The organism is Sphingobium sp. KKT206, assembly GCF_055640555.1.
In genome coordinates this window covers 57,428-114,888 of sequence record NZ_CM145765.1, presented here as the reverse complement: position 1 = coordinate 114,888, position 57,461 = coordinate 57,428, and the positions used below count along the sequence as shown (strand labels likewise).

Annotated in this window: 47 protein-coding genes, 3 pseudogenes and 1 CRISPR repeat array (2 of these 51 running past the window's edge); of the genes and pseudogenes, 21 read left to right on the top strand and 29 right to left on the bottom strand. The window is 61.8% G+C overall.

The features are described 5' to 3' along the window. On the bottom strand, nucleotides 1-986 hold the 5' portion of the coding sequence (locus ACZ2HM_RS18450; RefSeq protein ID WP_066764021.1) for a catalase family protein. 103 nt of this gene lie to the left of the window's left edge; only the first 986 of its 1,089 coding nucleotides appear in the window; it begins with the start codon at nucleotides 984-986; the stop codon falls past the left edge of the window. Between the two features lie 121 nt (nucleotides 987-1,107). Here ACZ2HM_RS18450 and ACZ2HM_RS18445 point away from each other — a divergent pair, with 121 nt between their 5' ends. From ACZ2HM_RS18445 to ACZ2HM_RS18420, 6 genes are all read left to right on the top strand, one after another. Continuing rightward, nucleotides 1,108-1,722 carry a TetR/AcrR family transcriptional regulator gene (locus ACZ2HM_RS18445; RefSeq protein ID WP_037474329.1) on the top strand — a complete coding sequence of 205 codons (615 nt, stop codon included), beginning with the start codon at nucleotides 1,108-1,110 and terminating at the stop codon, nucleotides 1,720-1,722. Beyond that, nucleotides 1,719-2,216 carry an acyl-CoA thioesterase gene (locus tag ACZ2HM_RS18440; RefSeq protein WP_081912824.1) on the top strand — a complete coding sequence of 166 codons (498 nt, stop codon included), beginning with the start codon at nucleotides 1,719-1,721 and terminating at the stop codon, nucleotides 2,214-2,216. The genes ACZ2HM_RS18445 and ACZ2HM_RS18440 overlap by 4 nt, the downstream gene beginning before the upstream one ends. Next, entirely contained in the window at nucleotides 2,213-3,076 is an 864-nt protein-coding gene (locus ACZ2HM_RS18435; RefSeq protein ID WP_043152852.1) for a 3-hydroxyacyl-CoA dehydrogenase, read from the top strand. The genes ACZ2HM_RS18440 and ACZ2HM_RS18435 overlap by 4 nt, the downstream gene beginning before the upstream one ends. A 27-nt stretch (nucleotides 3,077-3,103) precedes the next feature. Continuing rightward, nucleotides 3,104-4,870 carry an oleate hydratase gene (locus tag ACZ2HM_RS18430; RefSeq protein WP_313921858.1) on the top strand — a complete coding sequence of 589 codons (1,767 nt, stop codon included), beginning with the start codon at nucleotides 3,104-3,106 and terminating at the stop codon, nucleotides 4,868-4,870. A 41-nt stretch (nucleotides 4,871-4,911) separates the two neighbouring features. Continuing rightward, a complete protein-coding gene (locus ACZ2HM_RS18425) occupies nucleotides 4,912-7,401 on the top strand; it encodes a heavy metal translocating P-type ATPase (protein ID WP_043152851.1) in 2,490 nt (829 codons plus the stop codon). A 431-nt stretch (nucleotides 7,402-7,832) separates the two neighbouring features. Beyond that, complete coding sequence (locus tag ACZ2HM_RS18420) at nucleotides 7,833-8,000, top strand: hypothetical protein (RefSeq protein ID WP_156106061.1); 168 nt, start codon at nucleotides 7,833-7,835, stop codon at nucleotides 7,998-8,000. 43 nt (nucleotides 8,001-8,043) lie between these two features. Here the strand turns inward: ACZ2HM_RS18420 and tnpC are convergent, their stop codons facing one another. The 12 genes and pseudogenes from tnpC to ACZ2HM_RS18360 form a co-directional block, all read right to left on the bottom strand. Further along, nucleotides 8,044-9,597, bottom strand: coding sequence for an IS66 family transposase (gene tnpC / locus ACZ2HM_RS18415; protein WP_037472588.1), 1,554 nt, complete (start codon nucleotides 9,595-9,597; stop codon nucleotides 8,044-8,046). Between the two features lie 60 nt (nucleotides 9,598-9,657). Next, nucleotides 9,658-10,005 (bottom strand): IS66 family insertion sequence element accessory protein TnpB, encoded by a 348-nt coding sequence (gene tnpB, locus ACZ2HM_RS18410; protein WP_037472586.1) that lies wholly within the window; start codon nucleotides 10,003-10,005, stop codon nucleotides 9,658-9,660. Continuing rightward, on the bottom strand, nucleotides 10,002-10,385 hold the full coding sequence (tnpA, locus tag ACZ2HM_RS18405) for an IS66-like element accessory protein TnpA (protein WP_037472585.1): 384 nt from the start codon (nucleotides 10,383-10,385) through the stop codon (nucleotides 10,002-10,004). Before tnpA ends, tnpB begins: the two co-directional genes overlap by 4 nt. A 136-nt stretch (nucleotides 10,386-10,521) precedes the next feature. Next, nucleotides 10,522-10,641, bottom strand: a pseudogene (locus ACZ2HM_RS18400) (IS3 family transposase); the annotation flags it as partial. Between the two features lie 16 nt (nucleotides 10,642-10,657). Further along, on the bottom strand, nucleotides 10,658-11,716 hold the full coding sequence (locus ACZ2HM_RS18395) for an IS110 family RNA-guided transposase (RefSeq protein WP_470425396.1): 1,059 nt from the start codon (nucleotides 11,714-11,716) through the stop codon (nucleotides 10,658-10,660). Between the two features lie 195 nt (nucleotides 11,717-11,911). Then, nucleotides 11,912-12,852, bottom strand: a pseudogene (locus tag ACZ2HM_RS18390) (IS3 family transposase); the annotation flags it as partial. Between the two features lie 54 nt (nucleotides 12,853-12,906). Next, the gene (locus ACZ2HM_RS18385; RefSeq protein WP_470427157.1) at nucleotides 12,907-13,782 is read right to left on the bottom strand and encodes a phospholipase A; all 876 of its coding nucleotides are present in this window, start codon (nucleotides 13,780-13,782) and stop codon (nucleotides 12,907-12,909) included. Then, nucleotides 13,779-14,552 carry an enoyl-ACP reductase FabI gene (gene fabI, locus ACZ2HM_RS18380; RefSeq protein ID WP_004207059.1) on the bottom strand — a complete coding sequence of 258 codons (774 nt, stop codon included), beginning with the start codon at nucleotides 14,550-14,552 and terminating at the stop codon, nucleotides 13,779-13,781. The genes ACZ2HM_RS18385 and fabI overlap by 4 nt, the downstream gene beginning before the upstream one ends. Further along, entirely contained in the window at nucleotides 14,549-15,742 is a 1,194-nt protein-coding gene (locus ACZ2HM_RS18375) for an acetate/propionate family kinase (RefSeq protein ID WP_004207060.1), read from the bottom strand. The genes fabI and ACZ2HM_RS18375 overlap by 4 nt, the downstream gene beginning before the upstream one ends. Continuing rightward, nucleotides 15,739-17,163, bottom strand: coding sequence for a bifunctional enoyl-CoA hydratase/phosphate acetyltransferase (locus tag ACZ2HM_RS18370; RefSeq protein ID WP_004207061.1), 1,425 nt, complete (start codon nucleotides 17,161-17,163; stop codon nucleotides 15,739-15,741). Before ACZ2HM_RS18370 ends, ACZ2HM_RS18375 begins: the two co-directional genes overlap by 4 nt. Nucleotides 17,164-17,166: 3 nt before the next feature. Beyond that, nucleotides 17,167-18,918: a PHA/PHB synthase family protein gene (locus ACZ2HM_RS18365; RefSeq protein ID WP_004207062.1), complete on the bottom strand. Its 1,752-nt coding sequence runs from the start codon at nucleotides 18,916-18,918 to the stop codon at nucleotides 17,167-17,169. A gap of 119 nt (nucleotides 18,919-19,037) precedes the next feature. Beyond that, nucleotides 19,038-19,712: a TetR/AcrR family transcriptional regulator gene (locus ACZ2HM_RS18360; protein WP_017503672.1), complete on the bottom strand. Its 675-nt coding sequence runs from the start codon at nucleotides 19,710-19,712 to the stop codon at nucleotides 19,038-19,040. A 531-nt stretch (nucleotides 19,713-20,243) separates the two neighbouring features. On the opposite strand from ACZ2HM_RS18360, the gene ACZ2HM_RS18355 reads away from it, so the two are divergent. The 4 genes from ACZ2HM_RS18355 (at nucleotide 20,244) to ACZ2HM_RS18340 (ending at nucleotide 24,111) form a co-directional block, all read left to right on the top strand. Continuing rightward, a complete protein-coding gene (locus tag ACZ2HM_RS18355; protein ID WP_004207065.1) occupies nucleotides 20,244-20,810 on the top strand; it encodes a TetR/AcrR family transcriptional regulator in 567 nt (188 codons plus the stop codon). A gap of 49 nt (nucleotides 20,811-20,859) precedes the next feature. Continuing rightward, nucleotides 20,860-21,828 carry a quinone oxidoreductase family protein gene (locus tag ACZ2HM_RS18350; RefSeq protein WP_004207066.1) on the top strand — a complete coding sequence of 323 codons (969 nt, stop codon included), beginning with the start codon at nucleotides 20,860-20,862 and terminating at the stop codon, nucleotides 21,826-21,828. Next, complete coding sequence (locus ACZ2HM_RS18345) at nucleotides 21,825-22,547, top strand: SDR family oxidoreductase (RefSeq protein ID WP_232016162.1); 723 nt, start codon at nucleotides 21,825-21,827, stop codon at nucleotides 22,545-22,547. The genes ACZ2HM_RS18350 and ACZ2HM_RS18345 overlap by 4 nt, the downstream gene beginning before the upstream one ends. Nucleotides 22,548-22,698: 151 nt before the next feature. Then, nucleotides 22,699-24,111, top strand: coding sequence for a diguanylate cyclase (locus tag ACZ2HM_RS18340; protein ID WP_036526763.1), 1,413 nt, complete (start codon nucleotides 22,699-22,701; stop codon nucleotides 24,109-24,111). A gap of 51 nt (nucleotides 24,112-24,162) precedes the next feature. On the opposite strand, the gene ACZ2HM_RS18335 is transcribed toward ACZ2HM_RS18340, so the two are convergent. After that, complete coding sequence (locus tag ACZ2HM_RS18335; RefSeq protein ID WP_419555358.1) at nucleotides 24,163-24,321, bottom strand: ribosome modulation factor; 159 nt, start codon at nucleotides 24,319-24,321, stop codon at nucleotides 24,163-24,165. Nucleotides 24,322-24,442: 121 nt separating this feature from the next. Then, on the bottom strand, nucleotides 24,443-25,069 hold the full coding sequence (locus ACZ2HM_RS18330) for an FUSC family protein (protein ID WP_076605487.1): 627 nt from the start codon (nucleotides 25,067-25,069) through the stop codon (nucleotides 24,443-24,445). Nucleotides 25,070-25,084: 15 nt separating this feature from the next. Here ACZ2HM_RS18330 and ACZ2HM_RS18325 point away from each other — a divergent pair, with 15 nt between their 5' ends. Then, on the top strand, nucleotides 25,085-25,267 hold the full coding sequence (locus tag ACZ2HM_RS18325; RefSeq protein ID WP_313921862.1) for a hypothetical protein: 183 nt from the start codon (nucleotides 25,085-25,087) through the stop codon (nucleotides 25,265-25,267). Between the two features lie 205 nt (nucleotides 25,268-25,472). Further along, nucleotides 25,473-25,717: pseudogene (locus tag ACZ2HM_RS18320) on the top strand (alpha/beta fold hydrolase); the annotation flags it as partial. Nucleotides 25,718-25,917: 200 nt separating this feature from the next. Here ACZ2HM_RS18320 and ACZ2HM_RS18315 read toward each other — a convergent pair. The 4 genes from ACZ2HM_RS18315 to ACZ2HM_RS18300 form a co-directional block, all read right to left on the bottom strand. After that, complete coding sequence (locus ACZ2HM_RS18315) at nucleotides 25,918-26,100, bottom strand: hypothetical protein (protein ID WP_156106335.1); 183 nt, start codon at nucleotides 26,098-26,100, stop codon at nucleotides 25,918-25,920. Nucleotides 26,101-26,323: 223 nt separating this feature from the next. Further along, complete coding sequence (locus ACZ2HM_RS18310; protein WP_037480352.1) at nucleotides 26,324-27,313, bottom strand: phospholipase C/P1 nuclease family protein; 990 nt, start codon at nucleotides 27,311-27,313, stop codon at nucleotides 26,324-26,326. A gap of 16 nt (nucleotides 27,314-27,329) precedes the next feature. Next, nucleotides 27,330-28,508, bottom strand: a complete 1,179-nt coding sequence (locus ACZ2HM_RS18305) for a YdcF family protein (protein ID WP_409592852.1) — start codon at nucleotides 28,506-28,508, stop codon at nucleotides 27,330-27,332. Beyond that, on the bottom strand, nucleotides 28,508-31,021 hold the full coding sequence (locus ACZ2HM_RS18300; RefSeq protein ID WP_470427156.1) for a TonB-dependent receptor: 2,514 nt from the start codon (nucleotides 31,019-31,021) through the stop codon (nucleotides 28,508-28,510). The genes ACZ2HM_RS18305 and ACZ2HM_RS18300 overlap by 1 nt, the downstream gene beginning before the upstream one ends. A 136-nt stretch (nucleotides 31,022-31,157) precedes the next feature. Here ACZ2HM_RS18300 and ACZ2HM_RS18295 point away from each other — a divergent pair, with 136 nt between their 5' ends. Both ACZ2HM_RS18295 and ACZ2HM_RS18290 read left to right on the top strand, forming a co-directional pair. Further along, nucleotides 31,158-32,270 (top strand): ROK family transcriptional regulator, encoded by a 1,113-nt coding sequence (locus ACZ2HM_RS18295; RefSeq protein WP_037480778.1) that lies wholly within the window; start codon nucleotides 31,158-31,160, stop codon nucleotides 32,268-32,270. Nucleotides 32,271-32,387: 117 nt separating this feature from the next. After that, the gene (locus ACZ2HM_RS18290) at nucleotides 32,388-34,817 is read left to right on the top strand and encodes an MHYT domain-containing protein (protein ID WP_470427155.1); all 2,430 of its coding nucleotides are present in this window, start codon (nucleotides 32,388-32,390) and stop codon (nucleotides 34,815-34,817) included. A gap of 33 nt (nucleotides 34,818-34,850) precedes the next feature. Here the strand turns inward: ACZ2HM_RS18290 and ACZ2HM_RS18285 are convergent, their stop codons facing one another. The 4 genes from ACZ2HM_RS18285 to ACZ2HM_RS18270 form a co-directional block, all read right to left on the bottom strand. Next, complete coding sequence (locus ACZ2HM_RS18285; RefSeq protein ID WP_470427154.1) at nucleotides 34,851-36,533, bottom strand: response regulator; 1,683 nt, start codon at nucleotides 36,531-36,533, stop codon at nucleotides 34,851-34,853. A gap of 2 nt (nucleotides 36,534-36,535) precedes the next feature. Then, the gene (locus tag ACZ2HM_RS18280; RefSeq protein WP_470427153.1) at nucleotides 36,536-38,044 is read right to left on the bottom strand and encodes an ATPase domain-containing protein; all 1,509 of its coding nucleotides are present in this window, start codon (nucleotides 38,042-38,044) and stop codon (nucleotides 36,536-36,538) included. 116 nt (nucleotides 38,045-38,160) lie between these two features. Further along, on the bottom strand, nucleotides 38,161-38,973 hold the full coding sequence (locus tag ACZ2HM_RS18275) for a DUF1206 domain-containing protein (RefSeq protein ID WP_470427152.1): 813 nt from the start codon (nucleotides 38,971-38,973) through the stop codon (nucleotides 38,161-38,163). A gap of 87 nt (nucleotides 38,974-39,060) precedes the next feature. Then, nucleotides 39,061-39,831 carry an N-formylglutamate amidohydrolase gene (locus ACZ2HM_RS18270; protein ID WP_470427151.1) on the bottom strand — a complete coding sequence of 257 codons (771 nt, stop codon included), beginning with the start codon at nucleotides 39,829-39,831 and terminating at the stop codon, nucleotides 39,061-39,063. A gap of 14 nt (nucleotides 39,832-39,845) precedes the next feature. Between ACZ2HM_RS18270 and ACZ2HM_RS18265 the strand changes: the two genes are divergently transcribed. The 4 genes from ACZ2HM_RS18265 to ACZ2HM_RS18250 all read left to right on the top strand — a co-directional run bounded on the left by ACZ2HM_RS18265 (nucleotide 39,846) and on the right by ACZ2HM_RS18250 (nucleotide 44,553). Further along, on the top strand, nucleotides 39,846-40,775 hold the full coding sequence (locus ACZ2HM_RS18265) for a transglutaminase family protein (protein WP_470427150.1): 930 nt from the start codon (nucleotides 39,846-39,848) through the stop codon (nucleotides 40,773-40,775). 15 nt (nucleotides 40,776-40,790) lie between these two features. After that, nucleotides 40,791-41,606: a transglutaminase-like domain-containing protein gene (locus ACZ2HM_RS18260; RefSeq protein WP_470427149.1), complete on the top strand. Its 816-nt coding sequence runs from the start codon at nucleotides 40,791-40,793 to the stop codon at nucleotides 41,604-41,606. A gap of 111 nt (nucleotides 41,607-41,717) precedes the next feature. Then, nucleotides 41,718-43,604: a molecular chaperone HtpG gene (gene htpG / locus ACZ2HM_RS18255; RefSeq protein ID WP_470427148.1), complete on the top strand. Its 1,887-nt coding sequence runs from the start codon at nucleotides 41,718-41,720 to the stop codon at nucleotides 43,602-43,604. A 64-nt stretch (nucleotides 43,605-43,668) separates the two neighbouring features. Continuing rightward, a complete protein-coding gene (locus tag ACZ2HM_RS18250) occupies nucleotides 43,669-44,553 on the top strand; it encodes a Rossmann-like and DUF2520 domain-containing protein (protein WP_470427147.1) in 885 nt (294 codons plus the stop codon). A gap of 302 nt (nucleotides 44,554-44,855) precedes the next feature. Here ACZ2HM_RS18250 and ACZ2HM_RS18245 read toward each other — a convergent pair whose 3' ends face one another. From ACZ2HM_RS18245 to ACZ2HM_RS18220, 6 genes are all read right to left on the bottom strand, one after another. Beyond that, nucleotides 44,856-45,170 (bottom strand): hypothetical protein, encoded by a 315-nt coding sequence (locus ACZ2HM_RS18245; protein WP_470427146.1) that lies wholly within the window; start codon nucleotides 45,168-45,170, stop codon nucleotides 44,856-44,858. Nucleotides 45,171-45,772: 602 nt separating this feature from the next. Next, nucleotides 45,773-47,058: a CRISPR direct-repeat array (repeat unit 36 nt; unit sequence GTTGCCGCTGGACCGCGATCTCTGAGCGGTTATAAT). A gap of 72 nt (nucleotides 47,059-47,130) precedes the next feature. Then, a complete protein-coding gene (gene cas2, locus ACZ2HM_RS18240) occupies nucleotides 47,131-47,421 on the bottom strand; it encodes a CRISPR-associated endonuclease Cas2 (RefSeq protein WP_237236126.1) in 291 nt (96 codons plus the stop codon). A 44-nt stretch (nucleotides 47,422-47,465) separates the two neighbouring features. Next, nucleotides 47,466-48,389, bottom strand: a complete 924-nt coding sequence (gene cas1, locus ACZ2HM_RS18235; protein ID WP_470427145.1) for a type II CRISPR-associated endonuclease Cas1 — start codon at nucleotides 48,387-48,389, stop codon at nucleotides 47,466-47,468. An 18-nt stretch (nucleotides 48,390-48,407) separates the two neighbouring features. Continuing rightward, a complete protein-coding gene (gene cas9 / locus ACZ2HM_RS18230; protein WP_470427144.1) occupies nucleotides 48,408-51,740 on the bottom strand; it encodes a type II CRISPR RNA-guided endonuclease Cas9 in 3,333 nt (1,110 codons plus the stop codon). 218 nt (nucleotides 51,741-51,958) lie between these two features. Then, the gene (locus ACZ2HM_RS18225) at nucleotides 51,959-52,834 is read right to left on the bottom strand and encodes an alpha/beta fold hydrolase (protein WP_083216997.1); all 876 of its coding nucleotides are present in this window, start codon (nucleotides 52,832-52,834) and stop codon (nucleotides 51,959-51,961) included. Between the two features lie 2 nt (nucleotides 52,835-52,836). Continuing rightward, a complete protein-coding gene (locus ACZ2HM_RS18220) occupies nucleotides 52,837-53,682 on the bottom strand; it encodes an SDR family NAD(P)-dependent oxidoreductase (protein ID WP_470427143.1) in 846 nt (281 codons plus the stop codon). Nucleotides 53,683-53,851: 169 nt separating this feature from the next. On the opposite strand from ACZ2HM_RS18220, the gene ACZ2HM_RS18215 reads away from it, so the two are divergent. The 3 genes from ACZ2HM_RS18215 to ACZ2HM_RS18205 form a co-directional block, all read left to right on the top strand. Further along, nucleotides 53,852-55,681 (top strand): flavin-containing monooxygenase, encoded by a 1,830-nt coding sequence (locus ACZ2HM_RS18215; RefSeq protein WP_470427142.1) that lies wholly within the window; start codon nucleotides 53,852-53,854, stop codon nucleotides 55,679-55,681. A 100-nt stretch (nucleotides 55,682-55,781) separates the two neighbouring features. Then, nucleotides 55,782-57,158 carry an aromatic ring-hydroxylating oxygenase subunit alpha gene (locus tag ACZ2HM_RS18210; protein ID WP_470427141.1) on the top strand — a complete coding sequence of 459 codons (1,377 nt, stop codon included), beginning with the start codon at nucleotides 55,782-55,784 and terminating at the stop codon, nucleotides 57,156-57,158. After that, nucleotides 57,155-57,461, top strand: the beginning of a protein-coding gene (locus ACZ2HM_RS18205) for a thiamine pyrophosphate-binding protein (protein WP_470427140.1). It continues 1,478 nt past the right edge of the window; 307 of the gene's 1,785 nt are visible here — the first part of the coding sequence; the start codon lies at nucleotides 57,155-57,157; the stop codon falls past the right edge of the window. Before ACZ2HM_RS18210 ends, ACZ2HM_RS18205 begins: the two co-directional genes overlap by 4 nt.

Genomic DNA, 57,461 nt, shown 5'->3' with positions numbered 1-57,461 from the left:
ATGATCGATCCGAGCGGCTGGTGCTCGCGGATACCGTGCCAGGGATTGAACGACAGCACGTCATCGCCATAGACCCGCCGCGCCGGCGAATAGGCGTCCTGCGGCGGGATGCGCAGCGTGGCGATCGGCTGGTGTGGCGACAGCTCTTCGGGCCAGAGCACCGCCGCGTCCTCGACAGGCATCTTGTCGAGATCAGCGCAAAGTTGGGCGCGCAGTTGATACTCAGCACCCTGGTCGCGGAAATGCTCGACAACCAGATCGCGCATCGTGGAATCCTCCACTGTGCCGACGTCCTTGCCGGTGAGCGCGCGGACATTGTCGGAAAGCGGCGCGGCGCTGATCTTGGCGATGTGATCGCCAAAGCGGATCGCCGCCATCGAGTGATAGGTCTCGCCGAGCAGATGGTCGTTGTCGCGCGCGAGCCCGCGCAGCGTCGCGCCGGGCTCGACGCCGACCGCTTCGACCGCGGCTTCCACGCCACGCGCCACCCCGGCCATGGCGCGTTGGAGGAAGGCGGGGTTCTGCGCATTCTTCTCCAGAAGGCCAATGAGCTGGCGATATTTGCCGATCGTGCCGAAGCTCAAGACCGGTATGTTGACCAGCAGGAAATCCTGATTGCGGCCCTGGTCGTCGGGCAGAAGCCGCTCTCCCTCCACGCCGATGACCTTGATCGCCATGCCGCGTGGGGCGGGGATGGTGTCCGAGTGGATATCTCCGGGCGCTGATGAGAGGCGGATCACCACGGAATAGGTGGCCGGGCGAGCGAAAAGCCCCTGGCGCAGATGCTCCGGCAGTTCCGGGACGACGAGTTCGCCCTTCAGGAACCCGTGGCTCTTGGCATGGGCGTCGCGCACCGCATGCCGATGGCGCTCGAACGCCTTGCGGTTGGTGCTCGCCATGATTTCGAGGATTTCGGCGGTGAGCCGCTCCTCGTCTTCGCCGAGCACTTCGACGCTGGTGGAGTAGGGGATATAGGTCTCAGCCAAGGGCGATCCTTCGAACCGGATTTTCGTTGCATTCGAGATATCAGGTGATATCTGGTTTTACGGTGAACGCCGACATGGGTAAAAGGTTTCCATGCCGTGCTGAATTGGAGGTCGATCGCTCATGCGCCTCACGCGAGAGGAAACGCAGCGCCAGACGCGGGATAAGCTGCTCGCCGCAGCACATTCGTCCATTGTGGAAGAAGGGGTGGCAGCCATGTCGATCCGCAACATCTGTAGTGCAGCGGGTCATTCGCAGGGGGCCTTCTATTCGAATTTTGCAAGCAAGGACGATCTGCTGGTCGAGATTCTGCAGGCTCATATCCAGGACGAGGTCGTGCTTCTGCGCGATCTGGTCGCCCACTGCTCCGGCGATGATATCGAGGCGACTCTGCAAGTGCTTGCGGCGCGGCTGGCTAAGCTGGCTGACGAACAGCATTGGTCGCTGCTTTCGATCGAATTGCAGCTTCATGCGCGGCGGGACCCCGCGTTCGCTGAACGGCATCGCGAAGGAAAGGCCGCCTGCCACCATTTGTTCGGAGAACTTGTGGCGGATCTGACGCGGCGCTTTGCGCTTCGGCCTGCCTTGCCGCCGCTGCAGACCGGGATCGGCCTCTATGCACTGTGGATGGGACTGGCGGTCCAGGGCGATGTCGAAGGCGCTATTCCCCGAGAGCAAATGCTTGTCGGCTTCTTTCGCGCGATGGCAGGCCTCGATGCGCCATCCACCCGGTCATGAGCCTTCCTGGCGAAGGACGCCGCAGGATCGGCTGCGATGCTTCAGGCGTGCCCTTGGCTGGAAAAGTGGACGAACGTCGGCGCTTCCATATCCGTTTCCAGGCAACCGAAGAAGACATCGATGAACTCGGCCATGTCAACAATGCGGTCTGGGTGACCTGGATTCAGGATGTGTCGGTGGCGCACTGGCTGACAGCCGCGCGTCCGAGGGATGCCGACACCTATGTTGCTATGGTGCTCAGGCACGAGGTCGATTACCGCGGCAATATCCGGGCGGGCGAAGAGACCTTTGCCATAACCTGGGTCGAAGGGAAGCCGCGCGGAGCGAGATACGCCCGGCGCGTCGAGTTCAAAGACAGTAACGGTCAGACGCTCGTCGCGGCCCTGTCGCAATGGGTGCTCATCGAGAAAGCTACCGGCAAGCTGGTTCGCGTGCCCGCCGAAGTCGCTGCGCCGTTTCTCTATGAAACCCGACGCAAGGAAGAGAATGAATGAGCGACATCCTGAAAGTGACGGTGCTAGGCACCGGTGTCCTCGGCAGCCAGATCGCCTTCCAGGCCGCCTATAGTGGCTTTGACGTTACCGCTTATGAGATCAGCGACGAAGCACTCGACCAGGCGAGGCATCGGTTCGAAACGCTTGTAGAAACCTACGTGAAAGAGGTGACGGGTGCGGCTGACGGCAAGGCAGCCGAAGCTTCGAGACGCATCACGCTCACCGCCGATCTTGGGGCTGCGGTTGCGAATGCCGATCTGGTCATCGAAGCGGTTCCGGAAGTGCTCGAGATCAAGCAGGCGCTCTACGAGAAGCTGGCGGCGCTCGCGCCTGACAGAACGATCTTCGCCACCAATAGCTCGACTTTGCTGCCGAGCGACCTCAAAGCCTTCACCGGCCGCCCGGACCGTTTCCTGGCGCTGCACTTCGCCAACAGCATCTGGAAGTTCAACACTGCCGAGGTGATGGGTACGGACGACACCGATCCGGCCGTGTTCGATACCCTGATCGCCTTCTCCTCCGCGATCGGCATGGTGCCGATCCCGGTGCGCAAGGAAAAAGCGGGCTACGTCCTCAACTCCCTGCTGGTGCCGTTCCTGAACGCGGCCACCGATCTGGCTGCCGGCGGCTATGCCGAGCCGGAAGATGTCGACAAGGTCTGGCGGATCGCCACCGGCGCGCCGATGGGGCCGTTCCAGATCTACGACATCATCGGATTGAACACCCCCTACAACATCCTGTCGCACGGTGATGAGCACGCACAGTCGCTCGCCGCGTGGCTGAAGGAAAACTACATCGACAAGGGCAAGCTCGGCATCGCGTCGGGCGAAGGCTTCTACAGCTACAAGCCCGCCGACTGATCCCAACAAGAAAAACAGGAGTTTGCCATGCATTATAGCAGTGGAAACTATGAAGCCTTTGTCCGTCCACGCAAGCCGGAAGGCGCCGACAAAAAGACGGCGTGGTTCGTCGGCTCGGGCCTCGCGGGGCTCGCCGGCGCCGCCTTCCTGATCCGCGACGGCGGCGTTTCGGGCGACCGCATCACCATATTGGAAGAGCTGGAAATCCCCGGCGGCGCGCTCGATGGTCTGGACGTGCCCGAAAAGGGCTTCGTCATTCGCGGCGGCCGCGAGATGGAGGAGCATTTCGAGTGCCTGTGGGACCTCTATCGCTCGATCCCCTCGCTGGAGATCGAGGATGCCAGCGTGCTCGACGAGTTCTACCGGCTCAACAAGGACGATCCCAACTTTTCGCTGCAGCGAACGACGCAGAACCAGGGTCAGGACGTGCCCGACAAGGCGCTGCTAACGCTCAACGACAAGGCGCAGAAGGATCTCCTCTCGGTCTTCCTTGCGACGCGGGAGGAGATGGAGAACAAGCGCATCAACGAGGTCTTCGGCGAGGACTTCCTCAAGAGCAATTTCTGGCTCTACTGGCGCACCATGTTCGCCTTCGAGGAATGGCATTCCGCGCTGGAGATGAAGCTCTACCTGCACCGCTTCATCCATCACATCGGCAGTCTCGCCGACTTTTCCTCGCTCAAGTTCAATCGCTACAACCAGTATGAATCGATGGTCCTGCCGCTGGTGAAGTGGCTGACCGATCACGGGGTTAAATTCCGCTACGGCGTCGAGGTCACCGATGTCGATTTCGACATCCAGCCCGGCTCCAAGCAGGCGACGCGCATCCACTGGAAGGAGCGCGGCGTCGAAGGCGGCATTGATCTCGGGCCCGACGATCTCGTCTTCGTTACCATCGGCTCGCTGACCGAGAATTCCGACAATGGCGACCACAGGACACCGGCGAAGCTCAACGAAGGACCGGCGCCGGCCTGGGACCTGTGGCGGCGGATCGCGGCGAAGGATCCGGCCTTCGGCCGCCCGGACGTATTCGGCGCCCATATCCCGGAGACGAAATGGGCCTCCGCGTCGATCACTGCCCTCGACGCCCGCATTCCGGCCTATGTCGAGAAGATCACGAAGCGGAACCCCTTTACCGGCAAGATCGTCTCCGCCGGTATCGTCACCGTGAAGGATTCCGCATGGCTGCTGAGCTGGACGGTCCATCGCCAGCCGCATTTCAAGAAGCAGCCCAAAGATCAGATGATCGCCTGGTTCTACGCGCTCTTCGTCGACAAGCCCGGTGATTTCGTGAAGAAGCCGATGCAGGAATGCACCGGCGAGGAGATCACCCAGGAATGGCTCTATCACCTCGGCGTGCCGGTCGAGGACATTCCGCAACTCGCAGCCTCCGGCGCGAGCACCGTTCCCACGATGATGCCCTATATCACCGCCTTCTTCATGCCGCGCCAGGCGGGCGACCGGCCGGACGTGGTGCCGGAGGGCGCGGTCAACTTCGCCTTCATCGGCCAGTTCGCGGAATCGAAACAGCGGGACTGCATCTTCACCACGGAATATTCGGTGAGAACCCCGATGGAGGCCGTCTACACGCTGATGAATGTCGAGCGCGGCGTGCCCGAGGTCTTCAACTCGACCTATGATATCCGTACACTTCTTGCTGCGATCGGTCCGCTGCGGGACGGCAAGGGCATCGATCTTCCCGGGCCGGCCTTCCTGCGCAAGCTGCTGATGAAGAAGCTCGAAGGCACCGAGATCGCCAAGCTGCTCGAAGAGTTCCATCTGATCGAGGAGTGAACAAAGACCGGAAGGCACGCGCGGCGTGTGAAAGGTGATGAATGGCCGACGACGATCAGAAGAGCGAACGCGCCGCCGAGGTGACTGGGGCGCACGGCCATCATCACCATCATGAGCCGGACGGCGAAACGCCGTCCGGTCACGTCGACCATGATCCGGTCTGCGGCATGGTGGTCGATCCCGCCAGGACCGCTCACAATGCTGAGTATGAAGGCGAGCGCTACGTCTTCTGCTCGGCCGGCTGCAAGGCGAAGTTCGACGCCGACCCCGTGCATTATGCGGCACTGGCAGCGCATGCTGCACATCACCATGAGGGTGCTGCCGCCCATGGCGATCATTCCCACCATAGCCACACGCATGGACCTGATACCCATGAGCATCACCACGTTGCGGCAGTAACGGCAACCGCAACGGAAGGGACGATCTGGACATGCCCGATGCATCCGGAAATCCGCCGGGATGCGCCGGGTAGTTGCCCGATCTGCGGCATGGCGCTGGAGCCGCTGATCGCGGCGGCGGATGCCGGACCAAGCCCCGAACTCGCCGATATGACCCGACGCTTCTGGATCGGCCTCGTGCTCGCCTTGCCCGTGTTCCTGCTGGAGATGGGCGGTCACCTGATCCCGGCGCTGCACCATTTGGTGCCGATGCGCATCTCGATCTGGATCCAGTTCGCGCTGGCGACGCCGGTGGTCCTGTGGGCCGGATGGCCGTTCTTCGAACGTGGCTGGGCGTCGATCGTCAACCGCAGCCTCAACATGTTCACGCTGATCGCGATGGGCACCGGGGTCGCCTGGGGCTACAGCATCGTCGCGACATTCGCGCCGCAGCTCTACCCGCAGGCTTTCCGAGGCGCCGATGGCACGGTCGCGGTCTACTATGAGGCCGCGGCCGTGATCACCGTGCTGGTGCTGCTCGGTCAGGTCATGGAACTGCGCGCCCGGGAGCAGACCTCCGGCGCAATCCGCGCGCTTCTCAATCTCGCGCCGAAAACCGCCCGGCGGATCGGGCGGAACGATGCTGAAGAGGATATTCCTGTCGAAGCCGTCGTCATCGGTGATCGGCTCAGGGTCCGGCCCGGTGAAACCGTGCCGGTTGACGGCGTGGTCGAGCAGGGTCGCTCATCGATCGATGAATCGATGGTGACCGGCGAATCCATGCCGGTGACGCGTGTAGTCGGCGAAGCGGTCGTAGGAGGTACGCTGAACCAGACCGGCGCGCTCGTCATCCGGGCTGAAAAAGTCGGGCGCGACACCATGCTCGCCCGCATCGTCCAGATGGTCGCGGATGCCCAGCGCTCGCGCGCGCCGATCCAGCGCATGGCTGATCAGGTGTCGGGCTGGTTCGTGCCGGTCGTCATCGCCGTCGCGCTGCTCGCCTTCGCGGCCTGGGGTGTATGGGGGCCGGAGCCGCGGCTGGCGCATGGCCTGATCGCGGCCGTTTCCGTGCTGATCATTGCCTGCCCCTGCGCGCTCGGGCTCGCGACGCCGATGTCGATCATGGTGGGTATCGGCAAGGGGGCGGCCGCCGGCGTTCTGATCAAGAACGCGGAGGCGCTCGAGCGGATGGAGAAGATCGATACTCTGGTGGTCGACAAAACCGGGACGCTTACCGAAGGCAAACCGGCCGTTACCCGGATCGTCGTGGCCCCGCGATTTGTCGAGGAGACCATCCTGCGGCTTGCAGCCGGCGTGGAGAAGGCGTCCGAGCATCCGCTTGCGCGGGCGATCGTGGCGGCTGCCGACGAGCGAAAGATCACCATCCCCGATGTCGCCGACTTCGACTCGCCGACCGGCAAGGGGGCGATCGGTCGTGTCGAGGGCCGGCATGTGGTGCTCGGCAGCACCACCTTCCTCGCCGAACATGGGGTTGATACAGCGCCGCTCGCGGCACAGGCCGATGAGCTACGCCGCGACGGCGCAACCGCCATCTATATCGGCATCGATAAAGCCATCGGCGGCATCTTCGCCATCGCCGACACGATCAAGGCGACCACGCCTGAGGCACTGAAGGCCCTGCATGCGGAAGGCATCCGCATCGTCATGCTGACCGGTGACAATCGCACCACAGCCGAAGCCGTTGCGAGAAAGCTCGGCATCGATGAGGTCGAGGCCGATGTGCTGCCGGACCAGAAAGCCGCGGTCGTCGAGCGCCTGAAGGCGCAGGGCAAGGTGGTGGCGATGGCGGGTGACGGCGTAAATGACGCGCCGGCGCTTGCCGCCGCCGATGTTGGTATCGCCATGGGATCGGGGACCGACGTTGCGATCGAAAGTGCGGGCGTGACGCTGCTCAAGGGCGATCTCACCGGCATTGTCCGCGCGCGACGCCTGTCGCAGGCGACGATGGCCAACATCCGCCAGAACCTCGCCTTCGCGTTCATCTACAATGCGGCAGGCGTACCGATTGCGGCCGGTGCGCTCTATCCCACGTTTGGGCTGCTGCTGTCGCCGATCATCGCTGCTGCCGCGATGGCGCTGTCGTCCGTCAGCGTCATCGGCAATTCGCTGCGGCTCCGGACAGTGAAGGCATGACGGACCAAGGCCCCGACCTTGTGGCGGGGTCTTGCGTGGGGTCTTAGTCGGCGCGCCTGCCGTTGGGGCGGGACCAGATCAGCGAGAAGGTGTCTTCGCCCTCGTTGTCGAAGAGGTTGGCATAGATCAGAGCGCCGATCTTCTCATGATGCCCTCGGCTGTCTGGACTTGTAACGGTTTTGTGCCGGTCACCTATCTCATTATGCCACCTTGGCTTCGAACGCGAGCGGGCTGATGCCGCCTAGATATGAATGGCGGCGACGGGTGTTGTAGAGTAAGCGTGGCCTGCGGACCGCGGTTCAGGGTAAGTGCGGTTTGTAGGCCACATTCTGTCATTTTGGCAGAGAGTGTCTGAGTTTGAAAAATTTACGATGTCGCTCGATCGTTTCTATTCCTTTCGCTATTATGCGGTTGGATTAGGGAGAACATGAGTGACTAATGACGAGTTGAAGGTATTGGTCATCGAGGCCGGGGCGATTTTTGACCAGATCGATGATCTCCCGCTGAATGATGATGGAACCCGCGAATTGCCTCCTGGAATGCTGGATCGTGCCAGAGAAATTGCAGCTATAGCATTCAGTTTGCGGTCACCGACATGATCCTTGGCCGGAGTGGCGTAAGAATCTAGCTTTGGCATCTCCACTAGGCAGCTTGAGCAACGTCTTGGTCGGTCAAGCGCCAGTTCCATGGCATGAGTTCATCCCATTTGGCTGCGGGCCAGTTGCCAGCGATCCTGCCCATGACATCGGCGATATAGGCCTGCGGTTCGAGGCCATTGAGCTTTGCAGTCTCGATGATGGAGTAGATGGCGGCGGCCCGATCACCGCCTGCTTTTGAGCCTGCGAACAACCAGTTTTTGCGGCCAAGGGCCACGCAGCGCATGGCGCGCTCGGCTATGTTATTGTCAATCTCCAGTCGGCCATCGTCGAGGAAGCGCGTCAGCGCGATCCAGCGCTTGCGGCCATAAGCGATCGCCTTGGCCATCTCCGACTTGGGCGCAAGACGGCGCAGGGCATCGTCGAGCGCCTGGCGGAGATCGTCGATCAATGGCTTGGTGCGGTCCTGCCGGCTTCGTCGTCGGATATCGGGCTGATGGCCGCGAACCTCTGCTTCGATCTCATAGAGCTGACCGATACGTTCCAGCAGATCAGTGGTGAGCGGCGTCGGCTTGGTCGCATGAATGTCGAATATCTTGCGCCGGAAATGTGCCCAGCAGGCGACTTCGGTGACGCGGTTGGTGTTGTAGAGCTTGTCATAGCCAGCATAGCCATCGGCCTGCAGATAGCCGGTGAAACTGGCCAGCTGGCGTCGGGGATGCGCGCCGGTGCGGTCGGTGGTGAACTCATACCAGACCAGTGGCGGCGAGGTCGCACCAGAGGCGCGATCATCGACGGCGTAGGCCCAGAGCCTGCCAGTCGCTGTCTTGCCACGTCCTGGATCGAGCATAGGCACCGGCGTATCGTCGGTGTGGATCTTTGAGGCGGTCAGGCCGACCTCGCGGATACGATTGATGATTGGATCGAGCAGCACGGATGCTTGGCCGACCCAGCCTGCCAGCGTCGAGCGGTCGATCTCGATGCCCTGCGCGGCCATGATCTCGGCTTGGCGGTAAAGTGGCAGATGATGGTCGAACTTGGAGACGACGACATGGGCCAGGGTGCCGAAGGTCGCCTTGCCCCGCGCTATCGCCTTTACCGGCGCGGGCGCCTGCACGATCTTCTCGCAGGACCGGCAGCTATACTTGGGGCGGATGGTCCGAATGACGCGCCACTGCACGGGCACGGCATCGAGCATCTCGTCGCTATCCTGCCCCAGCGGCCGCAGCGCGCCGCCGCAGTCGGGACAGGTGCAGTTACCCTGATCGGGCTCGATCCGCTGTTCCTCGCGCGGCAGATGGGCGGGCAGCGCCCGAACCGGTGATGGCCGAATGACGGCTACCGGATCGCCTCGACGCACGGCGGCAACGATGGCCTCGCCTTCGAGTTCTTCAAGGGCCAGCTCAAGCTGGGCAATCTGGGTATCGAGCTTCTCGGACGACTTGCCGAACTGCATCCGCTTGAGGCGTGCAATCTGCACGCGCAGCGTATCAATCAGGATGTCGCGGGCGGAAATATCGGCATGGGCGGCGGCCAATGCGGCTTCGAGCTCGGCGATCCGAGCATCTTTATCAGGAGTGAAAAGGCCTGCGTCCGACACCGCGATTATATAGCAGATTGGTGGTGGCAATGCTAATAGAAGTGCCAGAAAATGGGCGTTTTACCCCGCCAATGAAGGGGTGAAAGTGCGTTCAGGTCGCCGCCAGTCGATGCCTTCCAATAGCATCGAAAGCTGGGCCGCGGTCATGATCACCGACCCCGTCTTGGTCGACGGCCACACGAAGCGCCCCCGGTCCATCCGCTTGGAAAACAGGCACATGCCCTGGCCGTCATACCAGAGCAGCTTCACCAAATCGCCGCGCTTCCCCCGGAAGGCGAACAGCGCACCGGAATGTGGGCTCTGCTCCAGGATCTGCTGCGTCATCACCGCCAGGCCGTCGAAACCCTTACGCATGTCGGTCGCACCGCAGGCCAGGAAGATCCGCGTCGATGGCGGCAGCGGGATCATCGTGTCAGCGCGCCGATCACCCGCGACAGGGCCTCGGCATCGACCGTGGCGTCCACACTCACTTTGATGCCCGACGGCAGCTCGATCCCGATCACGCCGTTGCTGCGCGCCGCAACCGTTGGGGCGGGCAAGGCCGGCTGCTCGCTGATCTGCACCTGCGCAAATACAGGCTCGATCGGCTTGCACACCCCGGTCAACTCGCCTGACATCGCCTGTTGCCGCCATGTGTAGATCGAGCCGCTGCCGACGTCGTGGCGCTCACAGGCTGTCCGCACGCAACCGTCGGGGCCGAATGCATCCCGTAATACGGCCAGCTTCTGTTCCACCGTCCAGCGCCGACGGCCCGACACCCGGCTAACGACCTCGATCCGACTACTCATACGATTACTCGTATGATTAATCGCCCGTTCGCTTGCTGAATCCTCGATCTCGTCCGACACCCGCCACCTCGCTCAAAGAGCGGCAATCATCCCGGCGAATGGGCATTACGCAAGGCGGCCCTCAGGCCCCGCTTACGTTGTAGAAGCCATTGATGTACTGAAAGATGGCGGCTTCTGCCTGACGCCGCGTCGGCCAGCTCTGCCGCCAGATGAGTTCCGCCTTCAGGGATTTGAAGAAGGTCTCGACGGACGCATTGAGGCTCCTATATTTGTCAAGCGCTGGTCAGAGATGCTTTTGGGCGACATAGGTGGGTAAAGATTTCGCGAACGATGTATCGCTTAAGGCAGCGTATAATCTCCCGGTTGCTCTTTCCCTCCATTTTTCGTTTGCTGACATAGGCAAGTGTCGGCGGATGGTTGCGCATCCGAACGATTGCAACCCGATATAGCGCGGCATTGGCTTGCCGGTTTCCACCACGGTTGAGTCGGAAGCGGTTGGTCTTGCCACTTGATGCGGGGATGGGACACACCCCGCAGAGCTTGGCGAGTGCAGCTTCGGAGCGGATTCGGGTGGGATCATCGCCGACCAGTATAAGCATTTCTGCCGCCGTCATCGTCGCGATCCCGTGCGATGCCAGCAACGTTGGTGCGTTGGCCATGACCAGTTGCTCGAGCGCCTTGTCGTGCGACTGAATTTCTTCGTGTAGAGCCAGCCAGCGTTGTGCCAAGGCCCGCAAGGCGGTTTTGGCCGATGCGATCGTCGAGGTCATTGCGCCGGGCCTGAGTGCAGCAATATATCGGATCAGCGCGATTTTTCCGTTTATCTGATCGAGCGTGTCGCGCAGCGCCGCAGGTGCGTTGATGATCAGGGTTTTCAGGGTCACCATGGCCTGCGACCGGCATTTGACTGCTGTGTCGCGTGCGATTTTGAGATGCCGGATCATCTCGACGGATCCTGTTTGCGTTTTGGGTTGGGCGATCGCCTGTCCGCCCAGCACCGACCGTGCGGCGCCTTCAGCGTCGAGGCTATCGCTTTTGCCATGTTGATAGCGCAACTGTCGATTAGGTCTGGTGACCTCGATGACTTTATGGCCCTGGGCCAGAAGATGGCGAGACAGCCCGGCTCCGTATGATCCAGTCCCCTCGATGCCAAAGGCTGTGATGGTGCCCAACGCACACGCCCAGTCCTCGAGCAATTTATAGCCCTTTGTTGTCGCTGGAGCCGAAAAGGCCGTCAATCGGCTGCCGTTGTTATCGATTGCCACGGCAACATGGATGGATTTATGGGTATCGACACCGATAATGACGCCGCTGATGTTGGTATTGGTCATGTCCTGTCCTTCTCTGAACGGTGCCCGGGCACCGTTCAGAGAAGGACAGGACTGTGAAGGGGCAAACCCGTCAGGCTCCTATCAAGTCACATCTCGCCCGTTGCCAGGGCGACTTGATGGCCGACACGTCAACGCAATGACACGGGGTCAATCGTAGCATGGGTCAGACCATCAAGCCGCAGCAACATAATCACAGTCGTAGCAATTTCCCTTGCCGCTCATTGATGGACGCAGGCCATAGGCCTGCAGCTTTTTCTGATAGTCGTAGGAGCAATATTGGCTACCGCGATCCGAATGGAAAAGGCAGCCCTCGGGAGGCTGGCGCAGGCGCACCGCCATATCCAGCGCCCTGATCGCCAGGTCTTTCTTCATCCTGTCGCTGACTGCCCAGCCTACGACGCGACGGCTATGCAGATCGAGAATGACGGCAAGGTAGAGCCAGCCTTCGGACGTCCAGATATAGGTGATGTCGCCGGCCCATTTACGGTTGGGCGCATCTGCGGCAAAATCGCCGTCCAGCCAGTTCGCTGCGACACCCAGGCGATGGTGGCTGTCAGTCGTAACCTTGTGCTTGCGCGTGCGGACTGGCTTGATCCCGTTGATCTTCATCAGCCGCCCGACCCGGCGCTCGCCAACATCGAGCCCTACCTCCTTCAACTCCATCGTCATGCGAGGACGGCCGTAGCTGCCAAGGCTCAGCCTGTACTGTTCCCGGATATGGGCCAGCACTTTCATATCTGTCCGCTCCCGCCTGCTGATCGGGCGCGAGCGCCAGGAACGATAGCCGCGTTCACTGACATCCATGACACGGCAGAGCAGTTCAACGGGCCACCGGTGCCGCCAGCTATGCACAAATGCGAACTTCACGGCCTTTGGCTCGCGAAGAACTGCGTGGCCTTTTTTAGCACTTCCCTCTCCTCCCGCAGCACACGGTTCTCAAGGCGAAGGCGTTCATTCTCACGCGCCAGATCTGCCTGCGGCGCTGAAACCAGATCACTGGGCCGATACTGCGATACCCACTTGCCCAGCGTCGACTTCCCTATCCCCAAATCCGATGCAACCCGATCGCGCGGCAACCCGCTGGTCAGCGCGATCCGTACCGCCTCTTGCTTGAACTCTTCTGTATGCTTGATCATCTCGTCGGTCTCCTGTTGCGAGCTCTAATCGCTCAGGTGACCGGCGCAAAACCGTTACAAGTCCATGTTGAGGCTGCGCGAGGCTGCGCCATCGCGTCCATTGGACTCATGGCGAAGGCCGATCTGGCCGCTGATCGTGGCCTTATCTGACACGGGCAGGGCAGGCGAGAGATAGAAGAGCTCGGGTTGATAATCGATATTGCGGAAGGGCGAGGATTTCGCCGCCACGTCCCAGAACATGCGCTGGGTATAGGCGAAATAGAGGCCGTCGATCAGCGAGGGAGAGCGGTCCATCCGCGCTCGACTTCCGAACAGCTGATATTTGAAACTGATCTGGATGCGTGCGTCTGTGTTGGTGCCGGGGCCATAGACCGCATAGATCGGTTCGTAGACCGAGAGATTGGGGATGAAAGCATTGCCCCGGGTTCGGTCTGTCGGCGATGGTGTGACGGAGTCTGGCGATATCTGCGGAGAGGTCGGAGGCGTGAGCGAGGGCGCGGCAGTCAGGGCGACCGGGGCAGAGCGGTCGGCCTCAGGATCGACGCCGATCGTCAGGAGGATTTGCTGCGTTGACCAGGAGGGAATGGACAAGGCCGCGCCGTCCATGACGTCCTGAAAGTCGATCCGGTAGCGCGCCGCCGCAAAGCCATTGGCCCGGATCGTCAGAACCGCAGCCTGTTTTTCGCCTCGTTGCAGCCAGACCTTTCGATACGTGCCGTTGCTGACCAGATCGGCCGCAACCTCGTCGGGAAGGCGAACCTCCTGCGCGGCCGCCCCGGCATTGAGAACGCGCACATCGACAAGGATATGTCCGCTCTGATCGCGGTTGCCTGCGCGCTGGACGACATACTCCAGAGCAGCTTGCGCGTGCGCCTGCGACGCCAGTACGGCGCTGGCTGCGAGGGCAAGAGGGGCAGCCCGAACGATCACGCGAAAAGATGCTGCCCGTTATCGACCGGAATGATCGTGCCGGTGATCCGCTTCGCGGCATCGCTGACGAGGAAGGCGGCCAGCGCGCCGACGTCGCTTACGTCAACCAATTTTCCTGCGGGAACCTGCGCGGCAGCCCGATCGAGCAATTCGTCGAACCGGTCGATTCCGCTTGCGGCGCGGGTGGCAATCGGCCCTGGTGAAATAGCGTGTGCCCGAATGGCTTTGGCGCCCAGTTCCGCGGCGACATAGCGCGTTGCGCTTTCCAGGGCCGCCTTGACGGGACCCATCAGGTTATAGTGTTCGACCACCCGCTCCGAACCATAGAAGGTCACGCAAAGCAGGCATCCGCCCGTTGCCATCAGCGGTTCGGCGAGCTTCGCCATGCGAAGGAAACTGTGGCAGGACACGTCCATCGCCGTCGAGAAGCCTTGCGCACTGCTGTCGACCACCCGACCGTGGAGATCCTCCTTCGGCGCGAAGGCGATCGAGTGCAGCAGGAAATCGAGGCCACCCCAGCGTTCTTGCACCTGGCCGAAAAGCGCCTCGAGTTCGCCGGGGATGCGTACATCGCACGGCGCAGTCCATTCGACGCCGAGCTGGTCGACGACAGGCTGGACCCAGTCCTTTGCCTTTTCGTTGAGATAGGTGGCGGCAAGCCGGGCGCCGCACCGGGCAAATGCCTCCGCGCATCCTGCCGCGATGCTATGTTCGTTTGCGATCCCGATGACGAGGCCGCGCTTGCCGGTCAGATCTACAAGCGGTGTCATTGGGCGGTCTCCTGCAGCAGGCTGAGCGTGTGAATTGCGATCATGCGTTCCTCGTCGGTGGGGATGACGAGGGCCTTGATCCGGCTCTCGGGGGCGCTGATCAGCGTCTCACCTGCAGCATTGGCGCGATCATCGATCTCAAGGCCCAGCCATTGGAGCCGGCGACCAATAAGACTGCGCATGCCCGCGTCATTTTCGCCGATGCCAGCAGTAAAGATGATCCCGTCCACACCCTCCAGCGAAGCGGCAAGGGCGCCGGTGTCACGGGCTACCCGCCAGGCGAAGAGATCAATCGCTTCTTTCGCTTCGGGTGCGTCGCTCGCGGCAAGCGTGCGCATGTCGCTGGAAATGCCCGACACGCCCAGAAGGCCCGATTGCCTGTAAAGCATATCCTCTATCGTCTTGGCGCCCATGCCCATCTGCGTCATGAGATGCAGCACGACACCGGGGTCGAGACTGCCCGAGCGGGAGCCCATCATCAAACCGTCGAGCGCGGTGAACCCCATGGTCGTGTCGACGCTTTGCCCCGCCGCCATGGCGCAAAGGCTCGCGCCATTGCCCAGATGTGCGGCGATGACCTTGCCCGAGGCCAGCGCCGGGTCGATCGCGGCGAGGCGCCGGGCGATATATTCATAGGAAAGGCCGTGAAAACCGTAGCGACGGATGCCCTGGTCGTGAAGCGCACGGGGGATTGCGAAACGAGAGGCGAGGGCTGGCTTGTCATGATGGAAAGCGGTGTCGAAGCAGGCGACCTGAGGCAGGTCGGGATCAAGCTTGGTGATCGCCCGGACGGCAGCCAGGTTATGGGGCTGATGCAGGGGCGCCAGCGGACAAAGTGCTTCCAGCTTGTCGATCAATTCAGAATCGATGCGCCGCGGGACGGAAAATTCTGTGCCGCCATGGACGATGCGGTGTCCGATGGCGGCGATCTCATAGCCTTCAAGTGGATGCTGCATCGCCCAGGAAAAAAGATCGGCCAGCAAGTCGGCGTGGGTAAGGCCTGCGCCATCCGGCCAGGTGCGATCGAGCAGGATCGTACCGTCCGTCCTTCGGGCCTTCAGCGCTGGCACTATCCCGATTTTCTCGATCTTTCCGCCGGCCGCGAGTTGGAGGCTGCCTCCCGGCTCCATGGCGAAGAGAGAGAATTTGATGCTCGACGAGCCGGAATTGAGGCTGACGACCGCCTTCATGCACTCTTGCCCCCGGGCAATCCAGGGGCTGCCGGCGTCACGGCGCGCGCCATCAGCACCGCCACTGCGCAGGACGCGAGACGCGTGCGCAGGCTGTCGGCACGGCTCGTCAGGATGATCGGCACGCGCGCGCCAAGCACGATACCGGCCGCGTCGGCGCCGCCCAGGAATGTGAGCTGCTTGGCCAGCATGTTCCCGGCTTCGAGGTTGGGCACGACCAGAATTTCCGCATGGCCCGCAACTTCGGAAACGATACCCTTTTCCCTGGCCGCGGCCTCGCTGACCGCATTGTCGAAGGCGAGGGGTCCATCGAGAATGCCGCCGCTGATCTGCCCGCGATCCGCCATCTTGCAGAGCGCCGCCGCATCCAGCGTCGAAGGCATTGCCGGGTTGACGGTTTCGACCGCAGCGAGGATCGCGACTTTGGGCGCCTCCATGCCGATCACATGCGCGAGATCGATGGCGTTGCGGATGATGTCGGCCTTTTCCTCGAGGGAGGGGGCGATGTTGATAGCGGCATCGGTAATGATGAGCGGTGTCGGCCGGCCAGGCACGTCCATGACATAGGCATGGCTGATCCGTCGTTCGGTGCGAAGGCCTGTAGCGGAAGAGACTACCGCGCCCATCAGTTCATCCGTGTGCAGTGATCCCTTCATGACGAGCTGCGCTTCGCCCGTGCGCACCAGTTCCACCGCCTTGGCCGCTGCGGCATGACTGTGCGCCACCGGCACGATCCGGAAACCGTCGATCGCGCGCGAGGCCGCAGTGGCTGCGGCCTTGATCTTCGCATCGGGCCCGATGAGGATCGGGGCGATCAATCCGGCTTGCGCCGCATCGAGCGCCGCAGTGATGGCGGCTTCGCTGCAAGGATGCACGATCGCCGTCGGGACCGGATCGCTACCACCGGCAAGCTCCATCAGCCGGCGATATTTGTCATGATCGTTGAGGCGAACGTCCGGCAGCTCCGCGCGCGGGCGCAGCACCTTTTCGCCGGGCGCGATCACCTGGGCCTGGCCAGTGATGACATCCTCGCCATGCTGGTTGGCGCAGCGGCAGTCGAGGATCAGGATTTTCTTCTCCGCACGCTTCTCGACGACGGTGACCGAGGCGGTGATCGTGTCGCCCGGTGCGACGGGGCGGCGGAAGCGCAACGACTGGTCCAGATAGATGGTGCCAGGACCGGGTAGTTGCGTTCCGAGGACGGCGGAGATGAGGCCGCCGCCCCACATGCCGTGGGCAATGACGTGGCGGAACATGTCGGTCGCGGCATATTGCGCGTCGAGGTGAGCCGGATTGACGTCGCCAGACACCAGGGCGAAAAGCTGAATGTCTTCCGGCTCGAGCGTTCGTGTGACCGATGCGGTGTCGCCAACTTCGATTTCATCGAAGGTGCGGTTTTCGATCATCGCTGGACCGGCCATCGCTCAACGCTCCTTCACATAGTGGCCAGGTGCCGGATAGAGCGCGGGATATCCCTTGTCGGGCGATCCCATCGGGGGAGGCGGGACGGGCTCGCTCGAATGGTCGACCAGCCATTCGCCCCAGGCGGTCCACCAGCTTCCCTCATGCGGCTCGGCGCGCGTAAGCCATTCCTCCGCGTCGAGCACGGGGCCGTCTTCCACACGATCGAGCACGCTGTAGCGACGCCCCCTGTGGCCCGGCTCCGATACAATGCCGGCATTGTGACCGCCGCTTGTCAGCACGAAGCGGATGGAGGCCGGGGAGAGCATGTGGATCTTGTGGACCGACTTCCACGGCGCGACATGGTCGCGTTCGGTTCCTACGATGAACATCGGTTTGCGCAGCGCCGACAGGGAAATAGCCCGGCCGTCGACCTTGTATTTGCCTTCGGCCAGATCATCATCGAGAAACAGACGGCGCAGATACTGGCTGTGCATGGCATAAGGCATGCGCGTGCCGTCGGCGTTCCACGCCATGAGATCGTTCATGGGCGCACGCTCGCCCATCAGATATTCGGTGAGGATCCGCGACCAGACGAGATCGTTCGAACGCAGAATCTCGAACGCACCGCCCATCTGGCTGCTGTCGAGATAGCCCCGGCTCCACATCATGTTCTCGAGCAGATTGAGCTGGGACTCATCGATGAAAAGGCCAAGTTCTCCGGGTTCGCTGAACTCGGTCTGGGCCGCGAGCAGGGTGACGCTCGCCAGCCTGTCGTCGCCATCGCGCGCCATTGCGGCTGCGGCGATGGACAGCAATGTGCCCCCGAGACAATAACCCAGCGCGTGGATATGCGCGTCGCCGCAGATCGCGTGGATGGCATCGATCGCTGCCATCGCGCCCAGCCGTCGATAGGCGTCCATGTCGAGGTTGCGGTCGGCGCTGCCCGGATTGTGCCAGGAGATGGCGAAGACCGTGTAACCCTGGCCCACCAGCCAGCGGACCAGCGAATTGTCCGGCGAAAGATCGAGAATATAATATTTCATGATCCAGGCGGGCACGATCAGCACCGGCTCCGGATGGACCATCCCGCTCGTCGGTTCATACTGGATCAGTTCGATCAGTTCGTTGCGATAGACGACCTTTCCTGGCGTCGCGGCAACAGTCTCGCCAACCGGGAACGCCTCAACTCCCGCCGGTGATTCCCCTCGTGCAAGGCGGCTCATGTCCTCGAAAAGATGCTCGATGCCGTCGATGAGGCAGCGCCCGCCTGTTTCGACGATCCGCTTCTGGAGCACGGGATTCGCCGCGATAATGTTCGTCGGCGCGACGATGTCGAGGATTTGGCGGGCCGCGAACGCAACCATGTCTTCATGATGACGGTCCACGCCCTTTATGCCCGTCGTGGCGGCGTGCCACCATTGCTGGGTCAGCAGAAATGCCTGCACGAGAAGATCATAGGGCTGTTCCCGCCAGGCAGGGTCGTCGAAGCGGCGGTCCTGGGGCAGCGGCTCGATTGCGGGAAGGGTGTCGGGATCGCCGGCGCGCCGGGCTGCATAATCAGCCAGTCGCATATATTTGCGACCCAGCTTGGTAGCCAGTTGCAACTGCCTGCCCGGAGAGATGGCGAGATGGAGCGCCCAGTCCGACCATGCCTGAACAAGCGTTGCGGGAGACAGGCCATGCGTTGCCTGAGCCACCATCGCAGCCGCTGCGTGATCGAGCGTCTCGGCGAGGCCGTCGAGGGGGTCGGTTTGGTGTTCATCGATCGACATGCTCAATCTCCTGCGGCGGCAGAGCGGCAATGCCTGCGAGCAGGCGAGTCCCTCTGCTGTGTTTCTTTGCGCAGGCGCTCGGCAGCCTGCAGAAAGGTTAAGTACCTCCCCTTTGAGGTTCACCGCGGCGGAGCGCATGGCTCGCCGTGGAGCAAAGTCTCGACGATGGTCTCTGCGATGAGAATTCGGGCGGCGTCCTCAGGGATCTCGGGAGCAAGCGATCGCAGGACAGTAGGAAAGCTGGCGGGTTGATTGGCAGCGGCGCTCAGCAACGCGAAAAAGAGCGCAGGGTGACTGGCCCTGATTATGCCCTGAGCGATTCCGGCCTCGTAAAGCGTCCGACAACTTTCATAGGCAGGATGGATCAGTTGTTCCGTAACCAATGTCGACCGCTCAGACCTATCCGCTGCGTGCCGAACGACAAAATCCCTCACATAGGGATGGTCCGAATAAAAATAGATTATGCGCGTAATCGCGTCGCAAAGTCGGTCATGAACCGAACGGCTATCGTCTGAGGCAATCTTGGAAATTTCCGCGATTATTCCGGTCGTGCTCTGTGTTATCGCTTCCAGGCAGGCTTTCCAGAGTTGAGCTTTGCTTCCGAAATGCACGCGGATGAGGTTTTGACTGACGCCAGCGGCCGATGCGATTCCTCTCAGATCTGCGCGCTCGAACCCGTCATGCGAAAATGCGCAGATGGCAGCCGCCAGCAATTCCTGTCTGCCACCAACCATATCCTTCTGCCTGCGGCCTCGGGGCGACGGGAGAGGATGAATGGCGACCTCTGTCGGCATGTAGACTCCATGATATGTTCAATTGAACATATATTATGGGTTGCACTTGCACAATGCCTGTTCGGCCGAAAAATCGAACGATCAGCAGAGGATGGGCGAAGCGCCTCTGAAAATACGGCAGTCCCGCTGGTGAGTGATCGCGACGCCTGGCGTCGATCAGACACCTTTACCACGCAGTGCTCGCTCCCATCACAACCGGGCCGCCGGGGCGACGAGTTCATAACCGAACTGCAGCGCCTCGCGGCTCCGCATTGAGCGCGATCTCAAGAATATGGAACAGAGTGGAGAGGCTGCGGAAGCTGAAGCCCGCACGCCCCGAGCTTCGCCTCGCTCGAAGAGGTAACGCAGCGGCCGAGGTCATCGGGCTATCCGTTCATCCTCGCGGCGACCGGGCGAACCCAAGCCCAGCGAAACTAGCCGACTCTCGTCCGTCTCGGGAGGCGCCACGGTCGCTGCTTCCCGCTGAGGGTGTCGCACGGAAACCGAGTATCCATACTTGAACGATCGTTCCCGAATCGCTATACATGACCTATGGCAAGACCTCGGGAATTCGACACGGATGCTGCCCTGGACGGTGCGATCACCGTGTTCAGCGAGCATGGATATGAGGGCAGTTCGGCGCAGATGCTCGTGGACGCCATGGGCATTGGGCGGCAGAGCCTCTACGCGGCCTTCGGCGACAAGTGGCAGCTCTATTGCGCGGCGGTGCGGCGCTACGGCATGGGCGAATGCGCGGCGCATTTCGAGGCGCTTCGCAGCGGCGCGCGCGCCATTGACGGGATCGGGGCCATGCTGCGGCGCGTCGTGGAGACAGCAGCCACGCCCTGTCTCGGCGTCGGCTCGACCTGTGAGTTCGGCGCATCGCGGCCGGACCTTGTCGATATCCATGCAGCACTGGGCAGGACATTGCACATGGCCATCGCCTCGCGCATGCGCGACGCGCAGCGTGAGGGCGATGTTGCAGCCAGCCTCGATCCCGAGGCTCTCGCGCAATTCCTGATCGCCAATATCGCCGGGATCCGCGTCGCCGGGCGTGGCGGCGCCGACCGATCAACCCTGGCTGCCCTGCAGGAGATGGTCATGCGCGCGCTGCGCTGACCCCTTTTTTGACCAATTACTGAACGATCATTCAAGATAGGAGAAAGACATGCGAGCAGTGGTGATGACCGCGACCGGTGGCCGCGAGGTGCTGGAGCAGATCGAGCGACCGGAGCCTGTCGCCGGGCCGGGCGAGGCGCTGGTCGAGATCGCGGTTGCCGGGGTCAACTTCATGGATATCGGCGTGCGTCAGGGGATTGCCTGGACTGACATGCCCAATCCCAAGATCCTGGGCGTCGAAGGCGTCGGTCGAGTTCTGGCAGTCGGCGAAGGCGTCGAGGCTGTTCAGCCCGGCCAGCGTGTCGCCTGGGTCTATGCGCCCGGCAGTTATGCTGAGCGGGTCGCGATCCCGGCAACGTCGCTGGTGCCGGTTCCCGATGCGGTCGACGATCGAACGGCGGCCTCGATCATGATGCAGGGGCTGACCGCCAGCCATTTCGCGACCGACTTCTATCCGGTCCTGCCCGGTGATATCGCCTTCGTTCACGCTGCGGCAGGAGGTCTTGGCCTGCTCCTGACCCAGATCATCAAGTTGCGCGGCGGCCAGGTGATCGGTCGGGTCTCATCTGAAGAAAAGGTCGCCACCGCCCGGGAGGCGGGCGCCGACCACGTCATTGTCGATACGGAAGGGCGATTTGCCGAAGAGGCCCTGCGCCTGACCGATGGAGAGGGCGTCCATGTCGTCTATGATGGATCGGGACCGACAACGTTTCAGGGTTCACTCGACGTCCTGCGCCGGTCGGGCACCTTCTGCTGGTATGGCCCGGTGCTGGGTGGGCCAGGGCCACTCGATATCATGAGCCTGCCCAGGAGCATCAAGATCGGCTACGCCGTCTTCTTCGACCATATCCATACCCCGGAACTGCTTCGCAAGCATGCCGCGCAGCTCTTCCAGTGGGTCGCGGACGGCAGGCTCAAGGTCCGGATCGGCGGCGAATATGCCCTTGCGGATGCGGCGAAGGCCCACGCGGATATGGAGAGCCGCAGGACCACCGGAAAGTTGGTGCTGATCCCGTGAGCGCTCGGGTCGCCATGGTGTTCGGGGGATCGCGTGGCATTGGCGCCGCCATCGCAAACCGGCTCGCCGGAGATGGTTTCGATCTGGCGCTGACCTATGTCTCGCAACCTGATCGCGCCGCTGAGGTTGTCCAAGCGATCAACGGCCTGGGACGCAGCGCCATCGCGATTCAGGCTGATAGCGCCGATGCCGATGCTATCACCGCATCAGTGGCGCATGCGGTCGATCGGTTGGGCATGCTCGACGTCGTGGTTGTCAATGCCGGCGTCCTTCGCCGCGCGACAATCGAGGCGTTCACGCTCGAGGATCTCGACCTGATGCTCGACGTCAACGTGCGCGGCGTCTTCCTCGCCATCCAGGCTTCGACCGCGCGGATGCGCGATGGCGGGCGCGTGATCACGATCGGCAGCAACACCGCTATTCGAACTGGCTCGCAGGGCAGCAGCGTCTACGCCATGACCAAGGCCGCCGTCGCGACCATGGTCAAGGGCGTCGCTCTCGACCTCGCGCCCCGGCGTATCACGGTCAACAACATCCAGCCGGGACCGATCGAAACCGATCTGACGGCTGCGATGGTTCCGCGCCTGCGCGACCTCATTCCACTTGGGCGGGTCGGCAAAGCGGAGGAGGTCGCGTCGCTCGTTTCCTATCTGATTAGCCCGGCGGCTGGTTACATGACGGGTGCCAGTCTGACGATCGATGGCGGGTATGTGCTCTAGCGATCGCCACGAAATACTGCAGTTCGGTCGATGACGACGAGAATTGCCGGGCGCCCTTCTCATGATTGACGTTCTGCGCATTCTCTCAATTCTATTGGACGTCGACTGGGTAAGGCATCGCCCTTAAAGGGGCGCGGAAGGGATCACATTGATGTTTACGGACGAAGAGCGGATCAAAGGGTCGGCGAAGCTGCCCGCCCATAGCCGGCACTCCCATGCGCCGCTCAAACTTCTCGCGGAGATGGCTGCCGAACATGGCCGTGAACTCGTCGCTTTGTTCTACGATACGCTGCTTCGTGACCAGGAGGCTGCCCAGTTCCTGAACCACGCTGTGGTGCAGGAGAGGCTCAGCTCTTCCCTCATTGAGTGGCTCACGCAGTTGTTTTCCGGACAGGACATTCGCGACTCCCCCGAAAAGCAGGCCCGCCAGAAGATCATTGGCGAAGTCCACGCTCGCATCAAGATTCCGGTCCATCTCGTAATGACAGGCGCGCTGGTGATCAAGACACGGCTCGCTGAATTGCTGCAGGGTCAGGCAGTCGATCCGTTGGTAGGCATTCGCGCGCTTCAACTTGCTGATGCGCGAATGGACACGGCCGTCATGCTCATCAGCCAGTCCTATGTAAAGGACACCACGGCAAGAGCGAGACTAGATGAAGCCTATCGGCTCTTCTCTCTGGATCAGGACGCTGCAGTCGACAAAGAGACGCAGCGCGCCAGCCTGATGGAGTGGAGCCAGAACACACTGTTCGCGCTTCTGCAAGCTGGCCCTGGTGGCGGGTTGCTCCGCTTGGGCGATTCCGCCTTCGGACTTTGGCTTCGGCATCGGGCACAGTTCATGTTTGAGCAATCGGCGCAGTTCAGCACTGTGGTCCGACTTGTCGAGCGCATCGATGAGATGCTCCTGCCAGAGCTGGATGCTCCCCGTAAGCGTCAGGATGGCTCATCCGCCTTGGCGGATTTGCGCGCCGCAGTTGACGAAATTTCCTTCCTGGTCGCTGATCTCTTCCAGACATTAAGCACCATGGAAGGAGGACGCGATCCGCTGACCCGTGCCCTTAACCGCCGTTTCCTGCCTGCCATACTTGGCCGCGAGGTCACATTCGCGAAGGAGAACGGGACAGCGCTCAGCGTCATGCTGGTCGATATCGACCACTTCAAGGCGATCAATGATCGGCACGGCCATCAGGTCGGTGATGAAGTCCTCCGGCAGGTGGCACAAGTGATCGTCGGGAATGTCCGGGCGACGGACTTCGTTTTCCGGTACGGGGGCGAGGAGTTCCTGATCGTCCTAGTCGAGACAGGCATCGAGGCTGCGGCCAACATAGCGGAGCGCATTCGGGCAGATATGGAGGGCCATATTTTCGAAACGGGAAGCTCGGGCGGCCTCAGTGTCACCGCGTCGATCGGCATTGCCCTGCATTCCGGCCATCCCGATCAGAAATTCCTGATCAAGGCCGCGGATGAGGCACTCTATCGGGCCAAGGCCGCAGGTCGCAACACGGTGGAACTCGCCCCGATTTATGGAGAAGGCGGGAAGGGGATTTGGCCGCTTGCCACATGACGTTCTTTACACCCAGATGTTTACGGGCATCAGGCTCCAAGTTTCCTGGATTTATCGGTGGCGGTATCGCTCGAGACCGCCACTTGCGTGGCTTGCATAACCAATCTCCCATGCTGCCCGAACATGGGAGGCACGGTAGGGATTGGCGTGACGCGGCAAGCCGGCCTGTGCGGCCTTCAGACCCCATCGATATGCATGGTCGAATTGCACTGATGGGCTCCTTCCCGATCAACCGATTGCCCGGCGACGGCGGCGGAGCATAATCGCGCCGACTGCCAGAACGAACAGGCCAAGCGCTCCTTTGCATTCCAGTTCCGTGTTTTCGCTGAAATCAGGAGACGACATTGCGACGCAAGCTCGTCAATGCGAGTGTGGCGAGCCTCTTTTCGCCTACGCCATTGCCGGAAAACTTGCTCATGGCCAAATCTATGGTGCGGACAAGCGCGTCGTCAGTGCGATCTGCCGCTGTCGATTTGCGCGCGTAGTGCTGCCTTACTCGCCCCAAAACAAGCGAAAGGAGACGGGCATCTTTAGGGCTCGCGATACGCCGTAGTCTTTGCAGTTCGTCGAGAGAAATTCCGACGCGTGTGTCGCGCAAAATCTCAAGCAAAGGAGTTGACGTATCGCCGCCGATCTCTATTAGCCTGGGTGTCAGCAGGCCGATACGATCCAGCATCGTGTTGATCCATTTGGCGGTGTCGGGCATGTGGCGCAAACCTGCTCGCCCGGCAAGATCGCGCCAACCGGCGCGCATCAAACGCAAGCTTGCCTTTTCAGCTCCAATCGTGCGGACGGCCTCCAGAACCAGCACCGCTAGCAGCGCACCGACCACTTGCGCGATTGCGGCGTTGGCGAAAAATGTAAAGCTTGACGAGTAAACAGCATCCAAGCCCATCAAGCCGGGCAGGGCCAGGATCATGCCGATTGCGATGGCTGCTGTGCGGCGATTGACCATCATGGTGCCTATACCTTGATGGGCGTCAGTCGTGCCGAACAGGTGACGGACAATATCTCAGCGCTCAAGCTTCACTTGTCAGACAAGCATGTTGCGGCGCTCGATGCAGTCAGCGCAGACAGTGGGAAATTTCTCTATGGGCTGTTTCAACCGCAAGTTCGCAACCAGATTGTCTTTGGTGGCGCGGACATCCTGGCCTGAAACCAGCGCGACCAGAGCCGTCGGGGTATCGGCGGCTCCGTTCCAAAGCTATCGGTGAAAGTCCAGGCCCATCTTCACTCCCCGCCGTTCACTCAAAGCCAGCTTTTCGTTCCCCAAGCGCAGACGCTCCACCGACCAGGTCGGGTCGTTCGGTCGGCAACCGGCAAATAACTGCAACTGGGGTCCAAAGGACGCGCAGCCGGTCATGTTCCATCACAGCTGGTCTTTGTCGTCGGATGATTGGGATGCGCAGATGTTGTTTTTCTTGGCCAATAACTATCGCCTTGTCGCGCATGATCGTTGCGGTCCTGGCCGTTCGGCGCAGGTCGCCACGGGGCACAACATGGACCATTATGCTGCGGATGGGTCTGCCGTCGTCGAACATCTCGGTTTGAGGATGCTGTCTACATCGGTCATTCGACCGGCAGCGGCGAAGTTGCGCGCTATGTGCATCCTCTTACCTGGTAACTTCGAGAGGCCATGCCAACCGACAGCTTGAATTGGATCATCCGATGTTTGCGTTATAGCGCAGCTATCTCCAGCAAATCGGCTGTTGTTGGAGTAGGATGGCATTTATCAGCGCTGTAATCGAGGCGTCCAAGCCAGTCGGATTGGCATGGTGTCGTTTCCATGATCAAGGACGGTCCGCGCTAGACGAGGCTTTTTTTCATCAATCTGCGGAACCGTTCAAGGCGACCAGCAAAGATGGTGCTAGACGGCGGTGCCGCGATCGCCTTTTCGCAGACCATCGCGAGTGAGGCCTGGTCCGCATATTCTTCCGCTAAAAGAGAATATGTCATCTCGCATTCTGGAGAATGCGCGGTGATAGCCATTGATCGCTGCTTTCGGCTGCGGCGCGAAAAGTAGAAAAAATCCCACCCCCTCATATCTAACCCCATATCCGAAGACATATTATTACGCTGTCAGATTATTACGCTGTCAGAATGATGCGCCAAATTAGTTAATGAATATATCGAATATGGCAAAATCGTTTTAATAATATCACGCTTTAACTGCAATTGATGGCATAGTGTTCGATATGAATGTGAAATCCGCTCAGCTCGGTGCCGATCCGGTTTCCGGGTTGAAGCGCGGATTGTTGGCGTCGAGCGGCGAGGGTGTGATTTTGGCGGGCGGCGTCGCGCTTTCGGCCCAGGCGCGGCACAGCATGTCGCGCAGCATCGCGGCGCCGGCACTCGTCCGGTCATAGACGAACGCGCGCACATCCTTGTCGGCAAAATCGGCAAAGCCGTTGCGCTTTTCGAGCTTGTACAGATTTTCCACCAGGTCGCCCGCTTCGTTCAGAAAGCCCAGCACCGCATCGAACATGTCGCCACTCTGGCGGCGCGGCGTCCCGATGCGCGGCGCGATGTCCGCTACCGTCAGGCCCATCCCGTCGACGAACCGGCTTTCGAACCGGCCATGAACGGACCGGTCGGTGGTATAGTCCTTGGGATTGTCGCCGCGCCATCCGTCGGAATGAATCGAGTCATGGTGCGGCTGCGCCCCATCGCCGATATAATGGCCCAGCCGTATGACCTGAAAAGCGCAATGCTGTTCCGGGATCGACGCATCGCCGCCCTCCGCCTGGGCCTTGCGAACGTAGCGCATGCAGGTGATCAACCGTTCATAGGCTTCCATCGCCGCATAGGGCAGGGTGCCGGTCCAGCGTATATTGGTTCGCTGCGCCGTCTGCGGGTCGCTATCTTTGATCGCCTCATACTGTTTGTAGAGCGCCAGGACGAATTCATGGCGCGACCGCGGGATGGGTTTTACGAAGGTGAACTGTTCCCGAAACCAGCCATGATTGGGGTCTTCCTCCATCTTGGAGAAATTCTCCGCGTCTCCGCGCCAACTGTCGGGCAGCGAGGCCGAGGCTGCAATATAATCGACATGCTTGCGCAGGAAGACCGGCCCATCCTCCGGAATGGCCTCTATCGCCGCCCGATCAATCACGGCATGGGCGGTCTGGCCCCAAGCATGGGCGGCGGTCGGATGCAACGCCAGTGCGCTTATCGTGGTGAGGGCAAGGAGGAGGGTTCGCATCGTCTGAACTCCGAAATCAGGGGTCGAGGGGGTCGCGCGGATCGATCCGCGCCGATACGCGGGAGGGGCGGAACAGCAATTCGGTTGGCGACAGGCGGCGACCGACTTGCCCCGGCTGATAGCCAAGCTCCCGCTGGTTGCGCGTGGCGAATTGCGGGCTTTCGATCGAAGCGCTCTGGCCGGGGTTGCAGACGATCACGGCATCGCGATCCATCGGCGCATCCATCGCCATCAACAGGCGTGTCGCATTGCGCAAATTGGTGGTCGTATGCCGGGCATAGGGTTCGATCAGGATCGCGTCGGCCGGCACGCCATAGCGGTCGATCAGCGCGTTGCGCATCTGCTCGGCCTCGGCAAAGCGGGTCGCGCGGGGATGCGCCTTGCCTCCGGTCACGATGATAAAGGGCGCGTCGCCCTGCGCGAAGCGGCTGGCGGCCAGCCGAAGATGATATTTGCCAAAGGGGCTGATCGCCATGTCCGGCACTTCCGGCCCGACGCCCGTGACGATCAATGCGGAATAGCGATAGCGGCTCCAATCGAGACCTGTCGCGCGCGCCATGGCGGCCGCATTCGCGCCACCGGTCAGCGGTTCGAAACCGATCGCATCGGCGCGATCGCTACCGTCCAGCAGCGCCAGCGCATAGTCGATGCTGGGGTCCAGCGCCTGCGCCGATGTGTCGCGTGGGGTGCGTGACAGCCAATAAGCGGCCTGAAGCCGCGCCTGGCGCTCTTGCGGATCGATCGTGCCGGCCCCGTCGATCTGCGCATAGGCGGCTGGCGCGCCCAGGCCATAGGTGCGCAAGATGATGTTGATGCCTTCCATCTCGCGCTTGGCCTGCGCGGCCACCCCATCATCGGGGGCGGTCAGGCCAGCAGGCGCAGCCACCGACTTGGCCACGGCGTCGATGTCCGTTTCCGTCCAGATCAGCGCCTGCGCCACGCAGAACATATCCTGCGCGCAGCCAGCGACGCGCCGCTGCCGACTGTCCAACAGGGCAGCGATGTCCGCCTTGGAAACAAGTGTCCGAACAGCGGTCGGGTCGCGCGCCATCCCGTCGAAAAGCGGAAAGAGCCGCTGCGAAAGCCGTTCGGTCACGACATCGCGAACGGCCCCGGCTTGTGCCGGGACCGTCGCGATCGCAACCGCAGCCATAGTGGCGAACAGGGTCGCCATCCGTGCCACGGTGCGCATCATTACCAGGACTTGCTGATGACGAGGCGGAAGTTACGGCCAAAGATCGGCCGACCGTAAATGGCTTCCGCGCTGCCTTGGCCGCTCAGCGAGTCGGTACGAGTATTGCCTTCGGTCAGGCCATGGGCGTTGAACAGATTGTCACCCACAATCTGCATCTGCCAGCTACCATGGCGCGCCGTCACACCCGCGCCGATCGTGCCATAAGCGGGCAGGGCGGTGTTGTTGTACAGATCGACGAAGCGCTTGCCCATATAGGTATAGCGACCATAGACCGAGATATCCGTTTCGCCCGTCTGGAAGTCGAAGCTCGGACGGATATTGCCATAGATTTTCGGCTGGCGGACGATCTGGTTGCCCTCGGCCTGTTCCGGGTCGGCACCGGTCGCGCTCTGGAAATTCTTATATTTCGGATCGCTGATCGTCAGCGCCCCGTTGAGCGAGAACCACGGCGTGACCGCAACCGACGCGTCGAACTCCACGCCCTTCACCTGCGCTTCGCCGATGAAGGGAATGTTCACATCGTTGCGGCCCGTCGTCGGGTCGAAGGCGAGGAACGAGGCGTTGAGCGGATCGAAATTGGTGTAGAAGCCCGTGACATAGAGGTAGGAACGACCCGAAGCGAGCTTCAGCCCGACCTCGAACTGGTCGGCGACTGTCGTGATGATCGTGGGATTGATGCTCATCACCGTCTGCACATTGGGCGGCGTTTCAAGATGCGACGCGCGGCCATAGACGCCGACATTCTGGCTGAAGTCGTAATTGGCGCCGACCGTCCAGTTGGTGACGTTGGGCTTCCGCTTGGAATTGACGATGACGCCGGTGAAACCGCGCGTGGTGTCGTCGGCCAATGTCGTGGCATCGCCCAGATTGACCTGCTCGGTCAGCGCGGCCCAGCCCTTATAGCTGTAGCGTTCATGACGGACGCCCGCGTCGATGCGCAGGCCGGGAATGATCTCCCAGGTGTCGTTGGCATAAAGCGCGAACATCGTCGCGTCCGAATCGCCTTGGCTCAGCGTCGCGGCATAGTTCAGCACGCCATTGTCGGTGACACGGCCGATTTCCGCACCCGCCGCATTATAGGCAACCAGGTCGAGCGTGCGCGGCTGGCCTGCCACTTCGATCAGATAGTTCTGAAAAGTGGTACGGCTGCTTTCGCCATAGGCACTGGTGTAGAGGCCGAGCTTAATGTCGTGGCTGCCAATGCCGGTCTCGAACTTCTTGGCGACCGAGAAATTGCCCTGCGCCGAATAATATTTGGAATGAATATCGCGATACTGACCCTGCATGATGAGGCCGGAGGCGGCGTCGGGGTCATAGATGGTGTTGGTCCCCGCCAGCGTCAGGCCTAACCGACTGGCCGTCCCGAACGCGCTGTTCGCCCGGTTGCGAATGCTGTTGGCGCCACCGGAATCGAGGAAGGCGGTCAGTGTCGTGGGATTGGTGGTTGAATAGAAAGCGGTGAAATCCAGTTGTCCCTGGGTGTAACCGGCCTTGACCGACACCAGCCAGCCGTCGAACTCGGCCTCATATTGCGCGCCGATATTGATCATCTGCATGTGGCGGCCATCAGCCAGGCCGCTGGTGCCGCTCTGGATCACGCCTGCGCCATCGCGATATTTCAGATTGACGTTGCGCAACGCGGGTGAGTTCATCGTCCCTTCGAAAAAGTCGATATATTTGTTCAGAGAAACGCTGGGGTCGCGCGGGTCCGCCGTAGGAATCGGCAGGTAGAAAACGTTGTGATCGTTGACATAATTGAGGCTCAGCTTGATCGAACCATTGTCCAGATCATGTTTGATGTTGGCGCGGATCTGGCCGCCCTTGTCGTTGGGGAAGCCATTGTCGCGATAGCCGTCATGCTGGCGCAGGAAGCCGCCGATCGCATAATAGGTATTCTCGCCGAGCGGTCCGGCCTGATAGGCATCCAGCCGATAGAGGCCGGTATCGCCCAGCGTCACCTGCGCCTTGCCGCGCGGCGTATCGCTGCCCGTCACGGTGATCGCGTTGATGATTGCGCCCGAATAGCTGGCATAGACCGGGGCAGGGCCGCCGCGCACGACCTCGACATGGTCGGTCATCAGGTCTTGCTTCAAGATCGCGTCGCCCCGGAAGAAGACGCCATCATTTTCGTGGAACAGCGGCAGGCCGTCCTGCTGGAAGCTGACAAAGCCACCATCATTGGGCAGGCCGCGGATGCGATAGATGTTCTGCACTTCGCCGCCGGTGATTTCGGTCTGGAAACCGGGCAGCTGGCCGATCAGATCGGCGAAGTTGACGGGGGCGATCTTCTCGACATCTTCGGCCGAGATGGTGTTGATCGCATAGGATACGTCGAAGCGACGCTGGGCGCGGGTCGAACCGGTGACGATGATGTCGCCCTGTTCGCTGTTCAGTTCGCCGCCCAGTTCGGCCGCCTGCTCGGCGGGGGCTGCATCCTGCGCAAAGGCGGGCGTGAGGAAGGTGGAACACAGCGCCGCAAGGGCGGTGCCGGTGGCAAAAACGGTCTTGATCATGAAAAGCCCCTCTGTGGTGGTCGAGCGGCCCGTGGTCGATGAACATGACATTTTTAATTATTGTTGTGAAAATAAATAAATCCGCCTAGCGCGGCGCTCATCGTGCGACAGAGCCGGTATGACGAGGGCCAAGGCCATGCAATTTCCCTCCATCGACAAGGACCAGCGCCGCATCCTGCAACGGCTGCGCAAGTCCGGCCCGCTGTCGCGATCCGCGCTGTCGGCGGCGCTGGAAATCAGCGGCACGGCACTGACCCGGCTGTCCCGCGATCTGCTCGCGCTCGGGCTGGTCGAGGAAATGCCCGACGTCGATGTGCAGCGGCGGGGCAGGCCCGCCATCCCCCTCCGCCTCGCTCCGCGCGGCGGCTATGCGGTCGGCGCGACGGCGCATAAGGGGCTGATCGAGATCGCGCTGGTGGACTTCACCGGCACCACGATCGCGATCCATCATGAAGCGACCGAGCCGATCGATCCCAGGGCGTTCGCGCACAAGATCCGCCGCATCACCCATATGCTGGTCGATCGCCATGGCCTGCTGGGGCAAAGGATGCTGGGCATCGGCATCGCGGTCCCTGGCCCGGCGCTGTCCTTGGCGGGCGACCGTTGGGCGGTGGTCGATGTCCTGCCCGATTGGCGGGACGCGCCCTTGCACGACATATTCTCAGCCGAAATGGGCTGGCCCTTGTGGATCGAAAATGACGCCAACGCCGCGGCGATCGCTGAATATTATCTCGGCGGCCTCATCCGCGATTTTTCCTCCATGGTCATATTGCTGCTTGGGTTTGGCATCGGCGCTGGCGTCATCGTGGACGGCCGCCTCGTGCGCGGGCAATTTGGCGCGGCGGGCGAGATCGGGGCCTTGTTTCCCGGTGACCGGCCGCGTCCCAGCCCGCTCGACCTGCTCGCCGTCCTGCGCGCAGGCGGGTGCGATATTTCCTCCGTCGCCGAAATCGATTTTGATGCCACAGACCAGGCGCCGATCATCGAAACCTGGCTCGACCGCGCCGCGCGGCAGTTGGAAATCGTTTGCAATTCCGCCTTTGCCTGGTTCGATCCGGGCGCGATCATGCTGGCGGGGGCATTGCCGCGCGCCATTCTCGATGGCCTGGCCGATCGCCTGCGCAGCGCCCATCTGGTCACCATGTTCGATCATCGCAGGCCGCCGGTGCAGGTCTCGAATCTCGGCAGTTCGCCCATCACCTTGGGCGCGGCGCTGTTGCCCATTCACGCGTTGTCGGCAGAAATTTGACGGAACATAAGAATGGCCGCGACCGGACGTTTTGGGTCGGCATGAAAATCCATGTTATTGCGCTGTTTGTCGGGCTGTGAGACTAGCACTCCCATGATGATGCGCGGCACCCACGACATGTCTCTGGTTATCCTGTCGATCCTGATCGCCATGTTCGCATCGTTCACGGCGCTCAGCCTTGCGACGCGCATGCGGGCATCGACCGGCTGGATGCAGCATATGTGGGTGACGGCCGCCGCCATTGCCCTGGGCGGCGGCATCTGGTCGATGCATTTCGTCGCCATGCTCGCTTTCACCATGCCGGGCATGGTGATGCGCTATGACCTCGCGCTCACCCTCTTGTCGCTGGCGCTGGCATTGGGCTTCACCTGGGCCGGATTCTGGATGTTGAGCCGGTCGGCCATGGCACCGCTGCGCTTGGCGGTGGCGGGCCTGTTGATCAGCGCTGGCGTGCTTGGCATGCATTATCTCGGCATGGCGGCGATGCACATGGCGGCAACGCTCCGCTATGATCCATTCTGGCTGCTGCTGTCCGTTCTGATCGCCGTCGGGGCCGCGACGGCTGCTATGTGGCTCGCCGCCCGCGATCATCAATTGTCGCATCGGCTGGTCGCGGCCGCCATCATGGGGGTAGCGATAGCGGGCATGCATTATGCGGGCATGCGCGCGGCGATCTTCACCGCGAAGACGGGTATGACTATGACCGGCGGTGGCGGGAATCTGGGACAAACCTATCTCGCCATGTTGATCAGCGCGGTGACGGTCCTGATCCTGCTGCTGGCATTGGGGGCTGCCGGGCTGGAACGGCTGTTCCGCAATGTCACCCGGCGGGAGGCGCGCATCGCGCTGCGCCTCAAGATTGCCGACGTGCTGCGTGGCCGCAATACCGAGGAAGCCTTGCAGGAGGTCGCGGCGCTCATGGGCGCGCATTTCGGCGTTGCCCGTACCGGCTATGGCCAACTCGACCCGGTCGAAGACATCTTCCATTATGATATCTGCTGGACCGATGGGGCCGCGCCGCCCTTGCTGGGTCGCTATCCCGCCAAGACCTTCGGGCCAAAAATCGTCACCGCGCTCAAGGCAGGGCAGACGGTCGTCATCGACGATCTGTTTCACTCTGACCTCAGTAATGACACCCGGCTCCACGCGGACGCCAAATCGGTCGATACCCGCGCGATCCTCGTCGTTCCCTTCATCCGCGACGGCCGCCTGCAAACCATCGTCTATCTGAATGATCGCCACGCGCGCGCCTGGCAGCGGGACGATACCGCCTTCATGGAGGAGATCGCCGAACGCACCCGGCTGGTCATCGAACGCGCCGCGGTCGAGGAACAGTTGCGCGAACTCAATGCGACGCTCGAAGGACGGGTCGAAGCGCGTACGCGGGAATTGCGCGATGCGCAGGAAGCCCTGCTGCACAGCCAGAAACTCGAAGCCATCGGCCAGCTCGTGTCCGGCATGGCGCATGACTTCAATAATGTTCTGGCGGCGATCGTGGGCGCCTATGACCTGATCCTGCGCCGCCCCGACGATCTCGACCGGGTGCGCCGCTACGCCCAGGGCGGGCTCGACGCGGCCGAACGCGGTGCCAAGCTGACCGCGCAACTGCTCGCCTTCGCCCGCGCGCAACGCATCCAGCTTCAGCCGCTTCTGGTCTGCGACGTGATCCGGCCCTTGCATGATCTGCTTGCGCGTACCCTGGGGCCGATGATCACGCTCGATTTTCAGCTCAACCCGAACCCGGTCCCGGTTTTGGCGGACGCCACCCAGCTGGAAATGATGGTGCTGAACCTGGCGATCAATGCGCGGGATGCCATGCCCAATGGCGGGACGCTTGCCATCTCCACCCATGTCCGCACCATCAGCGGCGACAGCGAAATCGCCGACAATGACTATGTCGAAATTGCCGTACGCGATACCGGCACGGGCATGGACGAAGTCACCTGCCGCCGCGCCATGGAACCCTTCTTCACGACCAAGGCGGTGGGCAAGGGCACGGGCCTTGGCCTCGCGCAAATCTATGGCAGCGCGCGACAGGCGGGCGGCACCGTCCGCCTCGAAAGCATCCTGGGCGAAGGCACCACCGTTCGCGTGCTGCTCCCCTGCACGACCTGGCAACCCATCGCCACGTCGCCCGCCGTTGCGCTTGCGCCTGCTGCGGAGCGGGACGCGGTGCGCATATTGCTGGTGGACGACGATGACAGCGTGCGGACCATCGTCGCGGGCGCATTGGAAAGCCATGGGCATCATGTGGTCGAGGCGAGTGATGGTGCCAGCGCCCTGATCAAGCTCGACGCGCAGGAGTTCGACATCGCCATCATCGACTTTGCCATGCCGGGCATGAATGGTGCCGAACTTGCCGCCCGGATCGCGCAGCAATGCCCATCGTTGCCCGTCATGTTCGCCAGCGGATTTGCCGATACCGACGCCATTGATTCCGTCATGGGCGGCAATGCCGTCATGTTGCGCAAGCCGTTCCGTATCGACGAATTGCTCGCCGCGATGCAGGGGCTGCTTGTGGCTCGACCGTTGGACAGCGTCGCCTGAGGGCGCGCAATCGGCCGCCCCCGGCCCAAACCTTCAATCCGGCGCGCTGGCCAATATGCCCGTCGTCATGTCCAGCACGCCCACAAGCGCATCGATCTTGAAGGGCTTGCGCACTATATGGGTGATCAGGCTCGTGTCGGCCGACACGCCTTCTTCGGCATAGCCCGTGACCATGATGATCGGCAGATCAGGGGTCCGGCGTCGTGCTGCTTCGGCCAGTTCGATCCCGGTCATGCCCGGCATCGCAAAGTCCACGATCATCACGTCAGGAAGGGCGGCATCCAACAGCGTCACCGCCTCTGCGCCTGACGCCGCCTGTGTGATATGATAGCCAAAACTCTCAAGTCCTTCAGCAACGAACCGGCGCACGCCTTCGTCATCGTCCACGATCAGAATGTTGAGCTTGGCACGGACCCGGTCCGACGGCGATATTTCCGCAGCCAACTCCGTTTCGACCGCCGGTTGCTCGGCAAGCGGCAGCCATATGCTGACGGTGGTGCCCTCCTGCTCCACACTGTCGATCTGCGCGATCCCGCCTGACTGCCGGGCGATCCCGAAGACTTGGCTCAGGCCAAGGCCGGTGCCCTTGCCCAGTGGCTTGGTCGTGTAAAAGGGGTCGAACACTTTGGACAGAAGCGGTCGGGGGATGCCAACGCCATTGTCGCGCACCCGCACCACGCCATAGCGTCCCGGCTTCACGCCCTCCGGGGCAGAGCGCTCGGCGTCCGTTTCGATCGTCAATATGCCGCCCTCCGGCATGGCGTCGCGCGCATTGATCGCCAGGTTCAGCACGGCGAGTTCAAGCTGATTCACATCCGCCATCACCCAGGGCTGGCTCGCCGCCAGCAACCGTCGCTGGTCGATGCGCGGGCCGATGGTCCGAGCGAGCAGGTCGCCCATGCCCTCCACCAGCGCATTGAGGCTGAGCGGCGCGAGCGCCAATTGCTGGGTGCGCGAAAAGGCCAGAAGCTGGCGCGTCAGCTTCGCCGCGCGGTCGGTCGCCTCCGCCGCGAAACGGGCATGCCGCAGGATCCTCTCGTCATCGCTCCTGCGCTCGATCATTTCGAGGTTACCGGACACGACGGTCAGCAGGTTGTTGAAATCATGCGCAATGCCACCGGTCAACTGGCCCACCGCTTCCATCTTCTGCGATTGGACCAGCGCCGTCTGCGCGCGCTCGCGCTCGGCCACTTCCTCCATCAACATATTGTTGGCGCGCGACAATTCGCTCGTGCGCTCGGCAATCCGCGTTTCGAGATTGGCGTTGAGATGTGTCAGCCGCTCTTCGGCGAGTTGCAGCGCGGCCAGCCGCTCACGCGCTTCATATTGTCGTCGCCGCACCCGCATCGCCGACCGCACGGCGCTGCCCAAAGTCTCGCTGTGGATGGGCCGCTCCAGCACGATGACATTGCCCAGCCGCTCTAGCACCAGCATCGCGTCGCGGGGCCGATGCCCGGCCCGGCGGGTGGCGAGCAGGATGAATGGAAAATCCGACCATGGCGGCTGTTGCGCGACCCAGGCGTCCAGCGCGCTGCGATCCGCTCCAGCGAGCGACTCTTCGGTAATTATGGCGGTGGCCGCGCCTTGCACCAGCTCGTCGCTCAGCGCGCGCGCATCGGCGCAGGTCGTGCAGGCATAATCCTGCTTCGCCAACAGCGTTTCCATCACTGCCGCGTCTCTACCCCTCAGCGCCAGAACAAGGATGCGATCTTCCATCCTTATGTCTCGCTCGCCGCCGGCTCTGCTGCCAGCAAGGGCGTCTTGCCGCTATAGGTCGGCACGCCCGTCAGAACGCCGTCGAAATCCTTGAGCGGCTCGCCCACAGTAATGCCGTTGCGGCCCAGGCGATACTCCCTAATGGTCGCCTCATGCGGCGTGGTGCGGCTCTTCACGACCGACACCGCCTTAAGCATTTCGCCCTTCGCTTCGAAGTAGCGGAAGAGGACGATCGTGTCGGACAGATAGCTGAGGTCAACATCGGACCGGACTTCACCGATGATGCCATGCTGCCCCAATATGAGGACGGTGATGACGCCCTGCTGGTTCAGATAGCTCAACATCTCGTGCATCTGCAGCACCAGATATTTCTCGCCCGGCATCGCCTGCAAAAAGGCGTTCAGGCTGTCGATCACCACGAAGCGCACGCCATCTTCTTCCACCGCGCGGCGGACCCAACTCGCAAATTCGCCCGGCGACATTTCCGCGGGGTCGATCTGCGTGACGGTCAGCGCGCCGCTATCGAGATGCGGTTGCAGATCCATGCCCATGGCGCGGGCACGGGTGATCATGGTCGGACGTCCTTCATCGAACAGGAAATAGGCCGCCTTCTCGCCGCGCGCGATGGCGCTCAGGCCAAACTGCACCGCCGTCGTCGTCTTGCCGACGCCCGAAGGCCCATTGAACAGCAAATTGGTGCCGACCGAAATGCCGCCGCCCAACATCTGATCCATGCGCTCCAGCCCGGTGGAAACCAACTGCTGGACATATTGACCATGATGTTCATTCGCGACCAGACGAGGGAAGATGGCCACGCCACCGGTCTCGATCACGAAGTCATGATAGCCACCGCGATATTTCACGCCGCGCATCTTCACGACGCGCAAGCGGCGGCGCTCGGTGCCATAATCCTGCGCCGCTTGTTCCAGCGTGATGACGCCATGGGCGATGCTGTGCAATTGCAGGTCGTTGGGGTCGGAACTGCGATCATCGAGCATCAGCACTGTGCAATGGCGCTGCGAGAAATATTGCTTCAACGCCAATATCTGGCGGCGATAACGCAGCGAATTTTGTGCCAGCAGCCGCATTTCCGACAGGCTATCGAACACCACCCGAACCGGCCGGATGCGATCGACGCACTCCATCACGCCCTGGATCGTCTCGCCCAATTCCACTTCGGACGGCTCCAGGATGGATTGCTCCGCTTCGGGGTCCAGCCCTTCGCCGCTGACCAGTTCGAACAGGTCGATATCGTCCAGCACCCAGTTATGGCTGCGCGCGACTTCCTTCAATTCCGCCGACGTTTCCGACAGGGTGATGTAAAGACCGCGCTCTCCCTGGCGCGCGCCTTCCAGCAGGAATTGCAGCGCGATCGTCGTCTTACCGCTGCCGGGCGTTCCTTCCAGCAAATAGGCGCGATTGGCCGTAAGGCCGCCACCCAAAATATTGTCCAGGTCCGCAATGCCGGTTGAAATCGTTACCTTGCGGTCTTCATTTGCCAGGTCCGTCATATCGTCCTCAAACTTTTGCGCTCACAGGGAGCCGGTTGTTTCAGAAACGATTTGACCGTGATTTTGGTCCATGAACGGCTGTTCACATGACCGGACATCAACCAAAATCACGTGGTTCATCGCAGGAAATCCGGCTTGGCGACCCGCATCCGGCGATAGCGCGCTTCGATGAGGCTAAAGACCCCGAACAGCCCCAGGCCAAAGGCCACGACGCTCAAAATGATGGTGCCTTCCTCCTGCGCCCGCAACTGTTTGAGGGCTTCGCCCAGACCACCCGCCTGATCAGGATCATGGTTCAGTGCGGCCGAAATTATGAACCAGCCGATCAGCGCGAATATCAATGCGCGTGCGGCATAACCACAGCGTCCGATCCAGCGCACATAGTCGGGGGCGGGGGTATCGCCATCCAGTTCGCGAAACTCCGCCTTATAGGCTTTGATCGCTTGCGTCGCGGCAACCGCAAAGAGAACCAGGCCAACCAGTACTAGAAGGACCACGCCGCCCGGCTGTGACAAAAGCCAAGCGGACCAGCTTTCGGCGCTCGCGTCGCCGGGACTGCCCTCCTGCGCCGATGTCTGGCGCAAGGCCAGGCGCGCTGCGGCGACCGCCAGGATGACATGGGAAATGCCGCTCATGGCATAGCCCACCCGCTTGAATTTACCCTTGAGCGTCCGGCTGCAATTTTCCGGGTCCATCGCCGCTTCGGTCAATCGCCATATCGCATAGCCGGCAAACCCCAGCGCGCAGATGGCCAGCAGCACATGGCCCAGCGGCGCATCGACCATGCTGCCCAGCGCACCCTGATTATCCTTCACTTGTCCACCCGTCGACGCGACGTCCAAAGCGAACCAGCCGATCAGGATGTAGACGAGTCCGCGCGCCGCAAAGCCGATGCGCGCGAATAGGGTCATACGGTCACTATAAGTCATGAGGCCTCCTGTCGGGGAGGCTAATGCGCGGTAAGTGCGGACGTTCCCTTGGAATCTTTTTCCATGGCTGGTTTGTCAGGCGGAACGCTAAGCGATGAACCCCTGTGCCGCGCTGGCAATATGCTCGGCCCATAGCGCCTGCCCCCCGGCGTCCTCGATCAGGTCTTGCCGCACCTCGATTTCCGCATAGCGCAACCCGTTGGGGAAAGCATGAAAGGGCACCGTATAGTCGGTGGCATCCATCGCATAGGGTTCATTGTCACCAACGACGACACCGGCAATCGACCGCAACTGGTCGAGCATCGACAGCGCGAAATCCGTCCGCCCTTGCCAATGCAATATGCCGATGTCCCAGGGACGGACATCACCGTTCAGCACCGGGGTAAAACTATGCAACGACAACAGGACCGTCTCGCGTCCTGCGGCCGTCCGGGCCGTGATCAGGTCCGCCATCGCCTGATGATAGGGTCGGTGGATCGCTCTCACCCGCTCTGCCTTCTCCGCCATCTCCAAATCGGCATTGCCGCCAATCACGGTGCCATCGGATAAAGCGGGTATCGCCTCGGCGTGCGCCGGGTCACGATTGCAATCGATAACCAGACGCGAATAGCTCTGGTGCAGAAAAGGGGCATCCAGCCGCCGCGCCAACGCATGGCCCAGCCCGTAAACCCCTATATCGACGGCGATGTGGCGCGCCCGATCGGCCGCGCTCAACCCCATATCCCCCAGCGCCCCTGGAATAGCCGCCCCCGCATGATCGCCGATGAGCAGGAACGGGGAGCCGCCTTCTGCGTTGAACAGCCCGAACGGCAACGGATCGCCCGGACCCAAGAGATTTTCTGCCGTGCGCCCGGCCATCAGGACATGACCCTATGCCGTTGCTCACCATCCGACACAGTACGACGTATCACTATCAGCAGCCGGTATCCCTGGGTGAACATCGCATCATGATGCGCCCTCGCGAGGCATTTGACCAGCGCTTGCTGTCCGCACGCCTCGACATCGATCCAGCGCCCAGCGAGTTGCGCTGGCTGCATGATGTCTTCGGCAATTCCGTCGCCATTGCCACATTCAAGGCGCGCGCCGCGCAATTGGTCGTCAACAGCGAAGCCACATTGGATCACGCTCCGCTCGCGCAAAAGCAGGTGGACGTTGAACCCTATGCCCGCCTTTTTCCTTTCACCTATTCGTCGGAGGACATGCCCGACCTGCTCCGGTCGATCGAACGGGAATATCATGATCCCGAACGCATCGTCGATAATTGGGCGCGCAGCTTCGTCAGCAATCATGGCAACACCAGCACGATTGCGCTGTTGACGGAAATCGCCACAGGCATCCAGCGCGAATTTACTTACGTCCCTCGCCATGAAAAGGGCACCCAGTCGCCCATAGAAACGCTCAAGCTGCGCCAGGGCACTTGCCGCGACTTTGCCGTGTTGATGATCGAGGCGGTGCGCGCTCTGGGTTTTGCCGCGCGGTTCGTTTCCGGTTATGTGTATAATCCTTCCCGATCCGAAGATGTGGTGGGCGGCGGCAACACCCATGCCTGGGTCCGCATCTTTCTGCCGGGTTCCGGCTGGGTCGAATTTGATCCCACCAACGGCATTATCGGCAATCGCGGCCTCATCCGCGTCGCCGTCGCGCGCGATCCCTATCAGGCGCTGCCCCTGTCGGGCACATGGTTCGGCCCGCCCGGCAGCTTCCTGAACATGGATGTGTCGGTCGATGTGCTGCGTGCCGACCCCAGCTTGTTTCCCTCGACCAACCATGGTGCCATCAACAGCCGACATATCGGCGCTTAAGGAAAGTACCCGTCCATGCTGATCCGCTGCGGATATGATATTGCCTTCAATACCGATGCGAAAACCGCCATGGTCGCGCTGCTGAGCGTGCATCCCTCGCGCCATCAGGATCTACGCACGCCCCAACGGCTGATTGCCAGCCCCGACATTCCGCTTTATCAGTTCGAAGATGGGTTCGGCAATGTCGCCACCCGCTTCGCTATCCCGCCCGGTGGCGTGACCCTGTCCTGCGATTTCGTGATAGAGGATAATGGCGAGCCCGACGTCCGCGCACCCGATGGCCCACAAATTCCGGTCGAGGATTTGCCCGACGCGGTGATGCCTTTCCTGCTCGGCAGCCGCTATTGCGAAACCGATCGGCTGATGGATGTCGCTTGGGGCAATTTCGCCCATTATGCCTCGGCCCGCGATCGGGTCGATGCGATCGTCGATTTCGTCCACAATCATATCGAGTTCGGCTATCATTATGCCCGGTCGGACAAGACCGCCTGGAACGGCTATCAGGAACGGCGCGGCGTATGCCGTGACTTTGCCCATCTCGCTGTCACCCTTTGCCGGTGCATGAATATCCCGGCGCGCTACTGCACCGGTTATCTGGGGGACATCGGCATCCCGCCGGTCGATGCGCCGATGGATTTCAGCGCCTGGTTCGACGTTTATATCGACGGCAACTGGTACACCTATGACGCCCGCCACAATCGTCCCCGCATTGGCCGCATCCTCATGGCGCGCGGACGCGATGCCACCGACGTCGCCCTGACCACCGCGTTCGGCCCCGCCAATCTGGTCCGGTTCGACGTCCATACCGATGAAGTGCAATCGATAGAGTAAGGGGCCGAGCCACCCCGTCTCGCGTCAGGAAAGGCCAAGCATCGATCTTGCAAAATGCACGACGAGCCGCCATTTGCCGCGCCGTTGACGCATTCAAAGGGTAAACCTGCCATGACGACTGAAACCGCTACCGCGCCCGAAACCCATGCTTTCGAAGCGGATGTTTCGAAGCTGCTGCGCATGATGGTGCATTCGGTCTATTCCGACCGTGACGTCTTCTTGCGCGAACTCATCTCCAATGCCGCCGATGCGTGCGAGAAGCTGCGCTATGAAGGCATCGCCACGCCCTCTCTGCTGGGCGATGACCCGCAGCCGCGCATCCGCGTTCTGCTGGACGCGGACCAGAACCGCCTAACGATCGAAGATAATGGCATCGGCATGACTGCCGCCGAAATGGGCGAGACGCTGGGCACGATCGCTCGGTCGGGCACCAAGGCATTTATGGAACGCCTGGCGGCCGAAGCGGGCAAGGAAGGTTCGCAACTGATCGGCCAGTTCGGCGTCGGTTTCTATTCCGCCTTCATGGTAGCGAGCCAGGTCGAGGTGTTTTCGCGCCGCGCCGGATCGGACGAGGCCGCCAGCTGGACCTCGGACGGGCAGGGCACCTACACCATCGCCCCGGTCGATTTGGCCAACGCTCCCACGCGCGGCACCCGCGTCGTCCTGCACCTGATGGAAGACGCCAAATCCTATGCCGAACGCTATACGGTCGAGCGCATCATCAAGGCGCAGTCGGGCCACGTCCCGGTCCCGATCATGCTGTTCGAAAAGCCTGATGCCGATGGCGTCGACATCGCCGATGGCGCCGCACTGTGGCTCAAGCCCAAGTCCGAGATCAGCGAAGAGGATTATGCCGACTTCTATCGCAGCGTCGCCGGCCAATATGACAAGCCCGCGCACACGGTCCATTATCGCGCCGAAGGCCGCTATGAATATTCGGTCCTGACCTTCATCCCCGAAACCAAGCCGTTCGACCTGTTCGACCCGGATCGCAAGGGGCATATCAAACTCTATGTCCGTCGCGTGTTCATCACCGACGAAGCACCGATCCTGCCCCGCTATCTGCGCTTCGTACGCGGGCTGGTGGACTCCGCCGACTTGCCGCTCAACATGTCGCGTGAAATGATTCAGGACAGCCCGGTGCTGGGCGCCATCCAGAAGGGCGTGACCGGCCGTCTGCTCGGCGACCTGCAGAAGTTGGCCGATAATGACGCAGAGGCCTATCAGCGCATCTGGGAGAATTTCGGCCCCGTCCTCAAGGAAGGGCTGTACGAGGATTTCGAACGGCGTGAGGCGCTGCTTGGCCTCGCCCGGTTCAAAAGCACGACATCGGGTGAAGGCTGGCGCTCGCTCAAAGACTATGTCGCGCAGCTTAAAGAGAACCAGACCGCCATCTATTATGCGACCGGCAGCGACCTTGACCGGCTGTCGACCTCGCCGCAGCTTGAAGGTTTCCGCGCGCGCGGCATCGAAGTGCTGCTGCTGCCCGATCAGGTCGATAATTTCTGGACCACGATGGGCGTCGATTATGAAGGCAAGCCGTTCAAGTCGGTGACGCAGGGCGGCGCGGACCTGGGCCTCATTCCGCTGGTCGAAGGCGCGGACAAGCCGACCGAGCCGGAAAATGCAGCCGTCGCCGACTTCCTCGCCTTCGCCAAGACGACCCTCGCCGACGCCGTATCCGATGTGCGTGCGTCGGACCGGCTGACGACCAGCGCTGTATGCCTGGTCGCGCCCGAAAGCGGCATGGACCGGCAATTGGAAAAGCTGCTCGCCAGCGCTGGCCAGCTCCCGACGGCGGCATTGCCTGTGCTGGAGATTAATCCGCGCCATGCCCTGATCCAGAAACTGGCGTCGAGCGACGACGCGGATGGTCTCAAGTCCGACCTCGCCCATTTGCTGCTCGACCAGGCCCGCATCGCCGATGGCGAACAACCCACCGACGCGCGCGCCTTCTCGGACCGGCTCGACCGACTGATGAGCCGCGCGGTCGGCTAAAAAACGGCGTTGGCCCGTCATCCATGCGATGACGGGCCATCCTCCGTGAGTTAGGGTGACAATCATGGTCAGCACATCGCCCTACCGCCGGATCGGCATCATCGGCACAGGCCGGGTCGCGTCCGCCATCGGCTGTGCGCTGGCCGCGCATTCTAATGACCCGCTCCTGATTTGGGGCCGCAACCCAGAGAAATGCGCCGAGGCTGTCGCCGTCATCGGGCGAGCGCAGGCAGCCGGAGATGTGGCCCAGATTGCGCGCGACTGCGATCTCATCATGCTCGCCGTCGCGGACGATGCCCTCGCACACATCGTCGTCGCTCTGGCACAGGCTGAACCCACCGACCGGCCACGATTCATCTTCCACGTCAGCGGGCGCAGCGGCGCGACCATATTGGACCCACTGCGCAGCGCCACGTCGATGACGGCGGCGATCCATCCCGCCATGACCTTCACCGGCAATCCGACGAACGAAGTCAAACATATGGTCGGCGCCCGCTTTGCCGTCACCGGATCGACCGAGCAAGCCAACGCAGCAGCGCTCAAGCTCGTGGCCTTGCTGGGCGGCATCATGGTGCCCATCGAAGAGGCGCAGCGCGCGCTCTATCACGCCGCTTTATGCCACGGTGCCAACCATCTGGTCACGCTGATTGCCGGTGCCTGCCAGGCACTCGCCGCCGCCGGTGTCGCCGAACCCTCGGCACTCCTCGCCCCCCTGGTACGCGCCGCGCTGGACGCCAGCCTCGATCACGGCATGGCAGGCCTCTCCGGCCCGCTGCTCCGCGGCGACGACGAAACGATCGCCAACCATCTCACGGCGCTTAGCCAACAATGCCCGACACTCCTGCCGCCCTATAAGGCGATGGCGCTGGCAACCCTGGACGAACTGGACAGGCACAATGGCGCGCCGCGATCCACCGTCGCTTGCCGAACGCTTCTTGAAAAAGACTGAGCGCAAAACCGCCCTGATTGCAGCGCACCGCCATTCCGCAGGGACTTCTACGTCATTCGACCCATAGCCTGCGAAGGCCTTCCACCTATCCTTTCGCATGTTTGATAGGATGCTGCATGATCCGCTGGCTGCTTTTTTCTTCTGCCGCCCTTCTCGCGATGGCAGCGATGTCGCGCGGACAGGCCGCGCCTGCGCAGGCACCTGGTTGGGATAATGCAGCCGCCACCCGCTATCTTGAAAGTCGCCTGACCTGGTGGCGGCAATGGCCCAAATCCGAACGGGATCATGGCACGCGCTGCGTATCATGTCATACCTCGCTGCCGCATGTTCTGGCGATGCCCGCTTTGCGCGCACAATCTGGCGAACATCGACAAAGCATCGATGAAATGGCCATGTTCGATGACGTGGTAAAACGCGTTTATCTGTGGGACGCGGTCGAGCCTTTCTACCCTGATCAGACGCGCGGCGTGCCCAAATCTGCCGAATCCCGCGGCGTCGAAGCGGTCCTGAACGCCCTGATCCTCACCACCCGCGATCAGGCAAGCGGGCATTTTGGCGCGGATACGCGACAGGCCTTCGCCAACATGTGGGGCGTCCAGATGAAGACGGGGGATCAAAATGGCGGCTTCACCTGGCTCAATTTCCGCCTCGAACCCTTTGAATCGACCAGCGCGTCATATTGGGGTGCAACCCTGGCGGCGCTCGCTGTTGCCCGTGCGCCCGACGGCTATGCCGCAAACCCGGCCATTGGGCCACAAGTCGAAGCGCTCCGCGCCTATCTGCGTGGCGGCATCGGCGGCGGCTCGCTCTATTCTCGCTCTCTCATCCTATGGGCGGACAGCCAGCTTCATGGGGTGTTGGTGCCAGAGCAACGTACCAAAATCCTCGCGGAATTGATGGCAAACCAGCGACCGGATGGCGGCTGGAACCTGCCGAGCCTATCGACATGGCAGCGCATCGATGGAACGAGTTTGCCACAGGAAAGCGACGGCTACGCCACCGCATCGGTCGCCGTCATTCTACGAGAAACAGGCGATCCGTCCACTGCAACCGCCCTAAAGCGCGCGCAAAAATGGTTGGCCACCCATCAGGACAAAAGCGGCGCGGTTCCGGCAAAGTCGATCAACAAGGATCGGCAACCCGGCACCGACGCCTATCTATTCATGACCGACGCGGCCACGGGTCTGGCAGGATTGGCCATGCAACCAAAGCAGCCATAGACACAGCTGGACCGCGATCTCTGAGCGGTTATAATCTGCTCGATCTTGGCGTTCGACCAGCTGCCGTTGCCGCTGGACCGCGATCTCTGAGCGGTTATAATCGCTGGCCGTTATGCTCGATCTGGAGAGCGGTTGCCGCTGGACCGCGATCTCTGAGCGGTTATAATCGCGTGCGCGCGCGTATCGCTCCCGGAAACGTTGCCGCTGGACCGCGATCTCTGAGCGGTTATAATCGCGGCGCTGTTGGCCGCAGGCTCGGTCATGTTGCCGCTGGACCGCGATCTCTGAGCGGTTATAATATCAGCAGCAACCAGCTTCACCGCATTCTGTTGCCGCTGGACCGCGATCTCTGAGCGGTTATAATCCCCGTGTGCCCACCCTGCTCCAAACTTCGTTGCCGCTGGACCGCGATCTCTGAGCGGTTATAATCAGGTGGTGCCAGCCTCGGTCCTGCACCTTGTTGCCGCTGGACCGCGATCTCTGAGCGGTTATAATAACGAGCGGCGGGTTTTCGTTGCCAGCGAAGTTGCCGCTGGACCGCGATCTCTGAGCGGTTATAATACCGCAGTTCATTGGAATTTCATGGCGCAGTTGCCGCTGGACCGCGATCTCTGAGCGGTTATAATTGACGTGAGTACGACTCTGAATAGTAAGTTGTTGCCGCTGGACCGCGATCTCTGAGCGGTTATAATCGCGCGCCGATCACGTCGCCCGCAATGGCAGTTGCCGCTGGACCGCGATCTCTGAGCGGTTATAATCGAGGCGGCGGGCGGCGATGGAAAGTCCAAGTTGCCGCTGGACCGCGATCTCTGAGCGGTTATAATGAACGCGCTCACATCGACCTTAGCCGCCAAGTTGCCGCTGGACCGCGATCTCTGAGCGGTTATAATGCAACGGTAGAGGGGCAAACGCCTGTAGCCGTTGCCGCTGGACCGCGATCTCTGAGCGGTTATAATCCACGGTATCTTGTCCTCGCGAACTTGCGAGTTGCCGCTGGACCGCGATCTCTGAGCGGTTATAATGTGGATCAGCGATTGGGCGCGGGTTAGGGTGTTGCCGCTGGACCGCGATCTCTGAGCGGTTATAATTGCCGAAGGTGAACAGTGCGCCAAGCCGCTGTTGCCGCTGGACCGCGATCTCTGAGCGGTTATAATGTTGTGCGATCATGCCGAAATGCCAGCGAGGTTGCCGCTGGACCGCGATCTCTGAGCGGTTATAATGTGGTCTATTGGTTCAAGTCCTCGCTGGAGTTGCCGCTGGACCGCGATCTCTGAGCGGTTATAATGGATCCGTCGTTATCGCATTGAAAACCAAAGCGATAACGACGGATCGGCCGCCTTCAAAACGACCCGAATCGCTAAAATAAAGCCAGCTGATCGGGGTTTTTCCGCTGCCGCCTGCGCCGTTGCCCTGAAAATCGCACGATATTCTCATATTGCCGGTCCGTGAAACTGAGGATGTGGACATCGCCATTATCGGGGAGCTTCGCTTCGACTCGCCGCATGTAGGTTTCAAACTGCTCCTTGCCGTTGCAGAAACGAGCATAGACGGAAAACTGGCTTTTCTCAAAGCCTTCGTCCAGCAGGAACTCGCGAAATTTGGTCGCGGCACGGGCCTGCTCCTTGGTGCCCACGGGCAGGTCGAACATCACGAAAATCCACATCAGGCGATATCCGCTTAGTTGGTTCGCGCTCACGGGAGTAGCGCGTCGAGCCCGGCCAGTTCCAGCGTAGAAGGCGGGACCGGAAGAATGATGTCGCTCGCCAGCCCACTTTGAAACGCCCGCGCCAGGCTTTGGGCAGCCCGATTGGCTGCGCCTGCCACCGTCGTCGTGCCGTCCGCTCCAGGCAGGTCGAGCGCGATCAGCCCGGCAAAGGCGCGCTTGGCTTCGGGCGTCACCCTATCGATGCCGCGCGCCGCCATCCGCACCGCCAGTCCATCGACAAGCGGCCGAAAAGGCTCGATCAGGTCGTCGGCCAGGGCAAAGGCATTGGTCCGGTTGGCATGATGCACCCCGATCGAGGGATGCAGGCCCGATGCCACCACGGCGCGCGCGCACAGCGATCGCAGCACGGTATAGCCATAGTTGAGCAGGGCGTTGATATCCTCGGCATCCCGATCGCGACGAAAACTCTCGCCCATCAGCAACGGCCAATAGCGGCGCGCCGCCTGGGCCTCGACATTGTCCGGGTCGCCCGACCCGACCCGCCTGGCCAGCAGGTCGAACGCGGAGGCCGACACGCCATTGGCCTCCAAAATCGCCGCCTGCCACCGGATCTTGGCGATGATGATCCGCCGCCAAAGCTGCTTGGACAGCGGTTTGCCCGCCTCCCATTGCGCCCGGATGCGGCTGTTCTGAGCGTGGTGTCCGTCAAGCGGCAGACATACGGCGACGGGCGCATGATTGCTGCCGCATAGCAGCATGATCGCGCCCCGCTGCGCCAGCGCTACGATTAGATTGGTGGACCAGCTTATCCCATGGGCATGGACGATGACGGCGGCGACATCGTCCAGTGGTATCCGCCCCACTTCTTCCCGATCCTGCGACACGATCAGAAAACCGCGATAGGCCGACAGATGACGGCCGTCGGTCGCGATGTCGACGATCCGGTCCATGCCTGTTGCCGCGCCCGCTCAGCTCGGCTTGCGCGTCTTGCGCTGCTTCGAGCGCGCGGGAAAACCGGGGTCCAGCACCCGGCCTAACTCGTCGATCCGCACCTGACGCGCCTTGGCCTTCTTCAAGCCGCCACATGTCGGTGAGAAATATTTGAACGGATCATCATCATTGGATGCGGCATCGCGACGTTTCAAATCGCCCGCCTGTTGCGGCTCAGCCAATGTGATTTGACCATTCTGGCCGAATTTCACGACGCGCATGAGCTTTCGTTCTTCTCCATCTCGCTCAATCGCCACCAGATCATTTTGATGAAGGCTCAGAACCTTGCGCGCTGCGGGATGGGGTCGTGGCTGGACATCAGACTGGTGTGCATCAAAAGTGGAAACGACGCTCGACAGCGCCACCCCATCTATGTCGTTCCAACTCGTCACCCACTTGCCTCCGGGCAATTCCCACACATCATATCTGTAGTTGGAATCACCTTTATAGCCTTTGTAGATGTGTCCATTTCGGTCACGAATGGGAATGACGCTCAGCGGTTCGGTCACGCGCACGCGGCGGACGCCACCATAGGGATGCCATTCGCGACTGCCAAACTCACCAATCGCCTTGTCGAACGCCTTGCCCTCCAGTCCATCGAGATGCTGGTAGAGCGCAGCCTTCAACTCAGGGTCGCGCACACGGTCAATGTCGGCCAGCTTCTTGAAACTCGACAGCGGCACCCGGCGCACCACGATGCTGTTGCCCTTGGCGTCGGTCTCCCCGGTAAAGCCATAGGCGGTGTCATTATGCAGCCGCCCGGCGGTCGCGTCCTTGCCCTTGGGCAGGCCCGCTTTCGACGCCGTGCCATGATCGGTACGGTGGCTGACGGTAATGGCATTGACGGCCGTGCGCAGATCATCGCGGAATCCTTCCCACGGTTCGGGAATGATGATCCGTTCGCGTCCTTCCGCGCCTTCCTGACCCGAAGCCCGCGCAATCCTGTTCAGCATTCCCCGGTCCACGATCGCCACCACCACCGCGTCGATCGCATGATGGCGATGATCCAGCCGGTTCTTGGCCTGATCCGCGCCGCCGCCGAAATTATGATCGGGCAACAGGTCGTTGAGGCCCAGCTTGCGCCGCACCATCTCGGTCAGGCGGCCGGGCGAAACCCAGATATGGCCGCTCCCTTCGCCCTTGTCGGGATAGAGCGTCGCCAGATATTCGCGCGACAGCCGGGCGAGATATTGGGTGTCGATCAGATGCCGAGCCTGAAACCCGCCGTCATCCTTGAACTTTTCCATCGCATCCGGCTCGAACCGCCAGCGCTTGTTGCGCGGCAATTGCGCGGCGCGCGCGGCAATCTCTTCCCAGCGGGCGCTATGCCCCCACGCTTCATAGGGGGACCGTTTGCGCTTCTCCCGATTGGCCTCGCGGGTGCAGACGATCTTGTTGCCATTGCTGTCGTCCAGCGTCGCGGTGAATGGCAGGATATGATCGACCTCGACCGCAGCGGAAAACAGCATGTCGATGGAAATCTGCACGCCACTATAGATGCACCGCCGGTCCAGTACATTGGCCGGATTCAGTTCCTCCCATAATTTCAGCAAGGCCCGGTTCGCACCGGTATCGGGCTTGCCGATCGCCAACAGCTTTTCCGACCGCCGTTCCGCATCCAGCCGATTGCTGTTATTCTCCTTATTGATCCGCTTCTTGTCCTCATCCGTCAGCTTCAGTTCGCGCGCCAGCTCGATCGCGATTTCGGCGGGCGGGCCATAGGCGCGGATCAGCCGGTTGACGATCCGCCGCAACTGATTGAGCCCGATATGGACGGTGGGATTGGTCAGCCGACCAACGCGCATTTCATCCGAATCGGACGGATCTCCCGTCCCCGGCATGATGTGCCGCTCCAGCGCCACGCCATAATAGGGCAATTGCGGTCGCCCCTCTTCGTCCTCGAAGACCTCGCCCGTGCGCCGGTCGCTATGATGGCCCAGGCCCGCCGCCGTGACCGCTTCGCTATATACCAGCACTCGACCATCCTTCTCACCGTCGCGCAGCGCGTCGATCAGCTTGCGTGTCGCGGTCTCGCCGAACCGACCATAGCCCTGCGGCAACGGCGCATTGGTGACGGCTCGCGTCTGTTCCGGCGTTAACTCGTAACGCTCGGCCAGCCAGGCGCGAAAAGCCGCATCCTCCGCGTCGCTTTCGACATCGCCCAGCCGCTCGATCACTGCCCATTGCTCTTCGATCGACAAATGCACCCAGCGATTGCCGAAGCGCGTCTTGCTCCCCATCGCCGCCGCGACTTCATCGCCCTTCAACTCGGTGCGGTTTTCGCTCTCCTTGTTAAAACGCGCGTCGGGGTCTAGCTTGAGCGTCTTTCGCAGGCTTTCGAAACTGACCTTGTTGCGATCCTTGAGCTTGAGGAACAGCGTATCGCGTTCCTCGCGCGTCAGACGCTGCGCGACTTCGCCCGGCCGCACGATCATCAGCGCATTAAGTTCTTCCAGCAAGCGGCGGCGCTGGAACAAGGGATGCGCCTTGGGCAGCCGCCGGTCACCCGCGATCAGCGTACACATGCCGATCTGCGGTGCTTTCAAGGGGCGCTGGTAAAAGACGATCTCGAACAGGCGCTCATACACGTCGTCAGTCAGCACGTCGGGATGATGCGCCGCTTGCGCCTCCCAAATGGCCGCAAATTCCTCCTCCAGCAGGTCGCGGCCAGGGTAAAAATCATACCCATCGCCCTTGGCGTCTTCGCCGCTTTCAGGGCGCAGTCGTGTCCGGACCGGGGGAATGGCATTGGCGTCCGTCGCGCTGGCACGGCGTCGGTGCAACCATTCGCCATAGGTACGCGCGCCATTCTCGGCCATGGCCTCACGCGCACGATCAACGCCGATCGCGATCTTGCCTGCGTCGTCATCCGCTTTCCTATCGGCCTTCCGGTTGGATTTGAAACCGCGCCGCTGGTTGAGATGAAAGAGCGCCCGGCCCAATTCATGCAGCGACAGCGCCTCATCCAGCGCCCGTGCGCGGAGCGCATAGGGGTCGAGCGCGGCCAGCGCCTTGCGTTCACCTTCATCCTCAGGGAACAACCCGTCAGCGACGAGATATTTGAGCAACGCCCGCTGCCGCTGCTGAAAGCGATCCCGCCGCCGCCGCATCGCCCGCGCATCGCGCCGGTCCACCGCGAGCGAGGCCCCGGACTTGGGATCACGGCCATCGCTGAAAATCCGCGAACCGGCGGCCAGAATGCCGATCGGCTTGCCATCGGTCGGCGCATCGAGTTCGATTGCCGCCCAACCCAGCGAATTGGCCCCCAGGTCAGCGCCCAAGCGCCAATATATATGCTTTTTGCCTGTCATGACCATCCACCCCCAGAAGAGAAAATCCAATGGGCCAAGTTACTTGGTTAAGGTCAAGGCAAATTCTGCGCCGAAATGGGTCTGTCGATCATTGTCACTATTGACGGCGGTTGGTGCCTGTGCGAACTTAAAGCCTCAGAGATCGCGGTCTGGCAGTTAACAAGTGTCAGTACGCACCAGATAAGGGCGACGCTCCGGCGTCGCCTTTTTTGTGCGCGTTACCCGTCAGCCTGCGCTGATCCTTCCACCTGCCGATCGGCAAAGCGGAACACCGCATCGTTGAACGCATCATTGGCGTCGCCCGCCACCATATGGTGCGCGCCGTCGATATGCACATAGTCGGCATGCGGCACCATCTCTAGGAAAGCCCGCGCCCCTTCCTCGGTCACGATCCGGCTGCGCCCGCCCCGTATCAGCAGTGTCGGTATCGTCAGCGCCCGCGCCGCCGTCTCCAGCACGGTCGGTCCTTCCGCCTCCTGCTTGGCATCCACGCCCATCGTCATGAAGGCCGGGTCCCAATGCCAATACCAGCGCGCGCCGCGTTGCCGCAAATTCTTCGCCAGTCCCCGGCTGCTCTGCGGCTTGTCACGATGCGGCAGATAGGCCGAAACCGCCGCTGCCGCCTCCTCGATCGAGGCAAAGCCGTCCGACCCGGCGTTCATGAAGGCGATCACCTCATTCGCCCCCTCCATGTCCACCGTTGCGGTGATATCCACCAACACCAGCGCTCTGATCGCGGCGGGATCGGCGGCGGCCACGATCATGCCCACGATCCCACCCAGCGACGCCCCCACCACCACCGGAGGTCGGTCCAATTGCGCCAGCACCGCGCGCAAATCATCGGCAAAGACGGTCAGGTCATAGCGTCCATCGGGCGACCATCCGCTGTCGCCATGCCCGCGCAAATCCATGGATAGCGCGCGAAACCCGTGGCGCCCCGCCTCGACCAGCGCCTTGCCCCAGCTTTGCCGCGTCTGCCCGCTGCCATGCAGGAACAGGATGGGCTGGCCATCCACCGGCCCGGTGACGTCCGCGGCCAGGTCTACGTCCGCCCCCCGCAGTGTCTGTCTTTCGATCGCGCTCATGCCAGCCATTGTTACGCCTTTATCGCTGCACGGAAATCCTCATTCTTCAGGAACAGCGACGTATTGTCCGCGCCCAGATGCGTCCATTTGAGGTTCAACCCGCCATCCACCATTATCGTCTGCCCAGTGATATAGCTCGACAGGTCGGACAATAAGAAGGCGATGGCCCCCGCCTGTTCCTCCGGCTGGGCACGCCGTCCCATGGCGATCGCCGCCTGGTCCCGCGCCACATCCTCATCGATATAAGCGCCCGATCCCGGCGTGATCGTCATGCCCGGCGCAACGGTATTGACGCGGATATTGTCGAGCGCCAGTTCGGTCGCCAGCGTGCGTGTCGCCGCGACGATCGCCGCTTTCGCCGTGCCATAGGCGATGTGATAGGGCGCGCTGTTCATCCCGCTGATCGATGACACACCCACGATCGCACCCGGATTGCCCCGCGCCCGCAATTCCCGCGCCACCGCCTGGCTCATGAAGAACATCGTCTCCAGATTCTGCTCGAACAACGCGCGCCAGTCCGCCCGCGCCACCCGCTCGGCCCGCATCCAGGTCTGCGGGGCAGCACCGCCCGCCACATTGGCCAGCCCATGAAGCGTGCCGGGGGCCGCCACCGCCGCCTCCATCACCTTCGCCACGCCTTCGTCCGTCCCGACATCGGCAATGACCGGCACGATCGCGAACCCTTTCGCAATCAGCGGCGCGATATGCGCGTCGAACTTGGCCTGCGTCCGTCCGGCGGCAATCACGGTCGCACCCGCCTGCGCCAGCATCTTGGTCGTCGCGGTACCGATGCCGCCGCCCGCCGCGCCGGTGACGATGATCGTCCGGCCCGTGAAATCCATCAATTGCTGCGCCATGTCCGACATCCTCATCCGGCTTTTTACGCGCTCAACCTAACCCGCGCGGCCAAGCCCTAAACAGAGGGCCCAGCGAAACATCGCTCCCGCGCTAACCGCGCAGGCCGCATTGCAAATGAACAGTGTTGTTGATTAGTTGCCGGAAACAACAAGCTGCCATGGAGCGGATATGAGCTGCACTCCCACCCGGACGCCAGCGCCCGATACATTCGATATCCCGACGCTGCGCGCAAAATATCGCGAGGAGCGCGACAAGCGCCTGCGCGGTGACGGGCAGGGGCAGTATCAACCGACCACCGACGACATGACGCACAGCTATGATGTCGATCCGCACATGGCCGTCACCCCGCGCGACCCGCTGGTCGAGGAGCTTGACGTGCTGGTGCTGGGTGGGGGCTTTGCCGGGGTGTTGGCCAGCTATCATCTGACCAAGCAGGGCGTCACCGATTTCCGCAATATCGACCATGCCGGCGACTTTGGCGGCGTCTGGTACTGGAACCGCTATCCCGGCATCCAATGCGATAATGACGCTTATTGTTACCTGCCGCTACTCGAAGAAACCGGCTTCATGCCGTCCAAGAAATTCGCCGACGGCGCGGAGATTCAAGCCTATATCAAACAGATCGCCCAGCGCTTCGGCTTCCACGATCGCGCCCTGTTCCACACCCTCGTCACTGCGCTCAGATGGGACAACGCGCTCCAGCGCTGGCATGTCGAAACCAGCCGCGGCGATCATTTTCGCGCCCGCTTCGTCATCATGGGCTGCGGCGTCCTCAACATGCCCAAATTGCCGGGGATCGAGGGAATAGTCCGCTATCAGGGCAAGATCTTCCACACTGCCCGCTGGGACTATGGCTATACCGGCGGCAGCTACGAAAGCCCGGTGCTGGACAAGCTTGCCGACAAGCGCGTCGCGATCCTCGGCACCGGGGCCACCGCGATCCAGGCGGTGCCGCATCTCGCCCGCTACGCAAAGCAGCTCTACGTCATTCAGCGCACGCCATCGACCGTGGACGAACGGCCCAATCCGCCGACCGATCCTAATTGGGCGGAAGCGCTGCAACCCGGCTGGCAGGCCGAGCGCCAGGCCAATTTCCACCGCGCCGCGATGGAATTTTTCCTGCCCGGTGAGCAGGATCTGATCTGCGACATCTGGACCGAAATCGCGCGCAACCTCCACGCCGAACTGGAAGCTGAAGGCTGGCCGGAACTGTCGCCCGAAGAATTCACGGCCCGCCGCGAAGTGGTGGACTATCGCGTCATGGAAAGGCTGCGCACCCGCGTCGATGAGATGGTCAAGGACAAGGCGACCGCCGCCTCGCTCAAGCCCTGGTATCGCTTCCTGTGCAAGCGCCCGCTCTCCAGCAACGACTTCTACGCCGCCTTCAATCAGCCCAATGTGCAACTGGTCGACGTGTCCGACGCGAAAGGGCTGGAGCGGATGACGGAGACGGGCTTCGTCTCGAACGGCGTCGACTATGACGTCGACTGCATGATCTTCGCCAGCGGCTTTGAAGTCACCAGCGACCTCAAGCGCCGCTGGGGCATCGATGTGGTGGAGGGGCGCAATGGCCTGTCCATCTACGATCATTGGGCAAACGGGCCAAAGACGCTGCACGGCACCATGACCCATGGTTTCCCTAACCAGTTCTTCATCGGCTATATTCAGGGCGGCCTCAACGCCAGCGTCACCGAACAATTCGGGCGGCAGGCGGAACATATCGCCCACATCATCCAGGCGACGATGGCAAAGGGCGCGGCCTCGGTCGAAACCACGGCGGACGCGCAGGACGCCTATGTCCAGCATTTCCACGATGTGGAATATGACACTTCCGCCTTCCAGATCGAATGTACGCCAAGCTATTTCACCAATGAAGGCCAGGTCAAAGCACCCTGGGCGCTGTTCCGCAGCTACGGCCCCGGCTGGGGCGCGTTCCAGACATTGTTGCAGGACTGGCGCGCACGCGGTGACCTTGCGGGCATGGAATTGCGGTCATGATCGCCGGGGGGAGGACGCCGCCCGGCCACCGGCTTTCGCTTGGGATTGGCCGTTCGTTCGCAATCATCGGACGGCCGGGAACAGGCTGCGGGAGCATGGCATGAACAGCCCGACCACCATCGCCATCGAGGATCTGACCAAGCCGCTGACCTACCCGGTCGAGGCCTTCCTGTCGCGCGACTATGCGCTCGCCGAAAAGGAAAAGCTCTGGCCCAAAGTGTGGCAGGTCGCCGCGCGGGTTGAGGAATTGCCGGACGTCGGCGACTGGCTGACCTATGATATTTGCGACGACAGCATCATCGTCATCCGCGTCGCGCCTGATCGGCTCAAGGCCTATCACAATGTCTGTCCGCATCGCGGGCGGCAGTTAGTGGATGTGCCTGAAGGCGCGCACTCGGCCAAGGGCAACAAGCGTCGCAATTTCATCTGCGGCTTCCACGGCTGGACCTTCGATATTGACGGCAATAACAGCTATATCCTCGATCCGCAGGACTGGCAGGGCGCCCTGACGCCCGACTGTACGCACCTTTCCGAAGTGAAGGTCGATCTGTGGGGCGGCTGGATCTGGATTCACATGGATCTGGATGCTGACCCCGTGACCGAGTTTCTGGGCGACGCCGGACGCATCCTATCCTATTTCGAGATGGACAAGATGCGCTACAAATGGCGCAAATGGGTGGTCTATCCCTCCAACTGGAAGACCGCGCTCGAAGCCTTCATGGAACCCTATCATGTCGCGGGCACGCATAGCCAGTTGCTCGCCTATGGCGACTATTATGCCTATAGCGCGGCTTATGGTTTGCACGGGGTAAGCGGTTTCGACCAGCGCGACCCCGCCTTCGCCATGAGCCAGAGCAGCAGCGTCACGCGGGCAGGGAAGGGCGACGATCCGCGCCGCTCGACCTATGAGCTGATCCGCGAAAATTACGAGACGCTCAACTATGCCGCGTCCACGCAAACGCTGGTCAATGCCGCCAGCCGCTTGGTCGATGAATTGCCCGAAGGCACGGCGGCCGCCGATGTCATCGCCCATTGGCTGAAATCGGCGCGGGCGGACGACGCCGCCCGCGGCGTCTTCTGGCCCGACATTCCGCCAGAAGTGATGGCCGAGGCCGGCCTCGCCTGGCACGTCTTTCCCAACATGTCGGTGTTGCAGGGGATCACCTTCGCGCTCTGCTATCGCGCGCGGCCCTTCGGCGACGATCCCAACATGTGCATCTTCGAATCCTACGCGATCGAACGATTCCCCGAAGGCGAGGAACCGGCGACTGAATGGGAACATGCCGAACCGACGGCGGAAGGATGGGGCGCGATCCTCGCCCAAGACTTCTCGAACATGAAATGGGTGCAGAAGGGGATGAAGTCGCGCGGCTTTCGCGGGCCGCTGCCCAATCCGCACCAGGAACGCAAGATCACCAATTTCCACCGCAACCTCGCCGCGTACATGGGTACGGGCGCACCGAGGCTATTGAAATGAGCTACGACGATCCCAAGCCTACTACCGCTGCAACCGCATCGGGCAAGCCAGGCACGCCAGTCTATAAGCGTGTCCTCGACCTGTTCGAGGCCGAAGGCATCCACACCCTGTTCGGCATCCCCGATCCGAACTTCGTCCATATGTTCCTGGAGGCCGAACGGCGCGGCTGGACCGTGGTTGCGCCTCATCATGAAGCCGCTGCCGGCTTCATGGCCGAAGCCGCCTCGCGCATCACCGGCAAGCCGGCTGTCGCTGTCGGCACGTTGGGGCCGGGCATCGCCAATATGGCGCCCGCCATCCAAT

What these genes read in the sequence shown, in the direction of transcription:
- fabI (WP_004207059.1), bottom strand. Translation starts at nt 14,552, where the DNA reads ATGACACCGCTTGTAGATCTGACCGGCAAGCGCGGCCTCGTCATCGGG.
- tnpA (WP_037472585.1), bottom strand. Translation starts at nt 10,385, where the DNA reads ATGAGTAGTCGGATCGAGGTCGTTAGCCGGGTGTCGGGCCGTCGGCGC.
- cas1 (WP_470427145.1), bottom strand. Translation starts at nt 48,389, where the DNA reads ATGGACCGGATCGTCGACATCGCGACCGACGGCCGTCATCTGTCGGCC.
- ACZ2HM_RS18445 (WP_037474329.1), top strand. Translation starts at nt 1,108, where the DNA reads ATGCGCCTCACGCGAGAGGAAACGCAGCGCCAGACGCGGGATAAGCTG.
- ACZ2HM_RS18280 (WP_470427153.1), bottom strand. Translation starts at nt 38,044, where the DNA reads ATGACGGACCTGGCAAATGAAGACCGCAAGGTAACGATTTCAACCGGC.
- ACZ2HM_RS18350 (WP_004207066.1), top strand. Translation starts at nt 20,860, where the DNA reads ATGCGAGCAGTGGTGATGACCGCGACCGGTGGCCGCGAGGTGCTGGAG.
- ACZ2HM_RS18220 (WP_470427143.1), bottom strand. Translation starts at nt 53,682, where the DNA reads ATGGCGCAGCAATTGATGGATTTCACGGGCCGGACGATCATCGTCACC.
- ACZ2HM_RS18275 (WP_470427152.1), bottom strand. Translation starts at nt 38,973, where the DNA reads ATGACTTATAGTGACCGTATGACCCTATTCGCGCGCATCGGCTTTGCG.
- ACZ2HM_RS18250 (WP_470427147.1), top strand. Translation starts at nt 43,669, where the DNA reads ATGGTCAGCACATCGCCCTACCGCCGGATCGGCATCATCGGCACAGGC.
- ACZ2HM_RS18375 (WP_004207060.1), bottom strand. Translation starts at nt 15,742, where the DNA reads ATGAAGGCGGTCGTCAGCCTCAATTCCGGCTCGTCGAGCATCAAATTC.
- ACZ2HM_RS18360 (WP_017503672.1), bottom strand. Translation starts at nt 19,712, where the DNA reads ATGCCGACAGAGGTCGCCATTCATCCTCTCCCGTCGCCCCGAGGCCGC.
- ACZ2HM_RS18300 (WP_470427156.1), bottom strand. Translation starts at nt 31,021, where the DNA reads ATGATCAAGACCGTTTTTGCCACCGGCACCGCCCTTGCGGCGCTGTGT.
- cas2 (WP_237236126.1), bottom strand. Translation starts at nt 47,421, where the DNA reads ATGTTCGACCTGCCCGTGGGCACCAAGGAGCAGGCCCGTGCCGCGACC.
- ACZ2HM_RS18395 (WP_470425396.1), bottom strand. Translation starts at nt 11,716, where the DNA reads ATGACCAATACCAACATCAGCGGCGTCATTATCGGTGTCGATACCCAT.
- ACZ2HM_RS18210 (WP_470427141.1), top strand. Translation starts at nt 55,782, where the DNA reads ATGAACAGCCCGACCACCATCGCCATCGAGGATCTGACCAAGCCGCTG.
- ACZ2HM_RS18425 (WP_043152851.1), top strand. Translation starts at nt 4,912, where the DNA reads ATGGCCGACGACGATCAGAAGAGCGAACGCGCCGCCGAGGTGACTGGG.
- ACZ2HM_RS18270 (WP_470427151.1), bottom strand. Translation starts at nt 39,831, where the DNA reads ATGGCCGGGCGCACGGCAGAAAATCTCTTGGGTCCGGGCGATCCGTTG.
- htpG (WP_470427148.1), top strand. Translation starts at nt 41,718, where the DNA reads ATGACGACTGAAACCGCTACCGCGCCCGAAACCCATGCTTTCGAAGCG.
- ACZ2HM_RS18285 (WP_470427154.1), bottom strand. Translation starts at nt 36,533, where the DNA reads ATGGAAGATCGCATCCTTGTTCTGGCGCTGAGGGGTAGAGACGCGGCA.
- ACZ2HM_RS18315 (WP_156106335.1), bottom strand. Translation starts at nt 26,100, where the DNA reads ATGGCTATCACCGCGCATTCTCCAGAATGCGAGATGACATATTCTCTT.
- ACZ2HM_RS18435 (WP_043152852.1), top strand. Translation starts at nt 2,213, where the DNA reads ATGAGCGACATCCTGAAAGTGACGGTGCTAGGCACCGGTGTCCTCGGC.
- ACZ2HM_RS18440 (WP_081912824.1), top strand. Translation starts at nt 1,719, where the DNA reads ATGAGCCTTCCTGGCGAAGGACGCCGCAGGATCGGCTGCGATGCTTCA.
- ACZ2HM_RS18260 (WP_470427149.1), top strand. Translation starts at nt 40,791, where the DNA reads ATGCTGATCCGCTGCGGATATGATATTGCCTTCAATACCGATGCGAAA.
- ACZ2HM_RS18325 (WP_313921862.1), top strand. Translation starts at nt 25,085, where the DNA reads ATGGGCGTCAGTCGTGCCGAACAGGTGACGGACAATATCTCAGCGCTC.
- ACZ2HM_RS18365 (WP_004207062.1), bottom strand. Translation starts at nt 18,918, where the DNA reads ATGTCGATCGATGAACACCAAACCGACCCCCTCGACGGCCTCGCCGAG.
- ACZ2HM_RS18305 (WP_409592852.1), bottom strand. Translation starts at nt 28,508, where the DNA reads ATGATGCGCACCGTGGCACGGATGGCGACCCTGTTCGCCACTATGGCT.
- ACZ2HM_RS18430 (WP_313921858.1), top strand. Translation starts at nt 3,104, where the DNA reads ATGCATTATAGCAGTGGAAACTATGAAGCCTTTGTCCGTCCACGCAAG.
- ACZ2HM_RS18225 (WP_083216997.1), bottom strand. Translation starts at nt 52,834, where the DNA reads ATGGCTGGCATGAGCGCGATCGAAAGACAGACACTGCGGGGGGCGGAC.
- tnpB (WP_037472586.1), bottom strand. Translation starts at nt 10,005, where the DNA reads ATGATCCCGCTGCCGCCATCGACGCGGATCTTCCTGGCCTGCGGTGCG.
- ACZ2HM_RS18290 (WP_470427155.1), top strand. Translation starts at nt 32,388, where the DNA reads ATGTCTCTGGTTATCCTGTCGATCCTGATCGCCATGTTCGCATCGTTC.
- ACZ2HM_RS18355 (WP_004207065.1), top strand. Translation starts at nt 20,244, where the DNA reads ATGGCAAGACCTCGGGAATTCGACACGGATGCTGCCCTGGACGGTGCG.
- ACZ2HM_RS18340 (WP_036526763.1), top strand. Translation starts at nt 22,699, where the DNA reads ATGTTTACGGACGAAGAGCGGATCAAAGGGTCGGCGAAGCTGCCCGCC.
- ACZ2HM_RS18295 (WP_037480778.1), top strand. Translation starts at nt 31,158, where the DNA reads ATGCAATTTCCCTCCATCGACAAGGACCAGCGCCGCATCCTGCAACGG.
- ACZ2HM_RS18215 (WP_470427142.1), top strand. Translation starts at nt 53,852, where the DNA reads ATGAGCTGCACTCCCACCCGGACGCCAGCGCCCGATACATTCGATATC.
- cas9 (WP_470427144.1), bottom strand. Translation starts at nt 51,740, where the DNA reads ATGACAGGCAAAAAGCATATATATTGGCGCTTGGGCGCTGACCTGGGG.
- ACZ2HM_RS18370 (WP_004207061.1), bottom strand. Translation starts at nt 17,163, where the DNA reads ATGGCCGGTCCAGCGATGATCGAAAACCGCACCTTCGATGAAATCGAA.
- ACZ2HM_RS18310 (WP_037480352.1), bottom strand. Translation starts at nt 27,313, where the DNA reads ATGCGAACCCTCCTCCTTGCCCTCACCACGATAAGCGCACTGGCGTTG.
- ACZ2HM_RS18265 (WP_470427150.1), top strand. Translation starts at nt 39,846, where the DNA reads ATGCCGTTGCTCACCATCCGACACAGTACGACGTATCACTATCAGCAG.
- ACZ2HM_RS18330 (WP_076605487.1), bottom strand. Translation starts at nt 25,069, where the DNA reads ATGATGGTCAATCGCCGCACAGCAGCCATCGCAATCGGCATGATCCTG.